The organism is Carboxylicivirga fragile (assembly GCF_050589805.1).
GTDB lineage: Bacteria > Bacteroidota > Bacteroidia > Bacteroidales > Marinilabiliaceae > Carboxylicivirga > Carboxylicivirga fragile.
Map to the genome: position 1 here is coordinate 1 of NZ_JBNGOY010000052.1, position 42,934 is coordinate 42,934.

General features: G+C 37.3%; 37 protein-coding genes. 20 read left to right on the plus strand and 17 right to left on the minus strand.

What is annotated here, in order from left to right; translation table 11 throughout:
• Nucleotides 1-166: 166 nt before the first annotated feature.
• The 6 genes from lpdA to ACRD7B_RS18850 all read right to left on the minus strand — a co-directional run bounded on the left by lpdA (nucleotide 167) and on the right by ACRD7B_RS18850 (nucleotide 7,432).
• On the minus strand, nucleotides 167-1,558 hold the full coding sequence (gene lpdA, locus ACRD7B_RS18825) for a dihydrolipoyl dehydrogenase (protein ID WP_430826183.1): 1,392 nt from the start codon (nucleotides 1,556-1,558) through the stop codon (nucleotides 167-169).
• 207 nt (nucleotides 1,559-1,765) lie between these two features.
• Nucleotides 1,766-2,863 (minus strand): redoxin domain-containing protein, encoded by a 1,098-nt coding sequence (locus ACRD7B_RS18830; RefSeq protein WP_430826184.1) that lies wholly within the window; start codon nucleotides 2,861-2,863, stop codon nucleotides 1,766-1,768.
• 55 nt (nucleotides 2,864-2,918) lie between these two features.
• Nucleotides 2,919-4,016: a redoxin domain-containing protein gene (locus ACRD7B_RS18835; RefSeq protein ID WP_430826185.1), complete on the minus strand. Its 1,098-nt coding sequence runs from the start codon at nucleotides 4,014-4,016 to the stop codon at nucleotides 2,919-2,921.
• Between the two features lie 36 nt (nucleotides 4,017-4,052).
• The gene (gene meaB, locus ACRD7B_RS18840) at nucleotides 4,053-5,171 is read right to left on the minus strand and encodes a methylmalonyl Co-A mutase-associated GTPase MeaB (RefSeq protein WP_430826186.1); all 1,119 of its coding nucleotides are present in this window, start codon (nucleotides 5,169-5,171) and stop codon (nucleotides 4,053-4,055) included.
• A gap of 68 nt (nucleotides 5,172-5,239) precedes the next feature.
• Nucleotides 5,240-6,325, minus strand: a complete 1,086-nt coding sequence (locus ACRD7B_RS18845; protein WP_430826187.1) for a DUF1573 domain-containing protein — start codon at nucleotides 6,323-6,325, stop codon at nucleotides 5,240-5,242.
• Between the two features lie 186 nt (nucleotides 6,326-6,511).
• Nucleotides 6,512-7,432, minus strand: a complete 921-nt coding sequence (locus ACRD7B_RS18850; RefSeq protein ID WP_430826188.1) for a cation diffusion facilitator family transporter — start codon at nucleotides 7,430-7,432, stop codon at nucleotides 6,512-6,514.
• Between the two features lie 142 nt (nucleotides 7,433-7,574).
• On the opposite strand from ACRD7B_RS18850, the gene ACRD7B_RS18855 reads away from it, so the two are divergent.
• Together ACRD7B_RS18855 and fdxA are read left to right on the plus strand one after the other, a co-directional pair.
• Nucleotides 7,575-8,756 carry a M20 metallopeptidase family protein gene (locus ACRD7B_RS18855; RefSeq protein ID WP_430826190.1) on the plus strand — a complete coding sequence of 394 codons (1,182 nt, stop codon included), beginning with the start codon at nucleotides 7,575-7,577 and terminating at the stop codon, nucleotides 8,754-8,756.
• 179 nt (nucleotides 8,757-8,935) lie between these two features.
• The gene (gene fdxA, locus ACRD7B_RS18860) at nucleotides 8,936-9,103 is read left to right on the plus strand and encodes a 4Fe-4S ferredoxin (RefSeq protein ID WP_430826191.1); all 168 of its coding nucleotides are present in this window, start codon (nucleotides 8,936-8,938) and stop codon (nucleotides 9,101-9,103) included.
• 34 nt (nucleotides 9,104-9,137) lie between these two features.
• On the opposite strand, the gene ACRD7B_RS18865 is transcribed toward fdxA, so the two are convergent.
• Genes ACRD7B_RS18865 through gldB form a run of 3 tightly spaced genes read right to left on the minus strand, consistent with a single transcriptional unit; the run spans nucleotide 9,138 to nucleotide 11,498 of the window.
• Nucleotides 9,138-9,677: a 5-formyltetrahydrofolate cyclo-ligase gene (locus ACRD7B_RS18865; protein ID WP_430826192.1), complete on the minus strand. Its 540-nt coding sequence runs from the start codon at nucleotides 9,675-9,677 to the stop codon at nucleotides 9,138-9,140.
• Nucleotides 9,678-10,472, minus strand: coding sequence for a nitrilase-related carbon-nitrogen hydrolase (locus ACRD7B_RS18870; RefSeq protein WP_430826193.1), 795 nt, complete (start codon nucleotides 10,470-10,472; stop codon nucleotides 9,678-9,680).
• A gap of 12 nt (nucleotides 10,473-10,484) precedes the next feature.
• On the minus strand, nucleotides 10,485-11,498 hold the full coding sequence (gene gldB, locus ACRD7B_RS18875; protein WP_430826194.1) for a gliding motility lipoprotein GldB: 1,014 nt from the start codon (nucleotides 11,496-11,498) through the stop codon (nucleotides 10,485-10,487).
• 128 nt (nucleotides 11,499-11,626) lie between these two features.
• On the opposite strand from gldB, the gene ACRD7B_RS18880 reads away from it, so the two are divergent.
• The 3 genes from ACRD7B_RS18880 to ACRD7B_RS18890 all read left to right on the plus strand — a co-directional run bounded on the left by ACRD7B_RS18880 (nucleotide 11,627) and on the right by ACRD7B_RS18890 (nucleotide 14,795).
• Complete coding sequence (locus ACRD7B_RS18880) at nucleotides 11,627-12,259, plus strand: porin family protein (protein ID WP_430826195.1); 633 nt, start codon at nucleotides 11,627-11,629, stop codon at nucleotides 12,257-12,259.
• A gap of 77 nt (nucleotides 12,260-12,336) precedes the next feature.
• The gene (locus ACRD7B_RS18885; protein WP_430826196.1) at nucleotides 12,337-13,983 is read left to right on the plus strand and encodes an NAD+ synthase; all 1,647 of its coding nucleotides are present in this window, start codon (nucleotides 12,337-12,339) and stop codon (nucleotides 13,981-13,983) included.
• Between the two features lie 104 nt (nucleotides 13,984-14,087).
• Nucleotides 14,088-14,795 carry a Crp/Fnr family transcriptional regulator gene (locus ACRD7B_RS18890; protein WP_430826197.1) on the plus strand — a complete coding sequence of 236 codons (708 nt, stop codon included), beginning with the start codon at nucleotides 14,088-14,090 and terminating at the stop codon, nucleotides 14,793-14,795.
• Here ACRD7B_RS18890 and ACRD7B_RS18895 read toward each other — a convergent pair.
• From ACRD7B_RS18895 to ACRD7B_RS18915, 5 genes are all read right to left on the minus strand, one after another.
• Nucleotides 14,792-15,457 carry a hypothetical protein gene (locus tag ACRD7B_RS18895; RefSeq protein ID WP_430826198.1) on the minus strand — a complete coding sequence of 222 codons (666 nt, stop codon included), beginning with the start codon at nucleotides 15,455-15,457 and terminating at the stop codon, nucleotides 14,792-14,794. The genes ACRD7B_RS18890 and ACRD7B_RS18895 overlap by 4 nt on opposite strands.
• A gap of 10 nt (nucleotides 15,458-15,467) precedes the next feature.
• Nucleotides 15,468-15,725: a Txe/YoeB family addiction module toxin gene (locus tag ACRD7B_RS18900; RefSeq protein WP_430826199.1), complete on the minus strand. Its 258-nt coding sequence runs from the start codon at nucleotides 15,723-15,725 to the stop codon at nucleotides 15,468-15,470.
• Between the two features lies 1 nt (nucleotide 15,726).
• The gene (locus tag ACRD7B_RS18905) at nucleotides 15,727-15,978 is read right to left on the minus strand and encodes a type II toxin-antitoxin system Phd/YefM family antitoxin (protein WP_430826200.1); all 252 of its coding nucleotides are present in this window, start codon (nucleotides 15,976-15,978) and stop codon (nucleotides 15,727-15,729) included.
• Between the two features lie 100 nt (nucleotides 15,979-16,078).
• On the minus strand, nucleotides 16,079-18,532 hold the full coding sequence (locus ACRD7B_RS18910) for a bifunctional UDP-N-acetylmuramoyl-tripeptide:D-alanyl-D-alanine ligase/alanine racemase (protein WP_430826201.1): 2,454 nt from the start codon (nucleotides 18,530-18,532) through the stop codon (nucleotides 16,079-16,081).
• A gap of 5 nt (nucleotides 18,533-18,537) precedes the next feature.
• Entirely contained in the window at nucleotides 18,538-19,110 is a 573-nt protein-coding gene (locus ACRD7B_RS18915; protein WP_430826202.1) for a thymidine kinase, read from the minus strand.
• A gap of 71 nt (nucleotides 19,111-19,181) precedes the next feature.
• Here ACRD7B_RS18915 and ACRD7B_RS18920 point away from each other — a divergent pair, with 71 nt between their 5' ends.
• The 4 genes from ACRD7B_RS18920 to ACRD7B_RS18935 all read left to right on the plus strand — a co-directional run bounded on the left by ACRD7B_RS18920 (nucleotide 19,182) and on the right by ACRD7B_RS18935 (nucleotide 22,369).
• Nucleotides 19,182-19,970, plus strand: coding sequence for a DUF8457 domain-containing protein (locus ACRD7B_RS18920; protein WP_430826203.1), 789 nt, complete (start codon nucleotides 19,182-19,184; stop codon nucleotides 19,968-19,970).
• 7 nt (nucleotides 19,971-19,977) lie between these two features.
• A complete protein-coding gene (rsmI, locus tag ACRD7B_RS18925) occupies nucleotides 19,978-20,655 on the plus strand; it encodes a 16S rRNA (cytidine(1402)-2'-O)-methyltransferase (protein ID WP_430826204.1) in 678 nt (225 codons plus the stop codon).
• A 6-nt stretch (nucleotides 20,656-20,661) separates the two neighbouring features.
• Complete coding sequence (locus ACRD7B_RS18930) at nucleotides 20,662-21,525, plus strand: Cbp1 family collagen-binding glycoprotein adhesin (RefSeq protein ID WP_430826205.1); 864 nt, start codon at nucleotides 20,662-20,664, stop codon at nucleotides 21,523-21,525.
• 145 nt (nucleotides 21,526-21,670) lie between these two features.
• Nucleotides 21,671-22,369, plus strand: a complete 699-nt coding sequence (locus ACRD7B_RS18935) for a YjjG family noncanonical pyrimidine nucleotidase (protein WP_430826206.1) — start codon at nucleotides 21,671-21,673, stop codon at nucleotides 22,367-22,369.
• 225 nt (nucleotides 22,370-22,594) lie between these two features.
• Here the strand turns inward: ACRD7B_RS18935 and ACRD7B_RS18940 are convergent, their stop codons facing one another.
• Together ACRD7B_RS18940 and ACRD7B_RS18945 are read right to left on the minus strand one after the other, a co-directional pair.
• Nucleotides 22,595-24,922, minus strand: a complete 2,328-nt coding sequence (locus ACRD7B_RS18940; RefSeq protein ID WP_430826207.1) for a DUF5686 and carboxypeptidase-like regulatory domain-containing protein — start codon at nucleotides 24,920-24,922, stop codon at nucleotides 22,595-22,597.
• A 151-nt stretch (nucleotides 24,923-25,073) separates the two neighbouring features.
• The gene (locus ACRD7B_RS18945; protein ID WP_430826208.1) at nucleotides 25,074-25,961 is read right to left on the minus strand and encodes a pseudouridine synthase; all 888 of its coding nucleotides are present in this window, start codon (nucleotides 25,959-25,961) and stop codon (nucleotides 25,074-25,076) included.
• Between the two features lie 252 nt (nucleotides 25,962-26,213).
• On the opposite strand from ACRD7B_RS18945, the gene glmM reads away from it, so the two are divergent.
• From glmM to xseB, 11 genes are all read left to right on the plus strand, one after another.
• Nucleotides 26,214-27,596, plus strand: a complete 1,383-nt coding sequence (glmM, locus tag ACRD7B_RS18950) for a phosphoglucosamine mutase (RefSeq protein WP_430826209.1) — start codon at nucleotides 26,214-26,216, stop codon at nucleotides 27,594-27,596.
• A gap of 110 nt (nucleotides 27,597-27,706) precedes the next feature.
• Entirely contained in the window at nucleotides 27,707-29,008 is a 1,302-nt protein-coding gene (locus ACRD7B_RS18955) for an efflux RND transporter periplasmic adaptor subunit (protein WP_430826210.1), read from the plus strand.
• 18 nt (nucleotides 29,009-29,026) lie between these two features.
• Nucleotides 29,027-30,412, plus strand: a complete 1,386-nt coding sequence (locus tag ACRD7B_RS18960; RefSeq protein WP_430826211.1) for an ABC transporter permease — start codon at nucleotides 29,027-29,029, stop codon at nucleotides 30,410-30,412.
• Nucleotides 30,413-30,416: 4 nt separating this feature from the next.
• On the plus strand, nucleotides 30,417-31,925 hold the full coding sequence (locus ACRD7B_RS18965; protein WP_430826212.1) for a TolC family protein: 1,509 nt from the start codon (nucleotides 30,417-30,419) through the stop codon (nucleotides 31,923-31,925).
• A 6-nt stretch (nucleotides 31,926-31,931) separates the two neighbouring features.
• The gene (locus tag ACRD7B_RS18970; RefSeq protein ID WP_430826213.1) at nucleotides 31,932-33,176 is read left to right on the plus strand and encodes an efflux RND transporter periplasmic adaptor subunit; all 1,245 of its coding nucleotides are present in this window, start codon (nucleotides 31,932-31,934) and stop codon (nucleotides 33,174-33,176) included.
• Between the two features lie 402 nt (nucleotides 33,177-33,578).
• On the plus strand, nucleotides 33,579-35,495 hold the full coding sequence (dnaK, locus tag ACRD7B_RS18975; RefSeq protein WP_430826214.1) for a molecular chaperone DnaK: 1,917 nt from the start codon (nucleotides 33,579-33,581) through the stop codon (nucleotides 35,493-35,495).
• A gap of 156 nt (nucleotides 35,496-35,651) precedes the next feature.
• Nucleotides 35,652-36,506 (plus strand): toxin-antitoxin system YwqK family antitoxin, encoded by an 855-nt coding sequence (locus tag ACRD7B_RS18980; protein WP_430826215.1) that lies wholly within the window; start codon nucleotides 35,652-35,654, stop codon nucleotides 36,504-36,506.
• The gene (locus tag ACRD7B_RS18985) at nucleotides 36,490-38,145 is read left to right on the plus strand and encodes a S8 family serine peptidase (protein WP_430826216.1); all 1,656 of its coding nucleotides are present in this window, start codon (nucleotides 36,490-36,492) and stop codon (nucleotides 38,143-38,145) included. Before ACRD7B_RS18980 ends, ACRD7B_RS18985 begins: the two co-directional genes overlap by 17 nt.
• Nucleotides 38,146-38,148: 3 nt before the next feature.
• Nucleotides 38,149-39,525 carry an exodeoxyribonuclease VII large subunit gene (xseA, locus tag ACRD7B_RS18990; RefSeq protein ID WP_430826217.1) on the plus strand — a complete coding sequence of 459 codons (1,377 nt, stop codon included), beginning with the start codon at nucleotides 38,149-38,151 and terminating at the stop codon, nucleotides 39,523-39,525.
• Nucleotides 39,526-39,591: 66 nt separating this feature from the next.
• Entirely contained in the window at nucleotides 39,592-41,823 is a 2,232-nt protein-coding gene (locus tag ACRD7B_RS18995; RefSeq protein WP_430826218.1) for a tetratricopeptide repeat-containing sensor histidine kinase, read from the plus strand.
• A 6-nt stretch (nucleotides 41,824-41,829) separates the two neighbouring features.
• Nucleotides 41,830-42,030 (plus strand): exodeoxyribonuclease VII small subunit, encoded by a 201-nt coding sequence (gene xseB / locus ACRD7B_RS19000; RefSeq protein ID WP_430826219.1) that lies wholly within the window; start codon nucleotides 41,830-41,832, stop codon nucleotides 42,028-42,030.
• Nucleotides 42,031-42,059: 29 nt separating this feature from the next.
• On the opposite strand, the gene pepE is transcribed toward xseB, so the two are convergent.
• On the minus strand, nucleotides 42,060-42,767 hold the full coding sequence (gene pepE, locus ACRD7B_RS19005; RefSeq protein ID WP_430826220.1) for a dipeptidase PepE: 708 nt from the start codon (nucleotides 42,765-42,767) through the stop codon (nucleotides 42,060-42,062).
• Nucleotides 42,768-42,934: the final 167 nt, after the last annotated feature.

Below are 42,934 nucleotides of genomic sequence, written 5' to 3' on the forward strand. Positions count from 1 at the left end.
TATCCTTTTTTACTACCCCTAAATCCCCTGAAGGGGACTTAAGCCTCCACTTTAGGGGAGGTTTGGAGGGGTAAAACGAAAGTAAAATAACAAACAGTAAGTTTGCTTGTTCACAAAAATACTTTTGAGACACCCTCTTTTATATATTCCAAATATCTAGCAAATACTAGATATGAATTACCTCATCATAAGCAGCGGCAGCAGCTTCCATAACAGCTTCCGACATGGTTGGGTGTGGATGAACAGCTTTAATTAACTCATGACCTGTTGTCTCAAGTTTACGTGCTGTAACCAACTCCGCAATCATTTCAGTTACATTGGCACCAATCATATGTGCACCTAGTAATTCGCCGTATTTAGCATCAAAAATAAGTTTTACAAAACCTTCTTTGTGACCAGCTGCACTCGCTTTACCCGATGCAGAGAAAGGGAATTTTCCAACTTTTAATTCATGGCCGGCTTCCTTAGCAGCTTTTTCTGTCATACCAACAGATGCAACTTCAGGAACGGTATATGTACATCCAGGTATGTTATTATAGTTAAGCGCTTCCGGATTATGTCCTGCAATTTTCTCAACACAAATAATACCTTCAGCAGATGCAACATGCGCCAATGCTTGACCAGGAACGATATCGCCAATTGCATACACACCTTCAACTGAAGTTTTGTAATACTCATCAACCTTCACACGACCATTCTCAACTTTAACACCCACTTCCTCAAGACCAAGATTCTCAAGATTAGGCGTAATACCTACTGCAGATAAAACAACATCTGCTTCAAACTCTTGCTCACCTTTTTTAGTTTTGATAACAGCCTTTACTTTGTCACCAGTAGTATCCACCTTAGTAACTTCGGCACCAGTCATAACTTTAATGCCCGATTTCTTGAACGAACGTCCTAATTGCTTCGATACTTCTTCATCCTCAACCGGAACGATATTTGGCAAATACTCTACTAAAGTAACATCAACACCGATGGCGTTATAGAAATAAGCAAATTCACTTCCAATGGCACCTGAACCAACTACAATCATCGACTCCGGCTTTTTATCCAAAGTCAATGCTTTACGATATCCTATCACCTTTTCACCATCCTGTGGCAAGTTAGGCAATTGACGGCTACGAGCACCTGTGGCCAATAATATATGATCAGCCTGATACTCCTGCTTCTCATTACTTTCAGTGGTCACTTCAACTTTTTTATTACCTAAAAGTTTACCCGTACCCTTTATGACTTCAATTTTATTTTTCTTAAATAAATATTGAATACCGCTACTCATTCCATCGGCTACACCACGACTGCGCTTAACCATAGCTTCGAAATCAGCACTTGCTTCACCTTCGATTTTAACACCGTAGTCGGCAGCATGCTTCAAGTATTCAAATACACTCGCACTTTTCAGTAACGACTTTGTAGGTATACAGCCCCAATTAAGACAAATACCGCCTAACTCTGAACGTTCTACAACAGCAACTTTCAAGCCTAGTTGCGAAGCTCGTATGGCAGCCACATAACCACCTGGGCCAGTACCGATAACAATTACATCATAATTCATATTGCTATATTTTTTCTTTATTTAGACAAAGTTTAAATAACAAAAGTAAGAAAAAAATTATGTCCTTAAAATCAGACATCTAATTGATAACAAATTTAGACGGCAGAGGTTTGCAATAAAACGATAATTGTCAACTTATTTACAAAAAAAGGAGACCGCATGGCCTCCTTTTAATTCTATATTTCCAAAATTAAGTTCGTGTAATTTCTAGTTCAATAATTCTGCCACCTTGTTATGTAGCTCATCACCACGAAGATTTTTAGCAATAATTACACCTTCAGCATCAATTAATACGGTGTGAGGAATTCCTGAAACAGCATATAATTTAGCTGCATCATTACCCCATCCTTTAAGATCTGAAACATGATTCCAAGTCAATTGATCATCTTCAATGGCCTTCAACCAGGCATCTTTCTTTTGATCCAATGATACACCTAGAATATCAAAACCTTTGTCTTTAAACTCAGCATAAAGTTTAACTACATTAGGATTCTCGCGACGACATGGTCCGCACCAGCTAGCCCAAAAATCAACCAATATTAATTTACCCTTAAAAGAAGATAAACTTACAGGATTACCATCTGCATCATTCATTGTGAAATCAGGGGCAGGCTGTCCTATAGCCACCTTTTCTAATTTAGCAACGCGTTCCGAGATAACTTGATAATAAGGCGAAGTAGATAGTGATGCATCTAATTTTGCAACACCTTCTTTAATTTCTTCGAGTGGCTTATGACGGTATACATTACTTACGATAAATGCCGAAATTGGTGAAGTTGGATTCTCATCAACAAACTTGATTTGAGCATCTTCCAACTGCTTTTGACCAGCTTCAAATTCTTTTACTATTTCGCTTTGTCTAGCTGTATCTCCAGCTTGGCTTGCAGCGCCATAGGCAACACGAAGCTCTTCTCCTTTATTATTAATTTCTTTCTGAAGATCGTCAAGTGTTTTATTTGCATTAAATAATTCACCTCCAGTTACCACTGCATCAGCAAGCGCATTAATGTCTCCATCGATAGTATAAGCAACATTCTCTCCAAAAAATGTTAATCCACCACGTGCTCCTTCTAATTGAATTACAATCAGCATCGGTTGATCCAAAGTCGTCTGAAAATCAACAACACCGTCTACCAAAGTTAAAGTATCAATAGCTGACAAACCGTCCTTATCGACAACATTAACAATAAGTGCCTTATCGGCTTCGCCAGTAAGTTTACCTTTTAGGGTAAAACCAGCAGGCTGCATTTGACATGCCGTTAAAAGAACAACTGCCATTAGGGTTCCAAAAAATTGTTTTTTCATGATGTAGTTTTTTAAGTATGAGTTATAAATACCTAGAGGGTATTTTCCTAGAATTCTATTTTAAGAGCTCAGCAAGTTTTTTCTCCAAAGCATCACCTCGCAAGTTTTTGGCGATAATAACACCTTCTTTATCTAATAAAAAGGTTGTTGGAATACTTTGAATAGCATATTTGGCTGGCACATTAGTTGCTTCATCAGAAATAACATTAGTCCAAACCAAACCATCTTCCTTAACCGCTTTTTGCCAAGCTACTTTATCCTGATCTACCGAAACACTAAGTACCTCAAAACCTTTTGCATTGTAAGCATTGTATGCTTTAACAACATTAGGATTCTCTTGACGGCAAGGACCACACCAGCTAGCCCAGAAGTCTACCAAAACATATTTACCTCTAAAACTACTTAAAGTTACTTTTGTGCTATCTGCTGTTAAAAGTGTAAAATCCGGTGCAACAGCACCTTCTTTAACTGCCTCAACAGCTTTCTCGAAAGTCTCTAAAGGCTCAAGAGCGGCACGCATTTCTTGTACATAAACATGATCTTTCATATTTACTTCCAACTTCTCTACCAAAGCTTTTAAAGCTTCTAAATCTAAAGTTTGTGCAAGTCCTAAACTTAATAAGGCACCTAATTCATTATCTGTATTGGCTTCTGCAAATTGCTTGTAGTAAGCTTTTTGATCTTCCATTATGGCATTCATCTCCTCACCTAACTGTTGCATGGCATCCTTATTCTGTGTCATTTGAGCCTGCATATACTCTTGCTGAATTTGTGTCTGACGTTCCTTACCAGGGCGCTCGTTTTCAAATTGCTTGAATAGCTCAGTTAAATTAGAACCTGTTACCTCAATATTATCCATATCAGTCATATTACCATTAATGGTAATGGTCGTATTTTCAACAAAAAACTGAACAGGTCGTTGTTGTCCTTCAATAAAAAGTAAATACAACTCGGGCGCATCAACCATTCCCGAAAATGCAAATTGACCGTTGACAATGTCAACCGTATCAACAGCTACAGGTTGTCCTTTACGAATGCTATTTAAAATTGCCTGACCTGTTGCACCTTCAAGTGTTCCAGTAATTTGATATCCTTTTGGCTGGCACGCCACCAACATAGCAACGCTTACGATTGCCAACATTAACTTCTTCATTATTTTACTTTTTTTAGCCATTAAAATGGCATCTAATTATTTAATATTTTTAAAATATGTTTCCAGTAAATCTTTAGCAGCAACGAATGAGCTTTTCTCATCATTCAACACCAACTCTTCATTCTCCGCCAGGCTCTGCTTAATATCATCACGCTGATAAAAATGATCTTTTAACTGCTCATTTATACTTTCGTACATCCAATATTTAGCTTGTGAACGCCTATTGTTATTCCAATAGTTATTCTGCTTTGTCAAGGATACGTATTTATTTAACATCTCCCAAATCTCGGCAATTCCCTCATGATAAAGAGCAGAGCATGTTTTTACTTCAGGCGTCCATTCCGATTTGGTTGGTGGAAATAAGTGCAATGCGCTTTTGTATTCGGTTTGAGCCAATGTAGCCTTTTGTAAATTTGAGCCATCCGCTTTATTTATAGCAATGGCATCGGCCATCTCCATTATACCACGTTTAATACCCTGAAGCTCATCTCCAGCACCAGCCAACATCAACAATAAAAAGAAATCGACCATTGAATGAACAGCTGTTTCGGATTGCCCAACTCCAACTGTTTCGATAAAAATAGTATCAAAACCAGCGGCTTCGCACAGAATAATGGTTTCGCGTGTTTTACGTGCTACACCTCCCAATGAACCAGCTGAGGGAGAAGGGCGAATATATGCATCCTGCTCACCAGACAACTTCTCCATTCGGGTTTTATCTCCGAGGATACTTCCCTTAGAACGCTCACTTGATGGATCAATTGCTAAAACAGCCAATTTTCCACCTTGCTCAATAATGTGCATGCCCAAGGATTCAATAAAGGTACTTTTACCAGCACCTGGAACACCCGTTATTCCTAAACGAATACTTTTACCCGAATGCGGTAAACACTTCTCAATTATTTGTTGCGCTATTTTTTGATGTTCAGGTTTAGCACTTTCAACCATAGTGACAGCCTGACTAAGTATAGTTACATTACCGCTAAGAACACCTTTAACAAAATCATCAACACTCAGCTGTGGCTTACGCTTTTTTAAGAAACGTTTGGCTGCGTCGGGATTAACCGAGGGAGCCGAGGCAACACCTTTATTAACTTTTAATCCCTTAAAGGCAGGATTATTTTCAACATGATCGTGGTCGTCAAATGTGGCCATTCTTAATCTTTCTGGACATAAAAAAGAGAGTTAACAAGTATCAACTCTCTTCTGTTTACTTTATAACTCTAATTCACTTTTACATTTCCTGTGATACGCAACATCAGTGTTGTGCTCTTGGGATCATTGGTAACAATTGTTACCGACTTATTTTGCCTACCTGTTTTATGCGCTGAATTAAATTCGGCAACAACTTCTGTTGTTTCTCCAGGTGCCAGTATAGTCTTTGTGGGTTTAATTGCAGTACAACCACACGAGGCTTTCACCTTACGAATAATTAATTCACTTTTCCCATTGTTCTTTACTTCAAAGGCATGTGTTACTTTATCACCCTGTTTAATTTCTCCAAAATCCCATACCTTCTTTTCTATTTCAGCCTTGGGAGCTTGTGCTAATTTTTCGGGAGTCCAGTCACTGAAATTTTCAGCAATGGATGCACTAAGCGTCAAACGATTTTTATATTCACGTACATCGTTAAAAATCAAAAACACATTATCGGTTACAAATCCCCAATCATTTTTAATTTTCGCATCGTAGGTTGCAGTAATTACACCCGCTTGATTTGGCTGTAATACCTCAGGTACGGCTTTTATAACAACGTGCTTTGGTACATTTAAAAAACTAATCTTTACAGGCTCCTCACTTGTACTAATCACCTTAATTTGCTCAACCTTCTTTTGCTGAGGCGTCATCTTGGTAAATGCCAGATGCGATGTTTCCAAACGAATAACATCCATGTTACGAGGATAAATATCTGCTACGGTCTTCACCTTTGGCAAAACTTTTCCAGTGATACGAAGAACAACAGTACCATTTTGAGCATTAGATGCCACCGTAACTGTTTTATTAAAATTACCCGGACGGTTACGTGGATCAAAAATTGCTTTTACTTCACCGGATCCTCCAGGAGGAATTGGGTGACGTGTCCACTCAGGAGATGTACAACCGCATGAAGCCTTCACATTATGAAGAACAACCGGTTGACCTCCGGTATTTTTAAACTTAAATGAATGTACTTTTTTTCCGCCATCCTCTTTCAATTCACCAAAATCATAAATGGTTTCCTCAAACACCAGGTTTGCTTTGGCATGTTGTGCCGAAGCGGATGATAATCCAATAATTAGGGATAAAAGGATAAGTGTTAAATGTTTCATAACTATCTTCTATTACTCTTTAATTTCAATTATTTTCTTTTAATAAAAACACTACGCAATGCTTTTGTACGCAGTGCAAAGCTAATTGTTCAAAAATAATACCGCTTTATTCTATAAATTGAATGATTAACATACAAAATTAAGAATATTTTTGCGCCAGCCTACAACAATTGTAAATCTCACCAACTATTCAGAACAGGCAGCCCCATTCACAATCAAACTTTTATCGTCATTTAATTCAAATTCAGGCTGAAGTGTACAATGCGTTATTTTAAATTCTTGTTTTAATTCGCTTTTTATAACACCCATTATTTTATTTGCTTCCGATATTTTCACATCCGCTTCATAATCAATATGCGCTTCCAGATGAATCTCCTCATCGTTTAATTGCCACACATGAATGTGATGGATATTCTTAATTCCTTCAAGAGTTTTGAAATGATTGGCCAATTCTTCAACATCAATTCCCGCTGGTGTAAATTGCATCAACACCTTTATTGTTTTAACCAACAAGCTCCAACTAGAGTAAATTAAATACAGGGCAATAATAATCGACAAAACAACATCAACCCATGCCACATGCCAATAATACATGACTATTCCACCTATCATAACGGCAAGTGAAGAAAGCATATCGGAAAACAGGTGTAAATAGGCCGACTTCATATTCATGTTATTGTCCGAATGTTTTTTGACCAACAAAACACTTATACCATTAGCAACAATACTAAAACCCGCGAGTAGGGCAACTAAAAAGCCATTTACTTCTGGTTGATGTATAGAAAAAAAACGATCAACGGATTCGATAATTAGATAACACGAAACCCCTAAAAGTGCAGCTGCATTAATGAAAGCCGCTAAAATTTCGGCCCGTTTATAACCATACGATTTACCACTACTATAATCTCGCAAAGAAAGCTTATTGGCAATATAACTTATGACCAAAGCCATAACATCAGAAAAATTGTGCAGGGCATCGCTTAGTAACGACAAACTATTGCTCAACAATGCCCCTATTGCCTGAACTACAGTAATCGCAATATTCAGAAGGATAGTTATTATTAAACTTCTACCCTTTAAATCATGATCATGATGATGCTCTCCCATTTTTATCCTTTAACAAGTAAACCATAAAAATATAAAATAGTTTATAAGAAATGCTCAACAAATCGACTACTAGTAATTGAGTTTATAACTGTTATCTTTGTTTTACATTAATCGAAGCAGAACAAGCATAGAATTAACCGTGATGGAAAAAAGAATTAAAGCGCTTACTCAACAATATTTACAGCAAGTAATTGATATTAGACAACATTTACACGCTCACCCTGAACTATCGTTTGAAGAAAACAACACTTCCTTATACATACAAGAACAACTTAAACAAATTGGTATTCCTTTTAAAACGGGCTATGTAAAAACAGGTATACTTGGTATAATTGAAGGACAAAACCCTACATCTAAAACCATTGCGCTGAGAGCCGATATGGACGCGCTACCAATTCAGGAAGCCACAAATCTTGAATTCACTTCGAGAAATGAAGGTGTGATGCATGCTTGTGGACATGATGCGCACACAGCTGCATTGCTTGGTGCCGCCATGATTTTAAATGAACTCAAAGCAGAATGGCAAGGTACTATCTTACTTATTTTTCAGCCAGCAGAAGAAGTATTTCCGGGTGGCGCTAAGTTAATGATGGAAGAGGGTATTTTTGATACCTACAAACCTGACATCATTCTAGGTCAGCATGTGCTCCCAAGTATGCAAACGGGTCATGTTGGCTTTAAAGGTGGCATGTACATGGCTTCGGGCGACGAAGTTTACCTGACGATTAAAGGCAAAGGTGGTCATGCCGCCATGCCACATGCACTAACCGACAATGTACTTATAGCCTCGCAAATACTCATATCGCTACAACAAATTGTGAGCCGCATTGTACCTGCCCAAATACCTACGGTTCTTTCTTTTGGTAAATTTATTGCCAATGGCGCTACTAATATTATTCCTGAAAAAGTGGAATTAGCTGGAACTTTACGCACCATGAACGAGGAATGGCGAGCAATCATTAAAACAAAAATTAAGGAAATCGCCACCCAAACAGCAGCTTCGATGGGAGCAGAATGTGAAGTTGACATTAAAGATGGTTATCCTGTGGTTCATAACAATGAAAACATCACCGCCCAAGCCATTGAATTTTCGAATGAATATTTGGGTAAGAGCAACACAGAAATAATGGATATCAGGATGACTGCCGAAGATTTTGGCTACTTCTCCCAGAAATATCCTTGCACTTTTTATCGTTTTGGAGTGGCACAAGATAAAGGAGAAACAGGCAGTTTACACACGCCACAGTTCAATTTAAACGAAAATTCTCTCGAAACGGCTACTGGAACAATGGCCTATATAGCCTTTCGATTTCTCTCGAAATAAGCCAATATCAAATCATAAGTAAGCCAAAGCGCTAACTATCAATGCAATTAACTATTTAAGACCTCGAGACCTTATTTATAACCTTTCAAAATAAACGACTTTCAACAAGTTTTCTTTCATTAATTAAAAAAAGCCAATAATTTTGCCGCTGTAATAATAACCATTAAAGAAAAAATAAAATGGCCTACGTAATTAATGACGACTGTATTGCATGCGGTACATGTCCTGACGAATGTCCAGTAGACGCTATCTCCGAAGGTGATATCTATAAAATTGACGCAGAAGCTTGTACTGATTGTGGTACTTGTGCTGATGTTTGTCCTACTGAAGCGATTCACCCAGCGTAAGTAAAGAAATATAAAAGCCCCGAAAGGGGCTTTTTTATTGATAGAATATTACTGAATCCATTCTTATATCGTGTGGCTCGGTTGGAACCTCTTCCACCATTTGAAAATCGAAAGCCAAAGCAATCTTCTTCGCATTGGGCAACCTATTCAATATTCGATCGTAATAGCCAGCACCTCTACCCATTCGATTATTTTCTGAATCAAAAGCCACCCCAGGAACAATAACTAAGTCAATTATTGATTCATCCAATAAGCGTTCACCTGATGGTTCAGGAATGCCATATTTAGGTCCGGGAATCAGTTTATCTTCTCCCTCAAACAAAACCATATCCAAATCTTCGCCGCGAATAACCGGCAGATAAATTGACTTCAATTGATATTGATCGGAAATAAAGGTCTGTGTCTCCACCTCATCGGCCATGGCCCAATAAAAAAGAATATTCTTTGCCTCTTGATAAATTGAATTTGACAATAACTGCTTACAAATACTGATCGATTGCCCTAACTTCTCTTCCTTAGATTTCAACTGTTTGATTGCTTTAATCGCCCTTCTTAATTCTTTCTTATCCTTCATTTACCTCACATTAAAATCTCCATAAACATCTGATCGCCTATCTTTCATAACATCATTACGAGGTGTAATATTTTTATTATCCGACTGCTTTAGATCCACCTCTACAGTTAAAAACTCGGTTTGATCAATACTTCCTTTTAACACGTATTCTCCGGTGGGATCAACCAATACAGATTGACCCGTAAAAGTTAAATCACGTTCCTTTCCAATTCGGTTAGCAGTTGCGATAAAACATTTATTAACCAGACTATACGATGGCATCACACTTTGACAATACGGTAATACCAAGTTGGAAGGATGAGCAATGAGTTGGGCTCCTTTTAAAACCAAAGCACGCCATGCTTCTGGAAACATCCAATCAAAACAAACCAACATCCCAATTCTTCCAATCGGTGTATCATAAACAGGTAAGCCCAAATTCCCGGGTTCAAAAAAATCTTTCTCATCCATAAAAAGATGCAATTTACGATATACTCCAACTAATCCTTCTGGCCCAATAAGAACGGATGAATTATACAATAAACTACCTTCTCGTTCACAAAAGCCAGTGACGATATGAGCATTTTTATGAACAGCTAATTGCATCAACTCCTTTAGAAAATAACTGGATTGCACTTTTTCTGCAGCCAGTATCACTTCATCTCGATTATTAAAACGATAACCAGAATTTGCCAACTCGGGCAACACATACAAATCACATCTTTTATTCGATGTAACCAGCTCACGAACCTGACTAACGTTAGCCTTTACATCACCCAAAACAGGTGCAAACTGAAGTATTCCTACTTTTACCATCGTCACTAATTCTTATGGTCTGTAACGCGATTCTCGGAAAATAAGATGCCCATCACTTTCGTGCATTAAATCTAATATACTGAGCTCAGGATGCTGCTTCATATAAGCAGCTACAATTTGATAACCTAAATATACAGCCGCTCTTCCAGGAGAATCCTGTCCGAAATAATAGGTAAAGGGGCTATCTCCCGTGTACTTTTGTATAACCATGCGGTCATTATTATACACGTGCTTGCGCTCCACCATGGTAGCCCAAATGAAAGCCTCATTTTTTTCACACCATTCCAACTCCTGCTCCGATAAATCAAATAAATATTTTTTATTCAGATACGGATTCGTTAAACCAGTAAAATATAACTCCTTACCTTTTTGAATCATATTACTCAATACATCTTCATTTTTCATTCCCCCTGGAAAGTTGGTCATAGCCATTGCTTTCATTACATCAGGTACAATTTTTTGACGCACCATTCGCTTACGCAAATATGCCGGAATAGCTAACCATTCGTAAAACTCACAATCTTCACCAAGGTATTTTTCAACACTTATCGAAATCCATGCCGAATCGACTGCAATGGATTGATTAAAACCTGAAATATGAAAATACACTTCTGGTATCGTTGTCTTAGGGAAATAATATTTATAATATCGAAATGCTTGTGCCATGTCGCTCATAATATCGTCCACCTGAGCAAATTCTTCTTTGCTCTTTGCAAACACATCCTGATTGGCTTCATATTCAATAAAGCTTTGCAAATGTTGCGGGTAAGATGGATCTTCAACACTTCCAATTTGAATCATGCGTTGGCTATAAGCTTCTAAATACAAGCCATACTTTTCTTTTAAGCTTTCAACACGAGCACCAATCTCTTTAGAATTACTATCAAACACATCCATAAAAAACAAATGTGAATGTACCGTCACATCAACCTTACTTACATCAGGTGCCGAAACCCTATTACAGGAACCAATTAAGCTTATTGATAAAAGCAAAACCAAACCTTGAAAAACGAAATTCTTCCTCATTGAAATCTTCTTTATTTAATCGTAAAAATACAAAAGCTCAGAAAATTTGCGCTTCGATTAAAAAAAAAGTGGATGAAAAACTAGTTTTAAGTAAGTTTGTAGCGTTTTCAATCGATAAATTAACGTTAATGAAACAGATACTATTAATATTCATCGCTTTATTCATTTATGCTAACACCAATGCACAAAATGAAAAGCGCACTCGATTAGCTTTTGTTCTAAGTCCACAGCTATCGTGGCTCAATTCCGATAATAGTGAAGTAAGTTCGAACGGCAATCAGTTTGGCTTTAACTTTGGCATTGAGATGGATCGCTTTTTTGAACAGAACTATGCTTTTACAACTGGTATAACCATAAATTCAACAGGTGGCAAACTAAGTTATAACCTACCTCCAGCAGAAGGCGAAACAGGTTCTACCTTACAAAACACCACTTATAAACTAAAATATCTGGAAGTACCTTTTAGCCTTAAATTATTAACCAACGAATTTCATCGCTCGCGTTATTATGGACAGTTTGGTTTATTTGGGCAATTCAACATTAAAGCCGTCGATCAAGATGACAATTCACTTAGCAGTGAAGTTAACTTCTTTGATATGGGCTACCATCTGGGAGGTGGTATGGAGTACTCACTTGGTGGAGATACTCACTTAAAAATTGGTATTCTTTATAACAATGGATTTCTTGATGTAACAGATCATGCCATTAAAGATAAAACACACCTTAATCGTTTCGTATTTCAATTTGGTGTGATTTTTTAAGCGTAAGCAATAAAATTATTACTGGACGTTGTTTAATTCTTTCATGGGTTAACTGCATCTAAAAAGAAAAATATAAGATGAAAATTGTTCTGGCTCAGTTAAATTATCACATCCGAAATTTTGAATCGAATGCTGATAAAATAATTAGTAGCATTGAAAAGGCGAAGAAAGAGGGTGCTGACTTAGTTGTTTTTTCGGAATTAGCCATATGTGGTTATCCTCCATATGATTTTCTTGAACGAAAAGAATTTATCGAGAGCTGCCTAACTGCTATTGACAGAATTGCAGAGAAATGTATTGGCATTGCAGCCATTGTTGGCGGCCCGGAAATAAATCCTGCCGAACAAGGCAAAAACTTGTACAATGCCGCCTATTTTCTGAATGATGGTGCCATTCAACAAATCGTGCGTAAAACCCTGTTACCAAACTACGATGTATTTGATGAGTACCGCTATTTTGAGCCGAACAAGCAGTTTGAAGTAATAGAATTGAAGGGCAAGAAAATAGCACTTACCATATGTGAAGATATTTGGGACGATCAACCAGTGGCTAACGCATTTGCCCGCGATAAACTTTATACACTTTCGCCGATGAAAGAGTTAATGAAGCAAAAACCAGATTTTGCTATTAACATTGCTGCTTCTCCTTTTTCGTACACTCAAGTTGATATTCGCCAGGACATAGTTCGTAATAAAGCCAAACAATTTGAACTTCCATTTATATACGTAAATCAGGTAGGTGCTAATACCGAATTAATTTTTGATGGTCATTCGATGGTCGTAAATAAGAAAGGTGAAATCACGCATCAAGGTGCACTTTTTTCAGAAGACTATATCAGCTTTGATATGGACGAAACGAATCATAAAGCAATAACTCAAGATAAACAATCGTCCATTGCACTCATTAATGACGCCTTGGTGTGCGGCATACATGATTACTTTGGTAAAATGGGTTTTAAAAAAGCAACACTTGGTTTATCAGGAGGTATCGATTCAGCAGTAACAGTTGCTTTGGCCGTTGAGGCATTGGGTAAGGAAAATGTACGTGTTTTATTATTACCATCGCAATATTCGTCAGACCATTCGATCAACGATGCTGTTGATTTGGCAAATAACCTGGGAATAGAATATAACATTGTTCCCATTAAGGAATTATTCAACGGCTATAATCTGCTGATGAGTCCAATTTTTGCCGGTAAAGAAGAAGATGTTACAGAAGAAAATATTCAGGCACGAATTCGCGGAACATTGTTAATGGCACTGTCCAATAAATTCGGACATATTGTATTGAATACATCCAACAAAAGTGAAGCAGCCGTAGGTTATGGTACCTTATACGGCGATATGAACGGTGGCCTTTCCGTTTTAGGTGATGTTTACAAAACCGACGTATTTCGATTGGCTCGTTACATTAATCGCGATTCGGAAGTGATACCTGAAAACACGATTACCAAACCACCATCGGCCGAGTTAAGGCCTGATCAAAAAGATTCTGACTCTTTGCCCGACTATGATATTTTGGACGACATCCTGTTTCGATACATCGAAAAACATGAATCGCCAAACGACATTATAAATGCAGGTTTCGACGAAGCAATCGTGAATAAAGCCATACGCTTGGTAAACATGAATGAATACAAACGATTTCAAACGGCTCCTACTTTACGGGTATCGAGCAAAGCTTTTGGAATGGGCCGAAGAATGCCACTAGTTGCAAAATATTAACTAAACCATGGATTGAGCAGTTTTTATAAGGCTAGAAACAAGATATCCCATCTTTTTTTCATAGCTTTGTATGTTATAAAACACTGTTCTATAACACATCTGAGATGCCAAACAAAATAAAGCAAACTGATATTGAACCATCGATAAAGGATATCACTAAGCTGTATAGCATTCTTAATGAGGAAGAAAAGCAACTCTTGCTTGACAACCACTCGACTCATGTTTATAAGAAAAATGATATTATTTATCATGAAGGTGAGAAACCAACAGGCTTATTGTGTTTAGGGACAGGCAAAATCAAGATTTTTAAAGAAGGTGTAGGTAAACGTGAACAAATAGTAAGAATGGTTACTGCGCCTGACTTTATCGGTTACCGTGCCTTGTTTGCTGAAGACTTGCACATTGCATCTTCTGAAGTTATTGAACCTTGCACCATTTATCACGTACCAAAAAATATCATTTATAAGCTGATGAAGAACAACTCAGCTTTATCAATGACCTTTATTCGATCGTTTGCTACAGAGCTTGGTTTTGCGCGATACAGAACAGTTACGCTTACTCAGAAACACATTAGAGGTAGATTAGCAGAAAGCCTGTGTGTGTTGAAAGATATTTATGGCTACGAAGAAGATGACTGCACCTTAAGTGTTTATTTATCACGTGAAGATTTAGCCAACTTTTCGAATATGACAACGTCAAATGCGATTCGAACACTCAGTACTTTTGTAAATGAGAAAGTATTGGCTGTAAACGGCCGTATCATTAAAATATTAGACGCTGAACGCTTAGAGAGAATTTCGAAACTAGGTTAAGATTGTGCACTTTTTAATTGCCTATCCACATTCCATGCGTGGTATTGAATCAGAATATATCTAATATCTTTAAACGTTATTTTGGGCTCTAAGGTGTCGATAAAGGCTTGCTCAATACCATAGATCACCAATAAGTTTTCAATTTGCTTTTCATCACGCGATTCCATCACCTCCGATAAACCCAATTGCGAATTATACAAATAATACTCACGGTACATATATGAATTCGACATACCATACCAGTCTTTGACTGCTGAGTTAACATACTGCCTGCGCAAATCAACATAGAGCGAAACCGTTTCATTTGACAAGAGCTGTAGGAATCGCGCCTCCTCTCTTTCGCACCTCACCATGCTTTTACGCTCAATTATTCGGCTATGAAATACATATTTCCTACTCTTATGCTCAAAGGCAAAACCTTTAAGCTGTTTAGGTTTATACGTTTTGAATCGTAAAGAAACATTGCTTTTAAAAGAAACTTCGAAGTGCAGTGATTCAAAGTCAAGGCCGAGTATATTGGCATGGCCCGTCATCCGATTAAATAGATAAACTCGAACCTCACCACGAATCGTATCCTCACTATGTGTTACGATGTATCCTTTAAGATTTTTAGCTGAAGCTACAGGTGAGAAAGAGCACAGAATCACCAGCAATAGCGACATTAATTTTAATTTAATCATAGTGAAAACGACAGGCATAAATTAGTATTTCTGTTTCCGATACTTGATACACCAATCTATGTTCATGGTCAATTCTGCGTGACCAATATCCTGCAAGGTCATATTTTAATTGCTCAGGTCTTCCTGAACCTTCAAAAGGAGTCCTTTGAATTTCTTTAAAAAATGCATTAATTTTTTTGAGAATCTTTTTGTCAATTTTTTGCCAGTATAAATAATCCTCCCATGCATTCTCTGTGAAAGTAAGAACCATATTAATCTTCTATTTTGGGATTAACAGTCTTACCTGTTTTCATTTGTTGAATTGAATCATATAGCCTGTCAGCATTTTTCTTTGAACTCAGCAGATGTAAAGTCTCCATAATTGAATTGTATTCATCCAAAGAAATCATTACAGCACCTTTGCCACTCTTACGCTTGATAATTAGAGTCTCATTATCATCTTCAACGCTATCTAAATAACTTTTTAATTCTGTTCTAAATTCAGAAAAATTTGCAGCAATCATAGTGTATTTATTTTAAAGGTTCTTTTATAAGTACAAATATACGTACTTATATTGATTGATCAAGTTTCAATAGCTGCTAATTGTGTTTTATAAAGCCCAACTACTCCATATAATACACGCGCTTAACACGCCGACTAATGCTGGTGAGTACTTCATAAGGGATGGTATCAAGTGCTTGTGCCATATCGTTAATGGTATATAACTTACCAAAAATCTCAACCTCATCGCCTTCTTGTGCAGTAATGGCACTTATATCAACCATGCACATATCCATGCAAATGTTGCCGATAATTGGAGCTACTTGATTATTAATAATTACTTGCCCAATTCCATTACTTAATCTACGATTTAAACCATCGGCATATCCTACCGGAATAATGGCAATGGTGCTATCATCTATCAAAACACCTTTCCTGCTGTAACCAATTGTTTCGTCTGCTTTCACTCGCTTTATCTGCGACACATACGATTTTAAGGTCCCAACTTGCTGCAAATTATTACCCTCAGCCGAAACACCATACATACCAATACCTAAGCGCACCATGTCAAATTGCGCTTCAGGAAAACGCTCGATGCCTGCTGAATTAAGTATATGTTTCAAAAATGGGTAAGCCAACTGTTTCTCTAGCAAAGCGCAAACATCCTTAAATGTACTTATTTGTTGCTTTGTAAAATCATCGTGAACGGCCTCATCACTTCCAGCCAAATGGGAAAATGCAGAAGCGATCTTTAGTGTAGCATTAGCTTTTAATCGCTTGACTAATTCTTCCATTTCATCAGGCAAAAAGCCCAAACGATTCATACCTGTATCCAACTTTAAATGTATGGGCACTCCGTTCTGACCTTGGCGTTCAACTACATTTGCATAGGCTTCCAATATATTAAAACTATAGATCTCAGGCTCAAGGTCGTATTGTAACATGGAAGCAAAACTGCTTACCTCCGGGTTCATTACAATGATTGGCAAAGTAATACCAGCCTCACGCAATTCAATGCCTTCATCGGCAAAAGCCACACCCAGGTAATCTACCTTCTGATGCTGTAATAAGTTAGCTATCTCAAATGAGCCACTCCCATATGAAAAGGCCTTCACCATGGCCAACATCTTCACTTTAGGTTTTAACTTTGATTTAAAAAACTGAACGTTCTCAATTAATGCGTTCAAGTTGATTTCCAATACTGTTTTATGTCGTTTCTTTTCAATTAAGGTAGATATTCGCTCAAAAGAAAACTGTCGCGATCCTTTCAGAAGAATAGCTTCATTCTGGAAATCATTGGTATTCATTTGTCTCAGAAACTCTTCGGTACTTTTAAAAGCACCTCTTCCATGCATGGCTTTATAAAGTTCAGGACCGATACCAATAATCCGCTCCACCCCTTTTTCAAAAGCCAATTGAAATACTTTTTTATAAAGCACCTGCTCACTTAAGCCACTTTGAAAAATATCGGATAAAATCAAAGTTTTACTCAATCCTTGTTTTGTCCCCAACTGATTCAGGAAGTCCAAAGCTATATCCAAAGAAGTTATATCAGAATTGTAAGCATCGTCAATGAGCAAGCAATTATTAACGGCTTCCTTTTGCTCCAAACGCATTGCCACTGGCTCAAGTTGATTTACTTTCACCATCAATTCGTCCATTGAAATACCCACATACAAAGCCACTAACATTGATAACAAGGCATTATCAATTGATATTTGATCAGCGAATGGCAAATTAACAAGGTGCGATTTTTCCTCCCACTCTACACTTAGCTCAACGCCTTTATCGTTAAAAGATTGATCCAACAAACGCAAGCTAGCACCTTGATTTTTACCTACCGTAAGCTTTTCTTTCAGAGGATATAATTCATTGATTGAAGCACTCAAATCAACCTGATCAGAATTATACAAGATCACTTTTGAATCAGCAAAAAGTATCAATTTCTCATTTAGCTTTTGCTGAAGAGATGTGAAATTTTCCTGATGGGCCTGACCAATATTTGTAATAACGCCAATTTCGGGCTTTATGCACTTCTGGAGTTTCTGCATTTCGCCCGGCAATGAAATACCAGCTTCAATAATCGCAAGATCGCAGCCCTCATCAAGCATCAACAAGGACAAGGGCACCCCAAGCTGACTATTAAAGCTACGCGGCGAACGGCCAACCTTTTTACCACCAGAAAAAAGTTGCGCCACCCATTCTTTGACGATGGTCTTACCATTACTTCCTGTAATCCCAATTAAAGGAAAAGCAAAGGTTTTTCTGACTGCAGCAGCGATTCGTTGCAAGGCAAGCAAGGTATCCTCAACGATAATAAAACAAGCTCCATCATAATCTGCAACATCTAAATGTGCCCCTTGTTCGACCATGAAACACCGGATGCCTCTTTTGTAAAGGTCATCTATGTGAAAATGCCCATCATGAGCAGAAGTTCTTATGGCCAGAAAAAGCGTGGATTCACATTCTACAATTTTTCGACTATCAAACAATAAGCGCTCTACATGCAAACTAGCATTACCAACCAGTAAACCCTCTGCAAACGAAGTCAATTGCTCAACAGTCATTCTAATCATATCGCTTAATTAGCTTTTGTGAAACATGCTCTACATAATGGTTCGTATTCTTCTTTTTCGCCCAACAGCACTAATTTCTCGTTATCATTCAATCGGTGTGAAAAGTGGGCTAAATCACCACAGCGCATACAAATAGCATGCACCTTCGTCACATATTCTGCAGTGGCCATTAATGAAGGTATAGGTCCAAACGGTTTGCCTTTAAAATCCATATCCAAACCTGCCACAATTACACGTATACCTTGATTGGCCAGCTTTAAACAGACATCCGCCAAACCATTATCAAAAAATTGAGCTTCATCAATTCCAATCACATTAACATTACTACTCAATAATAGTATATTACCCGACGACTCAACTGGTGTTGAAGAAATAGCATTTGAATCATGCGAAACCACCTCTGTTTCGCTGTATCTAACATCAACCATGGGCTTGAATATCTCAACACTCTGTTTGGCAATTTTTGCCCGTTTCAATCGCCTTAGCAACTCTTCGGTTTTACCCGAGAACATTGAACCGGCTATTACTTCAATCCACCCTTTGGAATTTTCTCTATTTGCCTTATTTTCAAGAAACATTTAGCGTATTCAGTTTTTTAAATTGCAATCACTACCTTTGCAAAAGTAAGTAAAATGCTTAGGAATTCACTATGGAAAAAGAAGCTCTCATCGATATTATTTTAAATGATCTAAAAGAAGTTCATTCTTTAATTACCACTTTTAAAGGTAAAGAAGTCATTAATCAGGCATTTATCAACCTAAGTCACACCAAACTAAAAAATATCAGTGAAGAAATTAACTTATTAGAATCATTCGATATTTCTTCGAAAAATACAGAAACTCCATACGAATCATCATTAAGTTCGATAACTGCGCAAGAAAGCACTGAAGAAGACTCGAAAGACATTGCTGATTCAAGTATGAAATTTTTGAGTGGAGAAACGGCTGCTGAAGAAAACAAAGCTAAAATCGAACATAAGGAGGAGCCAAGCAAAAACGAGCTAATTAGCGAAACACCTGTAACGAAACCTCAAGATATAATTGAGGATAAAAAAACAGAAGTAAGCACTCCTCCAAAAAAAGCTGAAGTAAAAGATGTTCCACAGGAAAATAGCTCAATACTTGGTGAAAAAATAAAACAAGAAGCCACCTCTGTAAACGAGCGCATTGCTGATAAAAAAGATACATCTAGCATGGTTTCGCAATACGGCAAACCCGTAAGCGATGTACGTAAAGCCATTGGATTGAATGACCGTTTTTATTTTCAACGCGAACTCTTTGATGGTAATGCAGATGCCTTTAACAACATCTTAGATCAGGTAAATCAAATGGATTCCTATGAATTAGCACTCCAATTCATACAATCGAATTACAATTGGGACGACGATAATGAAGTTGCCGAGTCCTTTTACAAGAGTATTAAACGACGTTTTATTTAAAATATAAATGGGAAAATTATTTGTTATTCCTACGCCTATTGGCAATCTCGAAGACATAACGCTTCGAGCGATTCGAATACTAAAAGAAGTTGATTTCATACTAGCAGAAGATACCAGAACAACTGGCTTCTTGCTGAAACACCTTGAAGTATCCACACGAATGATGTCGCACCATAAGTTTAATGAACATGCCACAGTTGAAAAAGTGGTTCAGCGCTTGGAAGCAGGTGAAAATGCGGCACTCGTATCCGATGCAGGTACGCCAGCAATTTCTGACCCTGGATATTTGGTGGTGCGAAAATGTCTGGATTCTGAAATTGAGGTGGAATGTCTACCTGGAGCTACAGCATTTGTGCCAGCCCTTGTTAATTCAGGTTTACCCAATGAGCGTTTTTGTTTCGAAGGTTTCTTACCCCAAAAAAAGGGAAGAAAAACCAAACTGGAATCTTTAGTAACAGAAACACGGACCATGATTTTTTATGAATCGCCTTACCGACTTGTAAAAACTTTAACACAATTGGGCGAGCAACTGGGAGAAGATAGAAGAGCCTCTGTTTCAAGGGAAATATCGAAGCTTCACGAAGAAAATAAACAGGGAACACTTCAAGAACTCGCACAATATTTTGCTGCAAAAACCGTTAAAGGAGAAATTGTTATTGTAGTTGAAGGAAACCATAAGAAATAAGCAAACATGAGAAACGTATTATTCACTCTTTTTATAGCCGCCCTTTTAGCGTCGTGTTCATTAACTGATACAAGCGAAGTTGAACAACAAAAAGACTCACTACTACTGGCATCGGCTGAAAAAGATCGCCAAATGAATAGCTTGGTAACAGCCTTGATTGAAATTGACGATAATCTGCAACAGATAAAAGAGAAAGAGCAAATTATTAGCTTAAATGTCAGCTCCGGAGAAACAACAGGTAAAGCTCTTGAAGATCGTATCAATAGAGACATTCAATTAATCTATGAGTTGATGCTTCAAAATAAGGAGCAAATTAGCAAATTGGAAAAAAACCTGAAACAATCGGGCACCAACAATGCCAATTTAAACAAGTTAGTTAATCGCCTAAACAAGCAATTAAAGGATAAAACCCTTGAAATTATAAAGCTTAAAAAACAACTTGAAGATCAGAGCTTAGAAATTACTCAACTAAATTTCACGATTGAAGGCATGCAGAACGTAGTTGATTCATTACAGAACGTTCGTAATGCAACGCAACAGCAACTGGCCGAAGCTACCGAAAAGCTATACCGTGCCTATTATGCTTTTGGTACTAAAAAAGAATTGAAAGAGCAGAACCTTATTAGTAGCGATGGCCTATTTAAAAAGAAAATAATGGGTGAAGGTTTCTCCGAGGATTATTTTACTACAATTGACCTGAGAGAAATTGATTCAATTGCCTTATTCAGACCTAAAGCCAAAGTACTAACCAATCATCCTGGTTCTTCTTATAAACTAGAAGAAACGGAAGAAGGAAGTATGGTTTTACGTATTGAAGACAAGGAGGCCTTTTGGAGTTTATCTCGCCATTTGGTTGTGCAAGTTAATTAAGAGAATTCAAATAAGAATACGGATGACATCTTTCAATACTATATAGTATGAAAGATGTCATCCTTGTTTTATACAAACATTTTTTAACAAGCATATGTACGCTCCTATTGTCACAATAAATATCTTTACAAAAAATTAGATCACTATGCCCCGTAAGTACAAACATTTGTTTTTTGACCTTGACCATACCTTATGGGATTTTGAAGCTAATTCGGAAGAAACACTAATTGAGCTTTACGAAACTTTTAATCTGGATCAATATTTTGAAAGTTTCGAAGATTTTCATGAGCGCTACGAATCACATAATTTGTACTTATGGAGTCAATACCGAAAAGGCAAGGTCGACAAAAAAACGCTCAATTTTCAACGGTTTCACCTTCCATTTTGCGAAGTAGGCTTTGATGACAAAGCAATTGCTGAGCAATTTGCAAGTGAATATGTTAGAATCAGTCCAAGCAAAACCAAGTTATTTCCTAATGCCATTGATGTGCTTGAAAAACTGAAACCGCATTACGAAATGCATATCATCACCAATGGGTTCAGAGAGGTACAAGCAAAGAAACTTGAAAACAGCGGATTAAGACCCTACTTTTCTAATATCTACATTTCTGAATTAATAGGCGTTCAAAAGCCTCACCCCTACTTTTTCGACTATTCGATAAAAAGCTGCAATGCTCGTAAAAAAGAAAGCTTGGTGATAGGCGATAGTCTGGAAGCAGATATTCAAGGAGCCATTAAAGCAGGTATTGATCAGGTCTTTTTTAATACAAAAGGCCTAAGTCACGAAAAAAAGATTACCCACGAAATTGATAATTTATCAGAATTACTGGATATACTATTATAATTTATCCTTCAACTTTCAATTCAAGTTTTAATTGTTTACAGCCATTGTAATTCCAACAGTATTAGGCTAAATATCAGTTGGTGAATTAAATTATAAGTCTATATTTGTGACCAATGGTGGCAATTTGTAGTCCCAAAAACAAATTGTTACTATCACCAAATATTCAACAATTGTATTTTTAGAGCATAAACCTCGGTTCGTCCGAGGTTTTTTGTTTTTATACTTCTAGAAGCCAAACTCTAAACCAAGCTTAAAAGCCCAATTGTCGATGGCATTTTCGAGTTGATAAGGTCCATAACGATAATGCACCGACAAACCATATTGCAACATATAGCTGGAAAGGATATTCTTAAAATAGATTCCTGATTCGTAATACCCTTTATCAAAAGAAGATACATCATCTGGTGCTGTACCCCATGCAATATTGGTATTTAATACTATTTCAGGCTTCACCCTTCGGTTGGTGTTTAACGATAAAGGAATACCGTGACTTAGGTAAACAGCCGTAAATTCATCAGCAGCAAACTCGTTTAATCGCATTGTTCCAAAGGTATTGGCCACATGTATGGTAAAACTCTTGTACGAGCCAAAAGAACTGTATAAAAACGTACTCGGGTAATCACCATCAAGCTTTCCTCCCTGTGCACGAATTGTCGAATACATGGCATTGGGATATCGAAACGTTTTTTCAAGTTGCACTTCAACTTTATTATACTCAAAGCTTCGATTCTGCACTCCTTCGCCATAGGCAAAATTAAGCCAAACCATTGGATACTTCGTGCCTTCGGAAATTAAGCCAAGTGCCGTTTTAGTAAAAGTCTCACGATGTGCCCACTTTAACCTTATTTCAGCTTCCTTAAAGTCGAAATCAGGTGCAATTTGATCACTATCTAAAAAGATATATCGCTTTTGTGGCGACACATTTGCCTGTCGGTAATACAAGCCAGATTTGAAATATTTAAAAAACCGGAACTCAGTACCCACCTTAAATTCTCGCGTCCGATCCATTGTTTCGGTTAAAAAACCTCTGAATAACTCACTCGAACGCTTATTTATTCCATCCAGATAGGAATATGAACCAGTGGCAAAAACATCATCACGATACTCAAATATGTATTTATTCTCCTTATGTACATGGGGTGTCAGTTGAATCTCACCTCCATACTTCCATGTTTTATCACCAAATCCATAAGAGAAAAAACCTCCCGTTGAAAAATTCTCTGACATTCGTGGGCTTGTATATAAACCCATTCCCAGTTTCAATCCTTCAAAATCGTTGTAATCAATAAAACGCCGTAGGTCGAACTGAAAATTACCTGCCGGTATATATCCTCGAACAACAGACAATTGCATGTTAATTATCGCATCAAGATGCGCTTTCCGCCCTAAGCTATCAATCAAATGGTAAGTGGCCGAGTCTTTTGCAGACAAGGGCTCATAACGGTAAACGCCAACATTTGGCGCACTGCGTAAAATTGATGCATCCTCTAGGGTTATATTATCAAAATCCTTTTTGCTAAATCCGGGCTCGGTATTAATAGCTGTAACGTAACTTTTACCAGTTCCTATAAGCGGATATGGTAATTGATTGGTATTGCCAATGCTTCCAAATTCCAAACTACTTTCCAATTGCTTAGGAAACCATAAGCCATTAGCCACCGGTTGATAATTTTGTCTGATAAATAATTTTAAGCCATTCTCGGTTCCGGTCGTTTTGGCAGCCACCGTTTTAATGGCTGAACTTGACGCATGTATATGGAAAGTTCCAGTCAAGCCACGAAAGTTTCTATTCTTTTTAGGTTGATACGAAATGTAATGAATGGTATCGCCTACACTATTCACTAATGTATCAAGCAATTGGAATTTATACGAAGATAAACCCGCCTTTGAAGCAGGATTTAAATATTCACGGTCTAATAATTTAACATACTGATCGTAAAAGGAGAATGGTTGAAGCAAAGCTGGTAGCGAAGCCATGGTTGGTGTTCTTAATCCACTCACCCGGCCAGAAATAATTCGCTCTTTCTCAATACCTTTTTTTAGGTGTCGTTTTTCAGAAACAGACTCAAAAAGCATAAGGTAACTATCCTTATTAATTCCAAACTGCTTAACTTCAGGTGGCAATTGCTCATAATCAATATCCTTTGGCAAATCAAATTCCACATTCATTTTATGGTAGATAATACAGCTATAAGGATCATATGATGAGGGATTATGCTTCTTACTATTTTCAACCACTTTGCGCATTACAAGCAAGGCTGGGTTTTCTCCAGGCAAAATATTTATTTCGTCCAATTGGTATTGAAGTGGCTTAAGCTCAACATAGATATAAGGAGTAATCTGATCTTTCGCCAAACGATGTTGATAATAGCCCAGACAACTAAATTGCAAGTGATCAACTTCCTTTAAATTCCTTATTCTGAATTTACCATCAATATCAGTTATGGTTCCTTCCTGATCGCCATAAACCACATTCACAAATGGAATACCTTGATCGGTAAGTGCATCAACAACCTGTCCGGTTAATTCTTGTGCAACACTATTGGTTGGCATAAGTTGAACAAGAAACAAACAAAAAAACAGTTTGTTAAAATTCGCTTTTATAGCCTTGAAAAAAGTAGTTAACATGGGTATTTGGTTAATGACTTTATTTGCCTACTCGAAAATATAAAAAAAGAGCCATTAAATGACTCTTCCTAATATTCTATTTTACAAAACCGGCCTTTAAGCGCGTAATTTCTTTCGCACTTAAGTAACGCCACTTGCCTCGCGGTATGTTTTTCTTTGTTAAGCCTGCAAAATAAACACGGTCTAGTTTCATTACTTTATAACCTAAATGCTCAAACATACGACGAACAATTCGATTACGCCCCGAATGAATTTCAATTCCAACCTGCGTCTTATCTTCTTTCTCAACAAAACTAATGGCATCGGCATGAACCGGACCATCTTCCAGCGTTATCCCTTTTGCCAATTGATCAATGTGGCTTGCAAATACAGGTTTATCCAAAAACACATGGTATATCTTTTTTGCCTGATGTTTAGGGTGTGTCAAAACCTTCGTCAAGTCACCATCGTTGGTCAGCAATAACAAACCTGTGGTTTGTTTATCCAATCGCCCTACGGGATAAATTCTTTGGGTACAAGCCTCACGAACCAGATCCATAACTGTATGCTTGGCATGTTTATCCTCAAGCGTTGTTACAAAATCTTTTGGCTTGTTGAGTAAAACGTATATTTTTTCCTCCGCATTTAAACGCTTTCCCTTGTATTGTATATTATCTTTAAAAGAAACAATTGTACCCATTTGAGTCACAACTTTTCCATTAACCGATATTTCACCTTTGGCAATTAATTCATCCGCATCGCGTCGACTACAAACACCAGCATTCGCAACAAAACGATTCAAACGCATTGTTTCCTTTTCCGACTTAGCTGGCTCTTCCTTTTTAACAACTCGCTTTTTTGAAAATTCCGAAGATTTTGGACTTTCTCCCCGCCTCTCAAATTTCTTCCTATCTTCTCCTTTAGTACTATCACCATCCTGAAAATTTCGTCGTGGCTTGCGATTATTATTTCGTTCGTTACGCATCTATTTTATATGTAGTTATTGAATTTGCAAAGTTGAGAAAAAAACAGATGACATGACTCAGGTTTTATTAAAAATTTATGCCGTACATTTATTAATTCAATTTTTAATGACAAAACCAGGGTGAATAAGGTATAGCATCTTATAGAAAATGCATTTTTTTCACCTAAATAAATGAGGATTTGCAAGTTTAGGTTGTCAGTTATAAAAAAATCAATCATTTTTGCAGTTCCATTATAACAAATCAACATTTTTATGACATTAATTAAATCAATCTCTGGGATAAGGGGAACGATTGGAGGAAAAGTGGGTGATGGCTTATCACCACTAGATGTAGTTAAGTTTAGCTCAGCCTATGGACAATGGGTGAAAAAACGCCACGAAGGTAAATTAAAAGTTGTAGTTGGACGCGATGCTCGCATTTCGGGAGACATGGTGAAAAATCTTGTAATCGGCAGCTTGCAAGGCCTTGGAATAGACGTTGTAAATATTGGCTTAGCCACAACGCCAACAACTGAAATTGCCGTTACTGAAGAAAAAGCGCATGGTGGAATCATTTTAACAGCCAGCCATAATCCAAAACAATGGAATGCTTTAAAATTACTCAACGAGAATGGTGAATTCTTAACTGCAGCCGATGGTGCAGAGGTTCTGAAAATTGCGGAGGACGAAAGTTTCGAATTTGCAGAAGTTGATGAACTAGGAAAAGTTGAAGAAAACGATACATATACCGACTTCCACGTACAACATGTTCTAAACTTAGACATGGTTAATGTTGAAGCCATTAAAAATGCCAATTTTACAGTCGCCATCGATTGTGTGAATAGTGTTGGTGGAATTGCTATTCCTGCATTATTAAAAGCATTGAATGTAAAAAACACCATTGAATTATATACTGAACCTAACGGACAGTTCCCTCATAATCCTGAACCGCTTCCTGAACATTTAGTTGATATAGCTACAGCCATCAAAAAACAGAATGCAGATGTTGGTTTTGTTGTTGATCCTGATGTTGACAGACTAGCTATTGTCAACGAGGATGGATCCATGTTTGGAGAAGAGTACACATTGGTTGCAGTGGCTGATTATTTATTATCGCACAAAATTGGCAATACTGTTTCCAACCTTTCATCTTCGCGAGCATTGGCAGATGTAACACGTAACTATGGTGGTGAATATTCAGCATCGGCTGTTGGCGAAGTTAATGTAGTTGCCACAATGAAAGAAACCGATGCTATTATCGGTGGTGAAGGTAATGGTGGCGTAATCTATCCAGAAAGTCATTACGGAAGAGATTCTTTGGTTGGCATTGGTTTGTTCTTATCTCACTTAGCAGTTAGTGGTTTAAAATGTTCTGAGCTAAGAGCCAAATACCCAGAGTACTGTATCTCAAAAAACAAAATTCAGTTAACGCCTGAAATAGATACAGATAAAATACTTGAGAGCATTAAAAACAAGTATGCTAAAGAAGAGATTAATGACATTGATGGTTTAAAAATTGATTTTTCTGAAAGTTGGGTGCAACTTCGTAAATCGAACACTGAACCTATAATTCGAATTTATGCAGAAGCTAAATCGGCTGGCGAAGCTGATAAATTAGCTCAAAACATAATTGCAGATATTAAAGCATTGCTTTAAGAAGTATTTAACATCATTTAACAAAGAGCCCATTTTTTAATGGGCTTTTTTTGTTCTCAATAGTATCTTTTTAATTAATATCGTGCTTTCTATATCCATACTACAAAAAGATGAATAAAAGGTTATACTTCATTTTGGGTCTTTGTGTACTTGTCATAATTGTTGGCAGCATACTCATCCCAAGCAAAGAAAGCAATGAAAATTATCTGTATACAGATGTAAAAAAAGGAAATTTCATTGCTCAAATACACTCAACAGGTCAGCTTCAAACCGAAAACTCCGAACTAATAGTTTTGCCAAAAGAAATGTCAAGCAGGAACATTGACATTTATGAAATAAAGGTTTCCAACATTGTGGAAGAGGGAACTGAGGTAGATTCTGGAAGCTATGTAGCGACATTAGATCATGCGGCAGTTGAAGAGTTACGAACCAAGGCAAACGAAGAGTTAGAAACGGCATTAAATGCCTATGATGATGCTAAAATAGATACCAACCTTAATTTAAGCACACTTCGCGATGAACTACTCAATGCACATGTGGATTTGGAAGAAAAAAAGATTATTCTTGAACAGTCAATCTACGAATCTCCAGCGGTTAAACGTCAATCAAAACTTGATGTAGAACGCACACAAAGAGATTTAGAGCAAAAAAACAGAAACTATAAACTCAAGGAAAAGCAGGATGAATATAAAGTGTACCGTTCTTGGGAAAAAGTAAAGAAAAAGCAAGATAAAGTTGATGACATCAATAAGCTTTATAAGGTACTTGAGGTTAAGGCGCCAAAACCAGGTTTAGTTATTTATAGTTTCGATCGATTTGGTAAGAAAATTAAAGCAGGCTCCACAATTAGTCGTTGGCGTCCTCAATTAGCTGAATTGCCCGACTTATCATCTATGATTTCGAAAACCTTCATCAATGAAATAGATATATCGCAAATTAAAACCGGACAAAGTGTTAAGATAGGTATCGATGCCTTTCCTGAAAAAACATTTACCGGAGAAGTATTGTCTGTAGCCAACATTGGACAAGTAATACCTAGTGGGGATGCAAAGGTATTTGAAGTAGCCGTAAAAATAAACGGGACTGACAAAGACCTTCGTCCTGCCATGACGACTAGTAACATTATAAATACGGCCAGCTTAAATGATGTGTTTTACATACCCTTAGAATCTGTTTTTAGCAACGATTCGCTGAGTTATGTATTTGTTAAAGAAGGCTCAAGTACATTTCGAAAACAAATTGTTGAACTGGGCATACACAACGAAAACCATGTGGTTGTTTTAGATGGTTTAAAAATTGATGAAACTCTACTTTTAAACCAACCCGAAAAAGCGGAAGCACTCGACTATAATGGCTTGGAAATATACCAACGTCAAAAAGCGGCTCGAACTGACTCTATTGATAATAAATAAATCAGAATTTTATTTATAATGAGAAAAAATAAATCTCCCTATCAAACATACCTTCGATACGCTCATAATATTACAATAGCCATCGAAGCGATTCTTTCGAATAAAATGAAATCGCTTCTTACAGCATTGGGCATTATGTTTGGGGTTGCCGCTGTAATTAGCATGTTGGCAATTGGCAAAGGCGCTCAACAAGAAGTGCTTGAACAAATAAAACTCGTCGGCGTCAATAATATTATCATCACACCAGTAGATCAATCACTCGAAGGTAATGGCAGTGATTCTGGTGAAGAAAATAATAACAACAAAAAGTTTTCCAAAGGTTTGCACCAGATGGATGTTCAAGCCATCTACGAAACCATACCATCAGTTAAAAAAATCAGTCCGGTTGTCTCGCTAAATTATCATGCCATTAAAGAAGGTAAAAGTTACCCCGTAACACTTGAAGGCGTTGCGCCCGATTACTTTGAGATGCTTAACATTGAGCTTGGCACTGGTAAAAAGTTTAGCCAGCAGCAAACCAACAAAGGCATGCCAGTATGCATAATTGGCAACAACATTCGGAATCGCTTTTTCAATCAGGACAATCCTATTGGGCAGTATATTAAATGCGGTCAGGTTTGGCTTCAGGTTATAGGTACGATACAGAAAAGAGATTTTACCACTTCCGCCTCGGATGAAATGGGCATTAGCAGTAGCGATAATAAAATCATCATACCTTTCAAAACCATATTAATGCGTTTTAGAGATCGCGGCAACATTAACCCTGAGGTTATGGATAACATGGCTGGAGGCGGCTTTGTATTTTTCATGGGAGGTAATGGTGAAGAAGAAACTGAACAAAAGAAAACCACGACAAGCAATCAGTTAGACAAGATTATAGTTCAGGTTGAAGAAACAGAAAAACTTTCAGCAACGGCTGATGTCATTAAAAGACTCATATTGCGTCGCCATTCAAACATCTACGACTTTGAAGTCACCGTACCAGAACTTTTATTAAAGCAACAACAAAAAACCAATGAGATATTCAATATCGTACTTGGTGCCATCGCAGGCATTTCCCTTATTGTTGGGGGCATTGGAATTATGAACATTATGCTGGCCTCTGTTTGGGAGCGTATTCGTGAAATTGGAACACGACAAGCCATTGGTGCATCACGTAAGGACATTATTGTGCAATTTCTGGCGGAATCTACCTTGATAAGTATATCGGGCGGACTAATCGGAATAATACTAGGAGTACTGCTGGCACATTTAATCCATCTAACAGCAGACATTAAAACCATTGTATCTTTCTTTTCCGTCATTATTGCCTTTGGCGTATCTGCCACTGTCGGTATTATATTCGGATACATACCTGCCAAAAGTGCAGCTAACCAAGATCCTGTTGAATCACTAAGACATTAACATCATGCGATTATACACCATCATACTTCTATTCATTTTATTGGCACAAAATACCTTTGGTCAAAACCAAGCCAATAAGCAACAAATGCACCTTACACTTAATGAAGCCATTCAGCTTGCTAAGCTCCAGTCTTTATCAAGTTTCCGGTCTAAAAACATGTATTTAGCCAGCTATTGGGATTTCAGAAGTTATAAAGCATCGCAATTACCCGGACTAAGATTAAATACAACACCACTTAATTACGATCGATCAGTTACACCTCAATTTGTTGATGGTCAAATTAGATATGTTCCAACAGAAACGTTGTCTTCAGATGTGGGTTTATCTGTTAGTCAAAACATAACATTAACAGGTGGAACCTTAGGTGTAGAATCAAATGTACGACGTCTAGAAAACAATGGAACAGATGAGAATGGAGCAGATAAGAACACCGTCGACATAACCTCCGTACCAATAAGAATAAAATTCTCACAACCACTAACTGGATACAATAAGTTTAAATGGGAGTCAAAATTAAAACCACTCGAATTCGAAAAAGCAAAAAAATTATTTCTATCTGAGATGGAGGCTTTGTCAGAGAAAGCAGTTCGTGAGTTCTTTAACTCGGTGGGAGCCGAAATAGATCTGAAAATTGCGGAAATCAACCTTGCCAATGCTGACACTCTATACAAGATTGGAAAAGGTCGTTTTCAAATAGGTACAGTTACTCAGGACGAATTATTAGATTTAGAGTTGAGTTATTTGAATGCAAAGATATCAAAAACCAGAGCAGAAGTTAGTCTTAAACAAGCTCAAAACAGGCTAAATTCATTCCTCGGCTTTGACAAAGATTTAAAAATAATAGCTCTTATTCCTGATAATATTCCAGGGCTAAAAGTGAATGCTGACGAAGCGCTTGCTTTAGCCAAAGAAAACAATCCTGAAGTTTTAGATATGGAAGCCCGTCTCATTAGAGCCAATCATAATGTAGCAGAAAAGAAGGGAACAAGCGGCTTAAGTGCAGACCTAAGAGCTAACCTGGGTATTAATAAGCAGGCTGATAATATCACCGATGTATACAATGCACCATTCAGCGATGATCGAGGGCTTGGCGTAACCCTAAATGCACCAATACTTGATTGGGGAACCCGACGTGGTCAAATTCAAATGGCAAAATCTAATCGACAAGTAACTGAAGCGGAAGTTAAACAAGCCTTGATCGATTTTGAACAGGATGTAATAATGCAAATATTACAATTCAATCTTCAGGAAGAACTTGTCAACATTTCGGCCAAAGCCGATACTGTTGCTCAATTGGGATACAACGTTACCAAGCAGCGTTTCATGATCGATAAGGTGGATGTCATTAAGCTTAATGCAGCACAAAAATCTCTTGATGACGCAAAACGAAGTTACATCAACGCATTATCCGATTATTGGCGTGGCTATTATACCATACGTCAGATTACGCTTTTCGACTTCGAACGAAAAGAAACACTTATTAAGTCCTTGGATTATTTACTTGAACAATAGGTAAAAATGAACAAAAAAAAGATCGTCTATATATCAGGGTTTGTCATAATTCTTCTTGTCATTATCTGGCAGCCTTGGGCTTCTAAAAATAAATCGGAACAGATTACTCAAGTGCAAAAAGGACTATTTGAAACAATCGTTACTGCCACAGGTGAGTTAAAAGCTCAAGATGCCATGGACATCAAAGTACCAGAGGTTAGCTTTAATGAGGAAGTAGACATATGGGCAATGAAAATCCTCAGCTTGATTGAGGAAGGGAAAATTGTAAAAAAAGGCGAAGAAGTTGCTAAGCTTGAACCAACCGAGGTTGAAGAGAATTTAGCTAGCGTAACTGAAAAGCTTAACGAGCAATACACGTTTGTGGAAGATGCTAAGATCGATTCAAGCCTGGCATTGGCTGCATCGAGAGAAACAATTCAGAAGGAACACGATCGTGTACTTGACTCTGAACTCAAGGTCGAACAGTCGTCGTTTGAATCAAAGGCCATTCAACGTCAAACACAAATTGAGTTTGAAAAAGCGCAACGAGCTTTATTAAAAGCTCAACGCGATTTAATTACTAAAACGCAAAAGCATAAATCAAGGATAGCACGAAGTCAACGCAGGGTTAATCGATATGAAAACAAACAAAAACTACTTGAACAATTAAGAAGTGAATTAACAATTGTATCTCCTGCCGACGGTATGATTATCTATGGTACTGGTTACAATGGTCAAAAAGTAAAAGTTGGATCGCGAGTGGGTCGCTGGATGCCATTGATTGCAACGCTTCCCGATTTAAGTTCTATCATATCAGAGATGCAAGTAAAGGAAATTGACATTGCTAAGATTAAAACCAATCAACAGGTGGAAATTAAAATTGATGCCTTTCCTAAAAAATCATTCAAAGGTGAAATATTAAGCATTGCTAATGTTGGCCAAAACAATCCTGGCGAATTCCAAAATAGCTTCAAGGTAATCGTTAAGCTCTCTGATTACAAAGAAACCCTTTTACCGGGTATGACAACAACTAATACCATAATCACCAACTCCATTACTGATGCACTTTTTGTTGATAAAAAAGCAGTTTTTGGCAACGATACCTTACGCTATGTTGTCATAAAGGATGGTTTTCAGACCAAACGACAAGAAATTAAAGTTAATCTCGAAAATGAAGATTTCTTTCAAATCACTGAAGGCTTGCAAGAGAGAGATAAAGTTCTTCTGAACGCTCCTGATAATGTTAGTGAATTACCTTTATTGCGTTTGTAATAATCGTGTTTTATTATAAAAAACATCATACTTTAAGACACAGGTACAAATGCCATCTCGGCAAGCTCGATGAGCAGATAACAACCAAGTCGGTGACCGAGAATAGCCGAGGTCTTGGTTAATAACAACAACAACCTAGTTGCAGAATAGCTCACCGAGGTAGGTTGCCGAGCCTGCCGAGGCAAAACGGAACGGTTCTTTTTTTTTCATCTAGCCATAAAGAACCGTATCCTAAACTAATATAGCTTGTCATATTGTCACCTTACCTGACAAAGTTTTTAAGTCTACAATTAAGTTCCTGTCATTATTACTTGAAAAAACACTATTTCCCTCTTGGCACACCATTTGATTAAAAGGCTCGTGTAATTCAAAACTAAAAACAAAAAATATAAATATATAGCAATGGGAAAAATTATTGGTATAGACTTAGGAACAACCAACTCGTGTGTATCCGTAATGGAGGGAAACGAGCCAGTTGTAATTCCAAATAGCGAAGGAAAGAGAACAACACCATCAATTGTAGCATTTATCGAAGGTGGTGAGCGTAAAGTAGGTGATCCTGCAAAACGTCAGGCAATTACTAACCCTGAAAAAACGATTTATTCGATTAAGCGTTTCATGGGTTCGATGTTTGATGAGATTCCTAACGAAGTAACACGTGTACCATATAAGGTTGTAAAAGGTGACAATAACACACCTCGCGTTCAAATCGACGACCGTCAGTATTCATCACAAGAAATTTCAGCAATGGTTCTTCAGAAAATGAAGAAGACAGCTGAAGATTATTTGGGTCAGGAAGTAACAGAGGCAGTGGTAACTGTTCCTGCTTATTTCAACGATGCACAGCGTCAGGCTACTAAAGAAGCTGGTGAAATTGCTGGTTTGAAAGTTAGCCGTATCATCAACGAACCTACAGCAGCAGCTTTAGCTTATGGTTTAGACAAGATGGATCGCGACATGAAAGTGGCCGTATTCGATCTTGGTGGTGGTACTTTCGATATCTCAGTACTTGAATTAGGTGATGGTGTATTCGAAGTAAAATCAACGAATGGTGACACTCACCTTGGTGGTGATGACTTTGATGATGCAATCATCAACTGGTTAGCTGATGAATTCTTGAAAGATGAAAACATCGACCTACGTAAAGACCCAATGGCGCTTCAACGTTTGAAAGATGCTGCTGAAAAAGCTAAGATTGAATTATCAAGTTCTACAAGTACAGAAATCAACTTGCCATATATCATGCCAGTTGACGGTATTCCAAAACACTTGGTTCGTTCATTATCACGTGCACAATTCGAGCAAATTACTGACAAACTAATTCAGAATACAATTGAGCCTTGCAAGGCAGCTTTAAAAGATGCTGGTTTATCACCATCTGACATTGATGAAGTTATCTTAGTAGGTGGTTCAACACGTATACCTGCAATCCAGGAAGTTGTTAAGGAATATTTCGGTAAAGCGCCTTCAAAAGGTGTTAACCCTGATGAAGTTGTAGCCGTTGGTGCAGCTATTCAAGGTGGTGTATTAACTGGTGAAGTTAAGGATGTATTGTTATTAGATGTTACGCCGCTTTCATTGGGTATTGAAACAATGGGTAGTGTAATGACTAAGTTGATTGAAGCTAACACTACTATTCCGAGCAAGAAATCAGAGACATTTACAACAGCAGTTGATAACCAGCCATCGGTTGAGATTCACGTATTGCAAGGTGAGCGTTCAATGGCTAAGGATAATAAAACAATTGGTCGTTTCCACCTTGATGGAATTCCACCAGCACCACGTGCAACACCGCAGATCGAAGTAACTTTCGATATTGATGCAAATGGGATCCTACATGTTACTGCAAAAGATAAAGCAACCGGTAAAGAGCAGAGTATTCGTATCGAAGCTTCTTCTGGTTTATCTGATGAAGAAATTCAACGCATGAAGGATGAAGCTGAAGCTAATGCTGAAGCGGATAAGCAGGAAAAAGAAAAAATCGATAAGTTGAATGGTGCTGATAGTTTGATTTTCCAAACTGAAAAGCAACTTAAGGAGTTTGGCGACAAATTACCAGCTGACAAAAAACAACCTATCGAAGCAGCTGTTGAGAAGTTAAAAGAAGCTCACAAAGCTCAAGATTTGGAAGCAATTGAAGCAGCAACAACTGAGTTAAATACAGTTTTCCAGGCGGCATCTCAAGAGATGTACAATGCCAGCCAAGCCGAAGGTGGACAACCAGGATCTGATGCAGGAGCGCAACCAGGACCAGATGCTGGACAACAAGGCGGTAAAGACGACGAAGTAACCGACGTTGATTTCGAAGAAGTGAAATAATTCTTCAATTAGCATATAAGCTTAAAAAGTCCTCAATTAAGAGGACTTTTTTTTTGTATTTTTGAAACTGTTTTGGAATTAATGAGTAACCAAAAACAGGTAGTAGATGTTGTTCATTATATTTCAAAATAAGATTTCAATAAAAAATTATATAAAATGCGAATCAAATATTTCCTTTTCATTATTTCAATCTTCTGTTCATCGTTAGCCACTGCGCAAACAACAGATGTTTTTGGCAATAAAGTACCATCTAAGAAAAAAGTGGTAGCCCCTATCCCAGCGGATTATAATAAAACTGACGCTAAGGGGATGAAACAAGGAAAATGGGAAAAAAGATATACGAGTGGGGCACCTCTCTACACGGCTACATTTAAAGATGACAAACCAGTTAGAGAATACATCAGATATTATCCGAATGGAAAAATGAGTATGCGCATTGTTTACGATGCCGAAGGTGTTAATGGAGAAGCCGAATTATTCGATGATAAAGAAGAATTAGCGTCAAAAGGAAAATTTGTAGGCAAAAGTAAAGAAGGAACCTGGACTTATTATACTGCAAAACAGGTCATCGCTTCCACCGAAGAATTTGTTAACAACAAGAAACATGGCAAGGCCCTTGTGTATTACCCCGATGGTAAAATAGCTGAAACCTATGCTTACAATAAGGGTTTAAAGCATGGCGAATGGAATAAGTTCTTTCAAAGTGGAGCCGTTTTATTAAAAGCTGAGTACATAAATGATTTGTTGGAAGGAAAATACTTATACTATTTCGAAGGTGGTCAATTAGAAATAGATGCTAGCTATAAAAATGATAAAGAAGATGGTAAATGGACTTTTTATTTTGAGGATGGAAAAGTCAATTACATCTTAAAATATAAGGATGGTGTTCTTTTAAATCCGGAAGTCATTGAGGAACGAAAAGCCAAGGAGAAAGCTGAATTCGAGAAAAATAAGCATCTGATTAAAGATCCTGAAAAAATGAAAAACAACCCGGATGAATACATTCGTTAAAACAAACACCATATTACGCCTCACTACTTTCATTTGCCTGATAATTGTGGCCAACACATTTATTGCAAATGCACAAGGCGATGGCTATCTTGTTTCCTTTAGCGATAAAAACCATTCTGAATACAGCCTTGATAAACCCTTAGCTTTTTTATCGGCACGTGCTATTGAGAGGCGCGTTAAACAAAACATTGCAATTACCCAAGAAGACTTACCGGTATCTTCGTACTATACCGATAGTTTAAAGCGTCTTGGTATCTCAGTTAAGCACACCAGCAAATGGTTAAATGCAGCCATTGTTTTTTCTTCTGATCAGGAATTAATGGATACGCTCAGTCGGGTAAGTTTTATTACTTCGCTTGAGAAAACAAAAGCACCAACAACAGCAAGTAGCTCGATTAAGAAAGATCCAATCATTAGTGACGTACTAAAAAGCGAAGCCGTCAATGACTACGGAGCCGCTTGGACGCAAATAAGCACCATCAACGGACATAAGCTACACGAGAAAGATTTAAAAGGAAAAGATATTCATATTGCAGTAATTGATGCTGGCTTTGATTCTGCTGATCAACTACCATCCTTACTCCACCTTTGGGATAATAATCAAATATTGGGTACCAAAGATTTTGTAGACCCTAATTCAAATATCTTTAATGAAAATGACCATGGCATGATGGTTCTATCCATTATGGGTGGCCATATTCCTGGCACTTACATGGGAACGGCACCCGATGCCAGCTATTGGTTAATTCGTTCCGAAGACGCTGGTTCGGAGACTCCCATTGAAGCAGATTATTGGGTTTGCGCTGCCGAATTCGCAGATAGTGCGGGTGTTGATATTATAAACAGTTCGCTAGGATACTATAAGTTTGATGCCCCCTTTAATAGTTATACTTATGCTGACATGATTGGTACAACAAGAGCTTCGCATGCTGCAAGTATTGCCGCTTCTAAAGGAATGCTCGTTGTTGTTAGTGCCGGAAATGAGGGTAGCAGTTCGTGGAAATACATTGGCGCTCCTGCTGATGCTAGTAACATTTTATCCATTGGTGCCATGCAAAGTGATAGCACTAGAGCCAGCTTTTCATCGTACGGTCCCACTTTTGATCAACGCTTAAAACCTGAATTAACAGCTTTAGGTTATAAGACGGCGGTTCAAAGTACCAATGGTGGTATTCGTTTAGGTAATGGTACTTCTTTTTCAGCGCCAGTGGTTGCAGGAATGGCAGCTTGTCTTTGGCAAGCCCTACCTGAATACACTTCAAATGAGATAATGGATATTATTATAGCAAGTTGTCATAATGTGCTTAAGCCAGATTATTCCTTGGGGAATGGTGTACCTGATTTTAATCTGGCATTAAAAACTGATATTCCTTTTATTGAGACACAAGATAAGACATGGCGCGTAAGCCCAAATCCTTTCAAAGGGAAACTAACGATTCAAAACATGAATACATCTGCACTAAACGGGGCAGTACGAGTATCGCTATACGACCTTGTAGGCAAATTAAAAATAAGCAAGGCATACGAAAATAAAAATTGCTTTGAATTAGATCAATTATCGCATCTTCCCTCAGGTTTATACCTATTGCTAATCGAGAATGGTAATGATCGACAGCATTTTAAAGTCATGAAACAATAAGATATGGCTGAACAGTTAACACTTCTGCAATTAAACGAACAGGTAAAAAATAACATTAAGCGTTCCTTTCCGGATACCTACTGGGTTATTGCCGAAATTAGTGAAATAAGAACTGTAAGAAGTGGTCACTGCTATATAGAGCTAATTGAAAAAGACGAAGAATCGGATAACATTGTTGCCAAATCCAGAGCTACAATTTGGGCATTTACTTACCGAATGCTCAAACCGTACTTTGAAACAAGTACAAAACAGCAATTGGAAAGTGGTCTAAAGATTCTAGTTAAGGTTAGTATTGAGTTTCAAGAGGTTTATGGTTTTAGTCTTAACATTAAAGACATTGATCCCTCCTACACACTTGGCGACATTGCTAAAAAGAAGCTGGACATAATTCGTCAACTTGAAGAGGAAGGTGTAATAGACATGAATAAAGAGGTAGAACTTACTGCTCTTCCTCAAAAATTGGCAATTATATCCTCACCCACAGCAGCGGGTTATGAAGACTTTATAAACCAGTTAAACAATAATCCATCTGGTTTTAAAATATATCACCATCTTTTTACGGCGATAATGCAGGGTAACGATGCTGAACAATCGATAATCTCAGCCCTTGAACGAATTTACGAACATGAAGCTACATTTGATGCTGTAATACTAATTCGAGGTGGAGGATCAACAGCTGACCTTATGTGTTTCGACAGTTATGTATTGGCCATTAACATAGCCCAATTTCCTTTACCAATAATTACAGGCATTGGTCACGAGCGTGATGAATCCATTGCCGATTTGGTGGCTCATACCAAACTAAAAACACCAACTGCAGTAGCCGAATTTATTATTGATCGTTTTGAAAATTTCAAGGCTTACCTTGATGATTTGCAAGGGCAAATAATAAATATAACACAACAGCAATTGGCAAGCAGCAAACATCAATTAGAGTTGGCAACAAGCGCTCTTAAACCTTTGGTTTCGAAAATACTTTTGAAACAGAAACGCAAACCTGTTGAAGCCGCTCAACGTTTAAGTTTTTCTGTAAAATCATACTTCGAAACACAACACTCCAATTTTTCTCACATCAAGGAATCCATACTTTACCAGACAAAAAAACAAGTACAAGTAAAAACGCAAAAGTGTGAATTTCAAAAGGCACAACTAAAACTAGAACTTGCTTCGTTTATAAAAAACAAACAACAACAATTGATTTTGGCCGAAAAAACAAATGCCCTTTCATCTCCTGAAAATATTTTAAAGAAAGGCTACAGTATATCTTATAAAAACAACAAGCCTATCAAGGGTAGTAAAGGCTTAGTTATAGGTGACGAGATATACACTCAGCTCAAGGAAGGAAGCTTTATCAGTCGCATTGAAAAATTAAATGACTAAAGAGGGTTAAATAATCAATGCTTTTTATATTTTTAGTTCGTTTTAACAGGGGAATAACACGTATAAATGATATTTAATCCAAATCTATCTAGGTTCTTGGTGCTGGTGATATTAGTATCTAATATTTATTGTAAAAACAGTAGCGCTCAATCTGTCAGCTCAAGCCAGTCGGCGGCACACTACCTCGAACAAATCAACGATTCTACATCTAAGGATAAAATTATTGAGCTATGTAATTTGGCTATCAATGAATTATCTGAAAAAGAATCGGACCCAATCAAATTTCAAACCTACCTGAATACTGGTATCGTATTGTATGAAAATAATTTCTATAATGAGGCAACTGATGTACTTATTTTAGCCACTTCGTACAGAGACGTTATTAACGAAATAGATAAAATAGGCGAAGCATACAATTACCTGGGCTGGATTGCATCCGCTAATAATGAATACGATTCTGCCATTTCATATTTAAACGAAGCTAGTTCATATTATTTAGATTCAGATAAAAAACTTAAACTAGGAAACGCACAGAATAGCATTGGAGCCATGTATTGGTATCAGCGTAATTACTCCAAGGCATTAAGCTCTTTCAATCAGGTATTACAAATTGGTGAAACCATTGATGATTCGGAATTATTAATCAAGGCCCTTACAAACAAGGGCGTCGTACTTAACCAATTGGCGCAATACAACGAGGCATTAATCTGTCTCGAACGGGCTTTAGAACTTAACCAACTTAATAACAATACTAGAAGTAAAGCAAGTTTACTTAACAACTTGGGCAATGTATTGTATTCGCTAAAACAATATGATTCTGCCATTCGTAACTACCGCGAATCACTTAAAATATATAACGCTCTGAACGATGCCAAAGGCATTAGCGATTGTTACAATAATATCGGTGAAGTATTTCTTGAATTGGGCGATGTGCAATCCGCACTCGACAACTACACTATTTCCTTGTCGCATAACAACGATGAAACCGATAGCGCAGACATAGCCGTTGCATATGTGAATATAGGACGAGCTCACCAAACAGGAAAACACTTCAATAAGGCCATTACCTACTTTGAGAAAGCTTTAAAAATACTTGTCAATTTTAACGATCCAGCGCTACAAGCTGAAACCTATCTTCACCTTGGACAAACCGTTTTATCTTATAACGATTATTCTCAAGCCGAGCATTACCTTGAAAAATCAAAAAATCTGGCCATTAAGTATAGTGAAAAAACAATATTGTCACAATGTTATAATAGCTTATCTGATCTGTACAAAAAACAGTATAACTACAAACAGGCCTTACACTATAAAACACTTCATGTCGAAATAAAGGATTCTCTAACTGACGAAAAGGCTATTGCCAATAGCGTTCGTATGGAAGCAGTATATAATTTGCTTCAGAAAGAAGAAACCATTTCAAAGTTGGAGCAAGAAAACATTCATAAATCATTAGATTTAACAAAAGCTGAAAGTACCCGAACCATTTATCTTATAGTAAGCATTGCCTTGCTCATTTTTCTAATAATACTTTTCTTATTGTTCAGATTGAGGCGAAACACTAGTCGTCAATTAAAAGAAAAAAATGAAGAACTAGGTCAATTAAATGCAACTAAAGATAAATTTTTCTCCATTATTGCACATGATTTAAAGAGTCCTTTCAGCTCATTGATGGGCTTTGCTGAAATGCTTGCTTTGCATGCAGAATCAAAAAACAATAAAGAAGTTATCGAATATTCTCAGATAATACACTCTTCGACTAAACGTCTTTTAAGCTTGGTTGAAAACTTATTACAATGGTCACGAACACAACTGGGTACTACAGAATACAATCCTGCTCTTTTAGATATTTCAATCCATACGCATAATATTGTAACTTTACTGCGCTTGAATGCTGAAGAAAAAGACATTGTTATAAGTCCAAAGGTTGAAAAAGAATTGGTGGCCTGGGCTGATCTTAATCTGTTCAGCACTGTTTTACGTAATCTAATAAGCAATGCCATTAAATTCTCAAGGGTGGGTAGTGTAATCTATGTTGCCGCGTCTAAAAAAGGTGAAATGGTGGAAGTCACCATTACAGATTCAGGTGTTGGCATGCGACAGGAAAACCTTGAAAAACTTTTCCAGGTAGATTCAACATTTTCAACCAAAGGAACGTTTAATGAAAAAGGGACTGGCATCGGGCTTGTTCTATGTAAAGAATTTGTTGAAATTAATAAAGGAACCATCTGGGCCGAAAGCGCACTGGAAAAAGGTAGCAAATTTTATTTCACATTACCAATTGACAAAACAGAGTAATAAAACATGACAAACCCCAAATTAACATACAAAGAAGCTGTTGGTGAAATAGAAGACATTCTGCAGCAAATAGAGAATGAAGAGTTAGATGTTGATGAGTTATCATCAAAAGTAAAGCGCGTTAGTGCACTTATTAAAACTTGCAAAGATAAACTTCACAAAACCGAAGTAGAAGTTGAAAAAATATTAAAATCGATTGATGAATAGAAAAGGAGGCTAAGCCTCCTTTTTATTTACTATTTCATTAGAAATTCAAAATCACTATCAGCTTGCACTTCATATGGATCAACTCCATATTTAAAAATTCGCAATGAAAGATCTCCAATATAACCAATCTTACCTTTCTCAAAAGTAAACATACAACCTTCACGTAAACCTACCACAGTTGTTTCCCTGTTAAGCTCTAAAAACTCCATAATACGATCTTCACGCGTCTCACCGCCATGACCTTCAGGATTAGCATCAAGGTAGTGCGGATTAATTTGGAAAGGAATCATGTTTAAAGCATCAAAGCCTAACGGATCAATGATTGGCATATCATTGGTTGTTTTTATAGTTGGGCAAGCGAGATTTGAACCTGCACTCCAACCAATGTATTTAGTGCCGCCAAATACTTTTTTACGAATTGGTTCAGTTAATTTATTATCATGAATCATTCGCAATAATTGCCACGTACTTCCTCCACCAACAACTATAGCTTCCGCTTCTTCTACTGCCTTTACCGGATCATCAAAGCGATGTATTGAAACCACATCGTGCCCCACTTCATTAAAACGACTCTTTACTTTTGCTTCATAGTCGTTAAACGACACAGTTACACCGGCATAAGGAATAAAAAGACAAGTTGTTTTTTCTTTCCCTAAGAAGTCAGAAATATTCTGTTTTGGATAATCCAAATAGGCCTCACCAGCCATGGTTGAGTTACTTATTAACAATAAATTCATCGTACACTTTTTTATTAATTGAGGGTATTAATATAAGTAATAAAGAGGAGGTATAAAATTGAGTGAAGTATATAAACGCAAAAAAGAGCAACCACATTGTGATTGCTCTTTTCTTAAAAAAAGGCGGTGACCTACTCTCCCACTTCTACGCAGTACCATCGGCGCTA

What these genes read in the sequence shown, in the direction of transcription:
- dnaK (WP_430826214.1), top strand. Translation starts at nt 33,579, where the DNA reads ATGGGAAAAATTATTGGTATAGACTTAGGAACAACCAACTCGTGTGTA.
- ACRD7B_RS18980 (WP_430826215.1), top strand. Translation starts at nt 35,652, where the DNA reads ATGCGAATCAAATATTTCCTTTTCATTATTTCAATCTTCTGTTCATCG.
- ACRD7B_RS18895 (WP_430826198.1), bottom strand. Translation starts at nt 15,457, where the DNA reads ATGTCGCTATTGCTGGTGATTCTGTGCTCTTTCTCACCTGTAGCTTCA.
- ACRD7B_RS18905 (WP_430826200.1), bottom strand. Translation starts at nt 15,978, where the DNA reads ATGATTGCTGCAAATTTTTCTGAATTTAGAACAGAATTAAAAAGTTAT.
- ACRD7B_RS18855 (WP_430826190.1), top strand. Translation starts at nt 7,575, where the DNA reads ATGGAAAAAAGAATTAAAGCGCTTACTCAACAATATTTACAGCAAGTA.
- ACRD7B_RS18865 (WP_430826192.1), bottom strand. Translation starts at nt 9,677, where the DNA reads ATGAAGGATAAGAAAGAATTAAGAAGGGCGATTAAAGCAATCAAACAG.
- meaB (WP_430826186.1), bottom strand. Translation starts at nt 5,171, where the DNA reads ATGGCCACATTTGACGACCACGATCATGTTGAAAATAATCCTGCCTTT.
- ACRD7B_RS18835 (WP_430826185.1), bottom strand. Translation starts at nt 4,016, where the DNA reads ATGAAGAAGTTAATGTTGGCAATCGTAAGCGTTGCTATGTTGGTGGCG.
- ACRD7B_RS18845 (WP_430826187.1), bottom strand. Translation starts at nt 6,325, where the DNA reads ATGAAACATTTAACACTTATCCTTTTATCCCTAATTATTGGATTATCA.
- ACRD7B_RS18965 (WP_430826212.1), top strand. Translation starts at nt 30,417, where the DNA reads ATGCGATTATACACCATCATACTTCTATTCATTTTATTGGCACAAAAT.
- ACRD7B_RS18970 (WP_430826213.1), top strand. Translation starts at nt 31,932, where the DNA reads ATGAACAAAAAAAAGATCGTCTATATATCAGGGTTTGTCATAATTCTT.
- fdxA (WP_430826191.1), top strand. Translation starts at nt 8,936, where the DNA reads ATGGCCTACGTAATTAATGACGACTGTATTGCATGCGGTACATGTCCT.
- rsmI (WP_430826204.1), top strand. Translation starts at nt 19,978, where the DNA reads ATGGGAAAATTATTTGTTATTCCTACGCCTATTGGCAATCTCGAAGAC.
- ACRD7B_RS18870 (WP_430826193.1), bottom strand. Translation starts at nt 10,472, where the DNA reads ATGGTAAAAGTAGGAATACTTCAGTTTGCACCTGTTTTGGGTGATGTA.
- ACRD7B_RS18940 (WP_430826207.1), bottom strand. Translation starts at nt 24,922, where the DNA reads ATGCCAACCAATAGTGTTGCACAAGAATTAACCGGACAGGTTGTTGAT.
- glmM (WP_430826209.1), top strand. Translation starts at nt 26,214, where the DNA reads ATGACATTAATTAAATCAATCTCTGGGATAAGGGGAACGATTGGAGGA.
- ACRD7B_RS18890 (WP_430826197.1), top strand. Translation starts at nt 14,088, where the DNA reads ATGCCAAACAAAATAAAGCAAACTGATATTGAACCATCGATAAAGGAT.
- ACRD7B_RS18830 (WP_430826184.1), bottom strand. Translation starts at nt 2,863, where the DNA reads ATGAAAAAACAATTTTTTGGAACCCTAATGGCAGTTGTTCTTTTAACG.
- ACRD7B_RS18985 (WP_430826216.1), top strand. Translation starts at nt 36,490, where the DNA reads ATGAATACATTCGTTAAAACAAACACCATATTACGCCTCACTACTTTC.
- ACRD7B_RS18900 (WP_430826199.1), bottom strand. Translation starts at nt 15,725, where the DNA reads ATGGTTCTTACTTTCACAGAGAATGCATGGGAGGATTATTTATACTGG.
- ACRD7B_RS18930 (WP_430826205.1), top strand. Translation starts at nt 20,662, where the DNA reads ATGAGAAACGTATTATTCACTCTTTTTATAGCCGCCCTTTTAGCGTCG.
- ACRD7B_RS18880 (WP_430826195.1), top strand. Translation starts at nt 11,627, where the DNA reads ATGAAACAGATACTATTAATATTCATCGCTTTATTCATTTATGCTAAC.
- ACRD7B_RS18945 (WP_430826208.1), bottom strand. Translation starts at nt 25,961, where the DNA reads ATGCGTAACGAACGAAATAATAATCGCAAGCCACGACGAAATTTTCAG.
- ACRD7B_RS18935 (WP_430826206.1), top strand. Translation starts at nt 21,671, where the DNA reads ATGCCCCGTAAGTACAAACATTTGTTTTTTGACCTTGACCATACCTTA.
- ACRD7B_RS18960 (WP_430826211.1), top strand. Translation starts at nt 29,027, where the DNA reads ATGAGAAAAAATAAATCTCCCTATCAAACATACCTTCGATACGCTCAT.
- lpdA (WP_430826183.1), bottom strand. Translation starts at nt 1,558, where the DNA reads ATGAATTATGATGTAATTGTTATCGGTACTGGCCCAGGTGGTTATGTG.
- ACRD7B_RS18850 (WP_430826188.1), bottom strand. Translation starts at nt 7,432, where the DNA reads ATGGGAGAGCATCATCATGATCATGATTTAAAGGGTAGAAGTTTAATA.
- ACRD7B_RS18995 (WP_430826218.1), top strand. Translation starts at nt 39,592, where the DNA reads ATGATATTTAATCCAAATCTATCTAGGTTCTTGGTGCTGGTGATATTA.
- ACRD7B_RS18885 (WP_430826196.1), top strand. Translation starts at nt 12,337, where the DNA reads ATGAAAATTGTTCTGGCTCAGTTAAATTATCACATCCGAAATTTTGAA.
- gldB (WP_430826194.1), bottom strand. Translation starts at nt 11,498, where the DNA reads ATGAGGAAGAATTTCGTTTTTCAAGGTTTGGTTTTGCTTTTATCAATA.
- xseA (WP_430826217.1), top strand. Translation starts at nt 38,149, where the DNA reads ATGGCTGAACAGTTAACACTTCTGCAATTAAACGAACAGGTAAAAAAT.
- pepE (WP_430826220.1), bottom strand. Translation starts at nt 42,767, where the DNA reads ATGAATTTATTGTTAATAAGTAACTCAACCATGGCTGGTGAGGCCTAT.
- xseB (WP_430826219.1), top strand. Translation starts at nt 41,830, where the DNA reads ATGACAAACCCCAAATTAACATACAAAGAAGCTGTTGGTGAAATAGAA.
- ACRD7B_RS18915 (WP_430826202.1), bottom strand. Translation starts at nt 19,110, where the DNA reads ATGTTTCTTGAAAATAAGGCAAATAGAGAAAATTCCAAAGGGTGGATT.
- ACRD7B_RS18955 (WP_430826210.1), top strand. Translation starts at nt 27,707, where the DNA reads ATGAATAAAAGGTTATACTTCATTTTGGGTCTTTGTGTACTTGTCATA.
- ACRD7B_RS18920 (WP_430826203.1), top strand. Translation starts at nt 19,182, where the DNA reads ATGGAAAAAGAAGCTCTCATCGATATTATTTTAAATGATCTAAAAGAA.
- ACRD7B_RS18910 (WP_430826201.1), bottom strand. Translation starts at nt 18,532, where the DNA reads ATGATTAGAATGACTGTTGAGCAATTGACTTCGTTTGCAGAGGGTTTA.